A 57,671-nucleotide genomic window follows, 5' to 3' on the forward strand; every position below is an offset into this window, starting at 1 on the left:
TGTTCCGAACACCTTCACGGTGCACCCGAGTTCGTCGGCCACGGTGGCCGCGGCGAGGCCCGCCCCGAGTCCGGACGCGGCGATGATGTTGTGGCCACACGCGTGGCCCAGCCCCGGCAGGGCGTCGTACTCGCAGATCACGCCGACGGTGGGCCCGTCGGTGCCCGCTGTCGCGACGAATGCCGTGTCGAGTCCGAACGCGTGGGCCTCGACCGCGAGGCCGGCGCCGTCGAGCACCTCCACGAGGACGTCGTGCGCATGGTGCTCCTCGAAACACAACTCGGGATTGGCCCAGATGTCGTGGGACACCCCCAGAAGCTGCTCGGTGCGCTCGTCCACGACACCATGGAGTCGCTTCTTCAGATCGGAGGTCCCGCTGCCGCTCATCGGCCCAATCTATCCGCCGGGGCCGGGCGGGCAGGGGTCTGCCGGCTCAGACCACGAGCCGCAGCGCGCCCGGCTCGATGCGCACCGCGATGTCGCGGAACCGGCCGACAGCGGTGCCGTCGAGGTGGATGTCGAGTGGGGGGTCGAAGGCGAACGTCTGTGCCGTCGTGCGTCTCAGCGAGATGCCCGGGTGCGGCACATGATCACCCGGTCCGAGACGCCGACGGATCCTGAGACGGGTGACGAGATCGGGGTCTGCGTCGAGCACGTCCAGTCGACCGTCACCGGGGTGACCCGCGGGCGCGACCCTCCATGGCCCCCGGAGTGGGGCGTTCATGACGGCCACCACGCGGCCATGCCACCAGCTCCGCCGCGCGATCAGATGGGCGACGAACCAGTGCAGCCGGCCGTCGCAGAGGACCGAACCCAGGTCGCAGGTCACGTGGGTGGCCTCGGGCGAATCGAGTCGGGCACGATCGCCGCGGCCACCCAGGGTCCGGCACAGATCACCCCCGAGTAGCGCGAGCACGGGAATCTCGCGGTTCTCCCGGCGCGCCCCGGTCACGACCTCCCTGGCCTCGGCATCGCTGGACACGATCACCGCGCCCGGAGGCAGTGCGCCCGTCCCACCCCAGTCCTCGCCGCGCCGAACTCCCATCACGTGTCGGCGTCCGTGACGCCGGCCTCCTCGTCCTCGGCGTCCTCTTCGTCGCCCACCTCGAAACGCGCCGACACCACGCCGCGGTCGAGACGACGGACAGCGTCCCGTGCCGCGATCCCCACGCCGCCGGTCGGCACGCCCTCGAGCTGTCGGAGGAGATCGACCAGTATCCGGACGTTGCGGACGAAGTCACCACCGGTCATCTCGCCCGGTAGGCAGGCCTCGAAGCTCTCACCAGCGGCCCACCGTCGTGCCGCGAGGGCGAATGCACTGTCGGGAGCGCGGGTGACGGGCTCACCGAGCGCGGTGGTCTCGTCGTGCGCCAGCGCGCCGGCGAGCTGGGCGAGCTGCTCCCAGCGCTGCGCCAGATCGGCGGTCGGCCAGGTGGTGGGCGGTGCCGGCTCGGCGGACCGGTGTTCGTAGGTGATGCACGAGACGACGGCCGCCAGATCCGCACCGTCGAGCCGGACGAGGACACCTGCGCGCAGGGCCTCGGCAACCAGCAGGTCGCACTCGTGGTAGATCCTCGCCAGGCGTTCGCCCTCGGGGGTGAGCCGCTCGCCGTCACGAACGTAGCCACGTGCCCCGAGGATGGCCACGAGCGCGTCGAATCGTGCGGCGATGGTGCCCCTGCGGTGACCCAGACGGCTCTCCAGGCGGTCCAGGCGGGACCTGAGCTTGCGACAACGGCGATCGGCCGCGACGTGGTCGTCGAGATCAGGACATCCTGCGACGCCCGAAGGGGGTTCGGTCGGCGGCGCCGGCAGTCCTTCGGCCAGTCGGGCTGCGAGGAGGTCGCCCATCTCCGCGAGGAACTCCGGTGACGACGGGTTGTAGGGCTGAACCACCTCGACCCGGCCGAGGGCGCTCACGGGTCGGCCCACCTCCGCGTCGGTGAAGGTCACAGGGACCGTGTCGACCGTCGCCGACGTGACCCTGACCGCTCCCCCGCCCCGTTGCGCGACGCTCGCCACGACGACGGTCCGCCCGTCCGGCGCATCGACGATGTCGCCTGGGCGCAGAGCAGCGAGCGACTCCTGCACGGCCACGGCGTTGCGGCCACCCGCCGGGTTCTGTTTCAGCCACTCGTCGATGTCGCCCAACTCACAGAGGCGCACGCGTTCCGCATCGGCGAGTTCGCGACGAATGCGGTCGACCCTCTCCTCGTCGTGGACCACGCCGCTGTCGGTCTGGAACTGGGCGAGTGACCGCCCCAGGACGGCATGGACCTCGTCGGGGCGCAGCCGGCGGATCAGGTTCGCCGTCATGTTGTAGTTGGGCCGGAACGCGGACCGGAGTTCGAAGTCCCGGCTCATGGCGAGGCGGGCCACACGATCGAAGTCGACCCACGGCGACCACGCCACGACGGCGGTTCCCTCGTCGTCTATGCCGCGTCGGCCGGCCCGACCGGTCAGCTGGGTGAACTCGGCGGGGGTCAGCGTCTCGTGCGTCTCACCGGTGAACTTCGTGAGTCGGTCGATCACCACCGATCGTGCGGGCATGTTCACACCGAGAGCGAGCGTCTCGGTGGCGTAGACCACCCGGACGAGTCCCGCGGTGAAGCACTCCTCGACCGCCTCCTTGAAGGGCGGAACCATTCCCGCGTGATGGGCGGCGACCCCCACCCCCATCGCGGCCCTGAAACGTGCGAAGCCGAGGACCGCGAGGTCCTCGGGCTCGAGGCGGGCGGCGTGGGCCATGACGATGGCATCGATCGCGGCGGCCTCGTCGGCGGTGGTGAGATCAGCTCCGGCGTCGAGGGCGCGTCCCATGGCCTCGTCGCAGCCGGCGCGACTGAACACGAAGTGGATCACCGGCAGCAGACCGCGCCGCTCGAGCTCCGCGATCAGGGCCAGCCGGTCCGGGGGGTACCAGCGGCGTCGCCGCCCCCGCATCTGTTGGTCGTCGAGTTGGCGTCCCCGCGGGTCGGGCCGCCCCTTCTTCAGGACGTCCCGCAGCGTGACGGTGTGGCGCGAGCGGTCACCGACGGCGATGAGCGACTCGAGGCGGACAGGACGGCGACTCTCGGTGACGACGTCGGTGGGGCCCCGCACGGTGCGGATCCACTCGGCGATCTCGGCCACGTTGGAGATCGTCGCCGACAGGGCGACGAGACGAACCGACTGGGGACAGTGGACGATGATCTCCTCCCAGACCGGCCCCCTGTAGGCATCGGCGAGGTAGTGGACCTCGTCGAGGACGATCCAGCCGAGTCGATCGAGGGCGGGTGAGTCCGCGTAGATCATGTTCCGCAGGACCTCGGTCGTCATCACGACGACGGGCGCATCACCGTTGATGCTGTTGTCACCGGTCAACAGCCCGACGGCGTCCGTGCCGAGTCGCTCGGCGAGGTCACGGTACTTCTGGTTCGACAGGGCCTTGATCGGTGTCGTGTAGAACGCTCGCTCGCCGCATGCCAGCGCACGGGCGACGGCGTGCTCAGCGACGACGGTCTTGCCGGAGCCGGTCGGTGCGGACACGACGACCGAACGGTCGGCGTCGATCGCCGCGAGTGCCTCGACCTGGAAGCGGTCGAGCGTGAAGTCGTGCCCGTCAGCCACTCTGGACGGGTTCGCCTCGACGTCGCCGACGCCGGTCCCGGACCCGACCGTAGATGATCGCCATCTCATAGAAGATGTACATCGGCACCGACAGCACGAGGAGCGTGATGGGGTCGCCGCTGGGGGTGAGTACGGCAACGAGGACGACGATGCCGATGATGGCGTAGTGGCGCCCCGACCGCAGCGTCGTGTGGTGGACGAGTCCCGCGAGCTGGAGGAAGACGAGGACGATCGGGAACTCGAAGCCGATCCCGAACGCGATCATCATCTTCACGACGAAACCCAGGTAGGCCTGCGGCTGAAAGACATTGACGAGATCGTCCCCGCCGATGTCGGTGAGGAACTCGAGCGCCCGGGGGATGCTCCAGTAGGCGAGGCCGGCGCCCATGACGAACAGCGCGGTGCCGAGGATGACGAACGTGGCTGCGTAACGCCTCTCGTGGGGGTAGAGAGCCGGGACGATGAAACGCCAGACCTGGAACAAGATGACCGGTATCGCCAATGCGATACCTCCGTATCCGGCCACGGTCATGCGCACCGTGAAGCCACCGAGCGGCTCGGTGTTGAGCAGTCGGCACTGCTGGGCCACCCCGTTCTCGTCAGGGAACGAGAAGTCGCTCACGTCGCAGTAGGGGTCCAGCAGGATGTCGAAGATCTGCGGGTAGAGAATCCAACAGGCGATCGCGCCGGCGGCGATGGCGATCACCGAGATGATGAAGCGCTGGCGGAACTCGGCGAGATGTTCGAGGATCGACATCCGGCCGCCCTCGAGCGATTCGACGTCCTCGCTCATCGACACGGCGCGCCCGTCCGGTGCCGCCTACCCATCACGTTCAGGAGGAACGATCGGCGTCGTCGGAAGCCGCGTCGTCGGGCTCACCGGACGCCGCGTACATCCCGGCAGCCTCGGCGGTGCTCACCGCAGGGTCCCCGGTTCCACTGCCGCTGTCAGCCGGTGGCGGCGTGGCGGAGTCGGCTGCGGACGCGGCATCGTCGGCTTGGGCCGCAGTCGAGGCATCGGCGGCGGGCGTGGTGGCGCCTCCGGCCTCGCTCGAGACGGCCTTGGCCCCCCTGTCGCGTGCCTCGACCTCGAACGCGTCGTCCATGGCGGCCTTCATCTCACGCTGGAATCCGGTCGAGACCTTGCGGAGTTCGGTGAGGGTCTTCGCTGTCTGGCGGGCGGCGCCCGGGAGTTTGGTCGGCCCGAGCACCAGGAGGGCGACGAGCAGGATCACCATGAGCTCACCGGTCCCGACGTTGAACATGTGGCAAGCCTACCTGTGGTCGGGTCCGGAGGCGGACCGCCCTGGCCTACCCGGAACAGCTACGGGGAGAGCCCGGTATCGGTGGCGAGTTGGGCCATGGCACGCGTCAACTCGGCCTCGTCGGCGAGCAGATCGTGGAACGCGAGGAGGTCGTCGTGGGTGAGGGGCCGGCTCTCGGCGAACACGAGATGCTCCACCGGCTCGTCACAGGAGGACTCGTGGACGCCCGATGCCAGCAGAAGGTCGACCGTGTGGCGCTCCGCGAGCTTCTCGACCGGCGCCTCACACACGGGGCAGTCGAAGTGGTATTCACCCGACCCGTCGGGTCCTGTGATCCGGACCGACATCTCGGCGGTCGTCAGTTCGACGTCACCGCACGTCGGGCAGCTTGCGCGAATCCTGGCCACGTGAGCCTCCTTCCGGTACATCAATCGGCACGTGTATGCGTCGTCTTGAGGGCCGCGGGGGTTCGATGTGTCGACCCGGGTTGCCGTCGGCCCCGAGGTGCGGCGACGATGGCGGCTGTGGCCCGCCGCATAGACCCCCTGCGAGCACCGCCCATCGCGTTCGCACACCGCGGCGCGATGGCCCACGCCCCCGAGAACACCCTCGAAGCCTTCTCCCTGGCCCTCGAGATGGGTGCCACGGGGCTCGAGAGTGACGTGTGGGTGAGCCGCGACGGAGCGGCCGTACTCGACCACGACGGCGAGTTCGGCTGGTGGCCGAGGAAACGCTCCATCGCGGCGACCGACAGGATGGACCTCCCCGACCACATGCCCACGCTCGAGGAGCTCTTCGTCACCTGTGGCGTCGACTTCGAACTGTCCCTGGATGTGAAGACCGAGGAGGCTGTCGCAGCGACGGTCGACGTCGTGAAGGCCGTGGCCGCCCGCCACGACCCCACTCTCGCCTCGCGGGTGTGGCTGTGCCATCCGGACCTGGAGACGGTCGCGGAGTGGCGGGAACGCTTCGACGGCGTGCGAATCGTGCACTCGACCCGTCTTCGATCGATCGACGGTGGCCCCGAACGTCACGCCGCGACACTCGCCGAACGAGGCATCGACGCCTGCAACATGCACCGCAGCGACTGGACCGGCGGCCTGACCACGCTCTACCACCGCTTCGGCATCCTGGCGTTCGGTTGGGACGCGCAACACGAGAGGATGTTGCGCGAGCTCATCGAAGCCGGGATCGACGCTGTCTACTCCGATTTCGTCGACCGGATGACCACAGTCGTCGCTGAGTTCGACTCTCCGCTCTGACGATCGAGGCGCGGTCGCCGGCTCAGAGGCCGCCGATGTCGCCGAGAGGCCAGATCTTGATGAAGGCGCGTCCCACGACGAGCCCTTCGTCGATCGGTCCGAAGAAACGACTGTCCCGGGAATCGCGACGGTTGTCGCCCATCATGAACAGGTGCCCTTCGGGGATGACGCAGCTGTCGGCAGCCTCGTTCTCACAGCCCGGGATCGTGCGGAACGCCTCGGTCGAGGACGGCTCGGCGAGATAGGGCTCGATCAGCAACTGGCCGTCGATGAACACCTCGCCGTCACGGAAGACGATCGTCTCGCCTTCGAACGCGATGGCCCGCTTGATGAGATCAGGGATCGACCCTGTCTCGCTGGGCGGTCGTCTGAACACGATCACGTCGCCACGACTCACGTCACCGAGGTCGTAGCTCAACTTGTTGACCAGCACCCGGTCGCCCTCATTGAGGGTCGGCACCATCGACGCGCTCGGGATGAAGAAAGCCTGGACCAGGAAGGTCTTGACCAGGAGCGCCACGAGAAGCGCTCCCACGATGACCGCCCCCCACTCCGCCACCGAGCGCGCCGTCGACTTGGGTGGCTTCGGTGCGGCCGGCTCGTCGGCGGTCGTGACCAGCAGGGTGCCGGTGTCTCCCTCCTCGTTGACCCAGGATGCGATGACCTCGTCCGCGCTCGGGCCACGCCCGAGATTCTCGGGAAGGACCGTGTCGCCGTCCTCGTCCCAATCGTCGGCGTCGTCGTCGAACCACCCGCCATGAGCCTCGGTGGGCTCGTCGGTGGGCGCCTGGTCCCCGTCCTCAGGTGCTCCCGGGGACCACAGGAGGTCATCTGCGTCGATCGGACCCGCAGTGCCAGGTTGCGCAGTCTCACTCTGTGAGGGCTCGACCGGGGCACGACTCGCCGGGGGCGTCGACGGCTCGACCGGGGCTCGACTCGCCGGGGGCGTGGACGGCTCGACCGGCTGCTCAGGTGCGGCTGTGGAGGCTGGGTCGTCCCCGGCGGAATCCTCAGCGGATTCCAGGGCGCGCGCCAGGATCTTGTCGACCCAGTCAGGATCTTCGAAAGTGACGTCTTCGTCGGAGTTGCCGTCGACCACCGTTCAGGCACCGTAGTCCAGGTGGCGGCGTTTCCCGCGTACGCCTCCGCGTCTCACAGGTACCGCTCCAGCACGCGGCGGGCGGCCCCGGACGCGATGTCGGCATCGAGGGGTGGATCGAAGCGGACGACCTCGGCACGCGGCCCGAGCTGCAGGAGGAGCCGCTCGAGCCACGCCCGGCCCGAGACGGCCAGCGTGACGCGGGTGGCCCCGGCGGCCGTCGCGACGCTCTCGACGGGATACGCGTCGAGAAACCAGCCTGCGGAGGGGTCGATCACGAGATCGACGCGGGGATCGTCGTCTCCGGGCTCGAATGCGGCGGGCGGGGGGATCTCCTCCGGAGGGACGAACGTCTCCTCGAGCATCTCGACCGCGTCCATCCGGTCCAACCGGAAAACGCGCGTGCCCACGGCACGGCGACAGTGCGCGGACACATACCAGTGGCCCTCCGTGGCGAACACACGGTGCGGTTCGATCACCCGGTCCGTCTGTTCGTCACGACTGTGCACGTAGTAGGCGATGCGCAGAGCCCGATCATGGGCCACCGCGTCGCGGACGATGCCGAGGGTCTCGGAGGGTATGGGGCCGAGTTCGACGTCGATGGTCTCCGCCGGGTCGACTCCGAGAACAGCGGCCAACTTGGCCAGCCCCCTGCGCAGGGGGCCGGGATCGTCGGTGTCGACCTCGACGAGCCCCGCTCCGGCCGCAACCAGCGCCACGGCCTGTTCCGGTGTCAGACGTAGCGGACGTTCGAAGAACTCTCCGAGCCGGATCGAGACGTGGTCGCCCTCCACTGCGACCTCGATGAGTTCGTCGGGGCTGTACGGGTACACCCCGACCATGAAGACGACGTCCTGGAGGTCCGAGAGCAGGCTGTCCGCCGGGTAGTCGAACCGCGCCGCCGTCTCCGCCACGGTTGGCCCCGGCGGGTCGTGGGCGGCCACCCAGGGCACCAGCGACAACAGCCGCTGGAGCCGCTCCCCCGCGGTCATCTTCGTCATGACGCGATGCCCGTCAGCCATGCGACGTAGGAGGCCCTCAGCTCGGCCGGCTCGAGAATCTCCGCGTGTTCGAGGAACTCGACGACGAAGGAGCGGAAAGCGTCCTCGTTGGTCACCGGGATGGTGACGACGACGGCACCGTCGTCCCGCCTCTCTGTGACCCGGTCGGCGCCGAGTCGTCGCTCCGCCCAGGCGGCGAGCGGGCGATCGACCAGCAATCGGGCCTGGACCACCTCGGAGCCACCCATCTCCCACGGCTCGAGCCGGGCTCCCGCCGCCGGGGTGGACCGGACGGGGAAGAGCTCGTCGAGTACCTGCACCGCGCCGACGATGCGGTCGAGACGGAAGTTCCGTGTGTCGTCGCGTTCGCGGTCGTGCGCTGTGAGGTACCAGCGACCCCTCCCGAAATCGAGGCGTCGCGGCTCGACCGTGCGCTGTTCACCCCGGTAGTCGAAACAGACGACGTTGCGGTTGGCGATGGCTGCGAACAGGCCCGGCAGGTTCCGGTCGGCCGGAAGCGCCGCCAGGGCGGGTGTTCGGTCCGCCGCCGGGCTACCGACGCCGCCGAGCTTCCACAGGGCCTGGTCGGCTCCGAAGCCCTCCATGCGCACCACCCTCGAAGCGAGTCGCAGGGCGGCCAACTCGTCGGGTTCGAGCCCGGGGTCGGTCAGGTAGTAATCCTCGGGCGGGATGCGGTATCCCTGCGTCCCGCGGTCCTCCCCGGGGACCTCCACGATGACGATGGGGACGCCCATGTCGCGCAGATCGTCCTTGTCGCGCTCGAATGCACGGCGGAACGACTCGTAGTTCTGCGGGTACCCCTCGACGCGCTCGTGGATCTGATGGATGGTCAGCGGGCGCGAAGTCGACAGGAGCGCCGCCGTGAGGTTCATGAGCCGTTCGAGTTTCTTCACGGCGGCTCAGAGCGACTCGATGAGCTTCTCGACCCTCTTGTCATGGGCCTTGAAGGGGTCCTTGCACAGCACTGTGCGTTGCGCCTGGTCGTTCAGCTTCAGGTGGACCCAATCGACCGTGTAGTCGCGCTTGCGTTCCTTGGCACGGCGGATGAACTCGCCCCGCAGGCGCGCACGCGTGGTGGACGGTGGGTTCTCCACGGCGTGGGCGATGTCCTCGTCGCGACAGATCCTCTCGACGAGTCCACGTCGCTGCATCCGGTAGAAGAGCCCCCGGCGGCGGATCACGTCGTGGTACTGGAGGTCGATCAGCGACACCCGGGCATCGCTGAGTGCGAGATCGTGACGTGCCCGGTACTGCTCGATCAGGTGGTACTTGATGACCCAGTCACACTCGCGGTCCAGGCCGAGCGGGTCCTTCTCGATCTGGGTGAGCGCGTGCTCCCACATCGACAGGGCCTTGGCCTCGAGCGGGCTGAGTTGGCGTCGCTCTGCGAAACGCAGGGCACGGTCGAGGTACTCGGACTGGATGTCGAGAGCCGATGCCTCCCGGCCGTTCGCGAGCCGCACCCGGCGTCGGCACGAGATGTCGTGGGAGATCTCACGGATGGCCCGGATCGGGTTCTCGAGGGTCATGTCACGCATGACCACAGACGGTTCCTCGAGCATCCGCAGCAGGATCGAGCAGGTACCGACCTTGAGGAACGTGGCGTACTCGCTCATGTTGGAGTCGCCGACGATCACGTGGAGGCGTCGGAAGCGCTCAGCGTCGGCGTGGGGCTCGTCGCGGGTGTTGATGATCGGGCGCGAGCGCGTGGTCGCGGACGAGATCCCCTCCCAGATGTGCTCGGCGCGCTGGCTGATGCAGAACATCGCGCCACGCGCCGTCTGGAGCACCTTGCCGGCACCCGCGTAGATCTGGCGCGTAACCAGGAACGGGATGAGCGTGTCGACGAGCTGGGAGAAGTCGTCGCGTCGACTCGTCAGGTAGTTCTCGTGACAGCCGTAGGAGTTGCCGGCCGAATCGGTGTTGTTCTTGAACAGGTAGATGTCGCCGCGGATCCCCTCGTCGCGCAACCGCTCCTCCGCGCTCGCGAGGAGTTGCTCGAGTATCCGCTCGCCGGCCTTGTCGTGGGCGACCAGGTCGTAGATGGAATCGCACTCCGGCGTCGCGTACTCCGGGTGCGAGCCGACGTCGAGGTAGAGACGCGCGCCGTTGGCCAGGAAGACATTCGAGGAACGTCCCCACGACACGACCCTGCGGAACAGGTAGCGGGCGACCTCGTCGGGGCTGAGGCGTCGCTGGCCGCGGAACGTACAGGTCACCCCGTATTCGTTCTCGATGCCGAAGATGCGGCGCTCCACGCACTCACGCTACAGGGCCGCGACCCCCGGCCCGGGTCGCAGAGCCACCGACCTACCCGTCGGCGAGGAACCCGGCCAACTCGTCGTCGCCGAGACGGCGGAAGGCCCGCCGACCAGCGGAGCGGGCCAACACGGCGACCTCGAGGTCTCCGGGAGCGAGTTGACGCTCCTCCCCCGCCAGCGCACCGACCGACGCGCGCACGGCGTCGCGCAGCGAGCGGGTCCGGTCGAAGGACGTGCCGATGCGCTCGGCGATCGTGTCCGCCTCACCGCCGAGGACGGCGAAACTGTCGGTGTCGTCCACGGTGCCGTCGTAGAGGATGTGGAACATCTGCTCCGCACCCGCCTCGTCGCCGATCTCGGCGACGAGGATTTCGACCTCCATCGGTTTCATCTCGTGGGTGAACGTCTGACCGAGGATCTGCGCGTACTGGTTGGCGAGGCTACGTGCGTCCACGTCCGCGCGGCTGTAGGCGAAGCCCTTCAGGTCTGCGTGGCGGACACCGGCGATGCGCAACTGGTCGAACTCGTTGTACTTGCCCACGCCCGCGAACGCGATGTGGTCGTAGATCTCCGAGATCTTGCGCAGTGTGCTCGACGGGTTCTCCGCGCAGATGAGTACTCCGTCGTCGTACACGGTCGCCGCGAGGCTGCGACCGCGGGCGATGCCCTTGCGCGCGTAGTCCGCGCGGTCCTTCATCATCTGCTCGGGCGCGACGTAGAACGGCATGTTCATGACCGGTCCTCCCCGGACAGGCGATCGAGGACTTCGCGGAACCGGGACTCCACCTCGGCGTCGTCGAGACGTTCGTATCCCTCCGCCGTGATGGTCGCCACCACCGGGTAGATCCCCCGGACGAGGTCCGGGCCACCCGTGGCCGAGTCCTCGTCGGCCGCCTCGAACAGTGCCGAGATGGCCAGATCGACCGTTGCGTCGCGTCCGTCAGTGCGTCGGTGTCCGAGCTTGATCACGGTGCCGGCGTGCAGGCTTCCCGAGCCCGTGGCGGCGTGTTCGTGTTCCTCGTAGCGCCCACCGGTGACGTCGTACTGGAACAGGCGCCCCCGACCGGCACGCAGGTCGTACCCGGCGAAGAGCGGCACGACCGCCAGGCCCTGCATGGCGGCGGGGAGGTTGTTGCGGATCATCTGGCTCAACTGGTTGGCCTTGCCGTCGAGGCTCAGCACCTGCCCTTCGACCTTCTCGTAGTGCTCGAGTTGGAGCTGGAAGAGGCGCACGAGTTCGATCGCGGGGCCGGCAGCGCCTGCGATGGCCACGCCGGAATAACGATCGGCCGGAAAGACCTTCTCGATGGTGCGGTGGCTGATGAGGTGACCCGAGGTGGCGCGCCGGTCGCCGGCCATCACCACGCCCTCGTCATAGCGGATCGCGACGACGGTCGTCCCGTGGGCGATGGCCATCTCCGGTCCGAGTTGAGTCAGAGGGGCGACCGGCTCCAGGCCGACGCGCCTCAGTAGTCCCGCGAAGCTCGGCCCCGGGTCATCGGTGGGTGAGAACAGAGGAAACGTCACAGCCGCCGAGGCTAGCGCCCGGCCCGGGGCGTCCGGTCGGCCTCACCAGAGGAGGTCGGGGCGCTGGTCCGGGGGACGGTCGTCGTGACGGCCGGTCTCCCAGGTCACGCCTTCGGGCCTCGTCGCCTCCAGAGTGTCGACGAGGCGTCGGTCCACATCGGCCGGGTCCGCGTCCACGGCCAGTGCGAGCTCGACGATGTCGTCGACGCGCAGGCTACGGGGATCGACCCACCCGTCTTCGGGCAGGCCCCGCATCTGGCGGACGAAGTCGAGATAGGCAGCGAGCAGTGCATCGAGGGACGGCTTCTTGGCGACCTTGGCCTTCGTGGCCCCGACCCGCATGCGGCCACGCCGCAGGTCGACCTCGAGGCCGTTGCGGTCGGGCAGGATGTCGTCGAGGTCGATCTCGTAGGCACGGGCCAGTTCCGGTATCGCTTCCACGTCGACAAGGTGGCGACCTTCTTCGATCTGCCCGAGGAGGCTGGGCCCGAAGCGCCAGTCGGTGCGGCGGGCCACGTCGTGGCGGGAGACCCCACGCCGTTCGCGGGCCACCCCGAGGAGCATCCCGATTCGGCGGACCGGAACCCGCACTCCGCGGTCCGCGAACGTCTCGTCGTCCGGTGATGATCCCACACCGTTCCATCGGCATGAGGGGTCACCGCGCTTAGGGCATCGGGCGACCTCGCGGACCCTGTACCGGAGGTGCGAGCCGGAGGGCTACTCGCCGCCCTTCTGGATGTAGGACTTCACGAAGTCCTCGGCGTTGGTCTCGAGGACCTCATCGATCTCGTCGAGCAGGTCGTCGAGTTCGGCCTTCAACTTCTCGGCGTCCTCGGACGCCGCCGGGACGTCCGCGACGTCGTCGGACTCCGTCCTCGACGGCGCAGCCTTGCGCTTCTGTTCTCTCTCTGCCATGGCCGACCTCCCTCTCGTGTTCCGACGGACCGTTCAACCGTCGAGCCGGGCCAACAGCTCTGCTGCGGTCCTGCTCTCATCGATCAACCTACCGACGTGTTCGGCGGTACCGCGGGACGGTTCCATCATCGGGACCCGCCTCAACGGCTCGTCCCCCACGTCGAAGACGATGGAATCCCAGTTGGCTGCGACGATCTCATCGGCGAAGCGCTGCAGGCACCGGCCCCTGAAATAGGCCCGTGTGTCGAGCGGGGGCTCGGAGATGGCCTCGGTGGCCTCGGCCGCCGTCACCATGGTCTCGAGCCCGACCCGCGACGACACCGAACGTTCGGGACGCAGGTCGTGGTACTGCAGATCCAGGGCCCTCAGGCGGGCGTCACCGACGTCGCAGCCGGTGCGCTCACGGTAGGCCTCGAGCAGGCGCCGCTTGGCAACCCAGTCGACCTGCGCCGCGACCGACATCGGGTCCTCCTCGAGTCCCGCCAGCACCGATTCCCACCGGTCGAGCACCTCGGCGCCGACCTCCGCACCGACACAGTCGAGGCCGAAGGTCTCCGCGTACTTGCGGGCGCTGTCGAGCAGTTCCCACTGGATCTCGAGGGCGGTGGCGCGTGTGCCGTCGGCCAGAGCCAGCGTTGCGCTCAGGCCGACGTCGTAGCTGACGGATCGCAGCGACCGTACCGGCGACGCGATCGCGATCTCCCGGCCGAGGGCGTCGTCCTCGATCATCGCGAGGACGATGGCGGTCGTGCCCACCTTGAGGAACGTCGCGACCTCCGACATGTTGGCGTCCCCGACGATCACGTGGAGACGGCGGTAGCGCTGGGCATCCGCATGAGGCTCGTCGCGGGTGTTGATGATCGGCCGCTTCAGCGTCGTCTCCAGACCCACCTCTTCTTCGAAGAAGTCGGCACGCTGGGTGAGCTGGAAGGGGACCTCCTCAGACGATGAACCCGGTGCCTCGGTGCCGACCTTGCCGGCCCCGGTGAAGATCTGGCGTGTCACGAAGTGGGTCGTCGCGCCGACGACGATCCGTCCGAACGGGGTGGCGCGGTCCATGAGGTAGTTCTCGTGGCAGCCGTAGGAATTGCCCTTGCCGTCCGAGTTGTTCTTGTAGACCACGAGCTCCTCGCCCGGTGGCAGGATCCCCCGGGCGGCGGTCATCGAGGCGCGCAGGATCTCCTCGGCGGCGCGGTCGTAGACCACGATGCTGCGGGCGTCGCCGCATTCGGGGGTCGACAGCTCGGGATGGGCGTGGTCGACGTAGTAGCGGGCGCCGTTCGTCAACACGGCGTTGACCAGGTGCGTCTCGACCTCGGGCGCCATCGCGCCGACCGGCACGATCCCCCGGGCGTCGCTGGCGGGACTCTCGTCCTCGAAGTCCCATCCGACCTTCGGGGCCGGTCCGCGGGCCCCGGTGGCCGACACGTGGGCCAGATAGGCGTTGATCAGAAGCGAACTCGCCGAGATCGGGTTGGACTCCTCAACGCCGCGGTGGACGATTCCGAACTCCGTCTCGATTCCACAGATCTTGCGCGTCGCCATCGGCGGGGACCCTATCCGAGCCCGCTCACAGGTACTGGCCGGTTCCCACCCGCTCGATCGAGCGTCCACCGACGGGATCCTCGTCGCTGGAGATGAGAGTGCGGACGAACACGATCCGTTCGCCCTTCTTGCCGGAGATCTTCGCCCAGTCGTCGGGGTTGGTGGTGTTCGGGAGGTCCTCGTGCTCCTTGAACTCCTGGCTGACCGCCGCGGTGAGGTCCTCGGTGCGGATCCCGTCGGCCCCGCCGGCGATCGTGCGCTTGATGGCGAGCTTCTTGGCCCGCCGCACGATGTTCTCGATCATGGCGCCCGACGAGAAGTCCTTGAAGAACATGATCTCCTTGTCACCGTTCTGGTAGGTGACCTCGAGGAACCGGTTGCGCTCGTCGACGGAATACATCTCCGCGACGGCGTGCTCGATCATCGCCCGCACGGCCTTCTCGGGATCGCCCCCGCCGGGTCCCTCGATCTCGTCGGCGGCGATGGGCACGTCGACAGTGAGGTAACGGGCGAAGATGGACACCGCCGCGTCACGGTCGGGACGGTCGATCTTGATCTTCACGTCGAGACGACCCGGTCGCAGGATGGCCGGGTCGATCAGGTCCTCGCGGTTCGAAGCCCCGATGACGATCACGTTCTTGAGGGCCTCCACGCCGTCGATCTCGGCGAGCAGCTGGGGGACGACAGTCGACTCCATGTCCGAGCTGATCCCGGTGCCGCGTGTGCGGAACAGTGATTCCATCTCGTCGAAGAAGATGATGACCGGCCAGCCCTCTTCGGACTTCTCGCGCGCCCGCTGAAAGACGAGACGGACCTGCCGCTCGGTCTCGCCGACGTACTTGTTCAACAGCTCCGGGCCCTTGATGTTCAAGAAGTAGGAACGGGCCTCGGTGTCACCGGACACCTCGGCGACCTTGCGGGCCAGGGAGCTCGCTACCGCCTTGGCGATCAGCGTCTTTCCACACCCCGGCGGGCCGTAGAGCAGGATGCCCTTGGGGGCGGGGAGCGCGTAGGTGGCGAAGAGCTTCTGGTGCACGAACGGCAGCTCGACCGCGTCGATGATCTGCTCGATCTGCACGTCCAGTCCGCCGACGTCGTCGTAGGAGATGTCGGGCACCTCTTCGAGCACGAGCTCCTCGACCTCGGGCCGTGGGAGCTTCTCGAGCAACAGCCCCGAACGCGGATCCATGAGGACGGTGTCGCCTGCCCGCAGGGGCACACCGAGGAGGTCGGCGCTGAGCTCGACCACCCGTTCGTCGTCGGCGCGGCCGATCACCACCGCCCGCTGGCCGTCTGCCAGCAGGTCTCTGAACTGCACGATCTCGCCGGTGCGCTCGGCCCCGCGGGCGAGGATCACGCTGAGCGAGTCGTTGAGCACGACCTCCTGACCGCGGATGAGCCCGTCGAGGATCTCGGACTGGACCGCGACGCGCATCTTGCGGCCGCCCGAGAAGACGTCAGCGGTTTCGTCCTCGGGGTTGATGCCGACGACGATTCCATAGGCCGACGGCGGCTGGGTGAGCTTCTCGACCTCTTCGCGCAGGGCGGAGATGTGTTCGCGGGCCTCTCGCAGGGTGTACGTCAGCTTCTCGTTGTGACTCACCGCCTGGGAGAGCTGGCCCTTCGTCTCGAGCAGTCGCTCCTCGAGGGTCCGGACCCGCTTCGGGGCGTCACGCAGGCGCCGACGGAGCGCGATGAGCTCCTCTTCGAGTGCCCGGACCGTCGCCCGCAACGCGGGCAGATCGTCGCCGGGAGTCTCTTCGGGACCGGTGGTGTCGACGGCTGCGAACCTCCTCTTCGACCTCGATGCGGACCCTACACGGTCGTCACCCGGAGGCGATGTCGTGGCCCCGGTGCAATTATCACGCCGATGACCGGGTTTATTGATCCGGCTCCGTTACACTGCGATGTGTCGCCGAGCGGTGCGCATGGGATACGGTTCCCGCCGCACCCGTGACCAGCGGCGGCGTGACCGCTCTACCGAAAGAGGTTCCATCGAGATGAAGGTCTGGATCGATCAGGATCTGTGCACCGGTGACGGGCTGTGCGAGGAGATCGCGCCCGACGTCTTCACCCTCCTCGACGACGGCCTCGCCTACGTGAAGGAAGGCGACAAGGTCTTCGCGGATCCGGGCGGCCCGGAGGGCCTCGCCGTGGTTCCCAGCGGGCAGGAGGAGGCGACCATCGAGTCCGCCGAGGAATGCCCCGGAGAGTGCATCTTCATCGAGGTCGAGTGACCGACGGGTCGCCGCCATCGGGCACCCATCTCTGCTAGATCGAACCACAGGAGGCGTCCCCCGGGACGCCTCCGTGCGCGTCCGGGGCCGGCTCACTGCACGCAGGCCGTGACCAGTGCCTCACCGCGCGGTGCAGCGAGGATCGCCCGCACCGACTCGGTCCGCACGCCGTAGGCGACATCGGAAGCATCCGGGGCGATCGCGAATGCGACGCCCACCACGGACCCATCGGGGCCGACGAGCGGCCCGCCGGAGTCGCCTCCCTCCAGACGGGCCGCCAGGACGTGGATCCGGCGGACGACATCGGCGGACCCGTAGACGTCGCCACCGCGGGCGTCGATCGTGGACTCGATTCGGAACGGCGAGAGCTCCAGCACTCCCCCACCAGGATGACCGAACACGGCCCCCTCGGAGCCCTCGACCCCGTCCGCCAGCGGTAGCGGCCGTCCGACCAGGGCAGGAACCGACAGTACGGCGAGGTCGGTGACCGGATCGAAGACCACGACCTGCGCCCGGATCTCGCCGAACTCGTCGGACACGACATCGACCCGGTCGCCACCGGCGACCACGTGCGCGTTGGTCACGACGATCCCCGCCTCCGCGATGAAGCCGGTGCCCTGCTGCACGCGCGAGCAGCCTTCGGACACGACCTTCACGATGCTCGGCGCCACCAGCTCACGCACCGGCTGGAGCACGCCCGACGTCGTCGGTGGGTCGGCGGTCGACGGCGCCGCGGTGAGACCGGACAGGACGTCGGGGAAGCCGTCGTCGCCGACGACGGCCCGGATGCCGTCGATCGCATCGGGGGCGTCGGGCAACACGTCCTGGACCACCGATGCGACGACCGACCCGCGTGCCTGTTCCGCCGGCCACGTCGGCGTCCTCGCCATCGTCGGCAACAGGAGCCAAAGGACGAAGGCCACCACCGCGACGCCGGCCAGGGCTCCCACGGCGCGGTCCACGAGCCGAAACGGGGGCGGCAGGACCAGCCGCAGGGAGTTTCCGACGAGCACGCCGACGAGTTCGCCGGCGGTGGTCGTCGCGACGACCACGCCGAGCATCAGCATGAGCACGGTGAAGTTCGACGAGTCGTCATAGAGTTCGGCGATCTCCGGGAGCAGCAGGACAGCGACGAGCAGTCCGGCCGCAGCGCCGATCCAGGTGGAGATGCGTCGAAGGAAGCCCAGTTGGTAGCCGACGACGCCCGAGGCGACAGCGAGGGCCAGGACGACCAGGTCGAGCAGATTCACCGACGCCCGACTCCCGGGCAGGTCAGCTCGACGACCGCCGTGCGTGGGTGAGGAAGCCCGTGTGGGCGACCATCCGATGATCCGGTCTCACGGATTGCCCGTCGATGTGCCACGTCCGGTTGAGGACCTCCAACGTCTCGGCACGCGCGAATCCCCTGTCGGCCAACGCCTCTCTCAGGGTGACCGCCTGGGTGATACTCGGCGTGTACCCGACAAGGATGCCCCCTGGACGCAGCGCGACGGTGGCATGGTCCACGGCGAGCCACGGCTCCGGCAGGTCCAGGACCACCGCGTCCAGATCGACCTCGTCGATGCCGTCGTACACCGACCGGATCTCGACCCGGTAGCGGTCCTGCACGTCACCGAAGAAGTCCGTCACGTTCCGCACGGCCCGCTCCGCGAAGTCCTCGCGTAGTTCGTAGCCCACGATGTCGGCCCCCGCCCGCAGCATCGCGAGCGAGAGCGCACCGCTGCCGATGCCGGACTCGAGGACCCGCACGCCTGGCCCGATGTCGGCCAGCATCAGGATGGGGCCGATGTCCTTGGGGTAGATGATCTGCGCGCCGCGCTTCATCTTCAGCACGTAGTCCGACAGGGTCGGCCGCCACACCACGAAGGAAGACGCCCCGGTGCTCTTGGCCGTCTGGCCCTCCCGGAGGCCGATCAACTCGGTGTGGGCCAACACGCCGCTGTGGGTGTGGAACTCGCCGTCGGCGCGAAGGGCGAACATGTACCGCCGGTCCTTGCGGTCCACGAGGAGGACGATGTCGCCCGCGACGAGTGGGCGGCCGTCGCCCCGCGCCGTCCCGTCAACCACCGTGTGCACCGGACCCCGGCGCGGTGATCGACACCTGCGCGTCGCCGCCGGCGTTCGCGACCCGTGCCACCAGGCGGCAGAAGGCGCACACCTCGGCCGTCGTCGGCGCCCCGCACGAAGCGCACTCACCCAGACCGTCGGCGCCGGCGTCGGTCTCAGCAGCGAACCGTGTGGACGCCCGGCGAAGAAAGCCGTGGTAGAAGTCGTGCTTGGTGCCGGGTGACTCGACCTCGAGGGCGTTCAGCAACTCCTTGAACTGGAGGTGACTGTTTCCGGTGGCCATCGGACACTCCTCGACGATGTAGTCGATTCCCCGGATGATGCAGTAGGCGGCCATCTCCCGCTCGCCGAGGCGCACCAGCGGCTTCACCTTGCGGGGGAACCCCTCGCGTGCTTCGAGCACGGGACGCTGACGGCCGATGTAGTCGGTCTGCCACCGGATGACGTTGCCGAACAGCACGGCGGCCTCGTCGTCGAGGTTGTGGCCCGTCACGAGAACGTCGTAGCCGCCCTCGAGGGCGACGCGGTCGAAGATGTGGCGTTTGGATGTCCCGCAGGCCGAGCAGGGCACGCGCCGCGTCACCCGGGCGGCCTCGGGCACTGTCATCCCGTGGTCGTCCGCGCGGGGGACCTCGCGGAGGGTGAGTCCCCGGCTCTGCGCGAAGTCGCGGGCGTAGCGAGCCGAACTCGTGCTGTAGTCGCCGATGCCGAGATGGATGCACAGGCCGTCGGCCTCGTAGCCGAGGTCGACGAGGATGTCCCACACCGCCAGTGAGTCCTTACCTCCGGAGACGGCGACGAGCACCCTGTCGCCCTCGACCATCATGTGGTGTTCGTCGATCGCCTTCACGACCTGGTCCCGGCAGAACTTCACGAAGTGGTCGGGGCAGAAGTTGGCGTTGTGCTGGCGCAGGTCGACGACCGCGGGCCCCCGGCAGACCCGACACTTCACGAGCTCACCGCCCCGCCCGAGATGACCGGTCGGATCTCGACGACCGCGTCGTCCGCCAGCATGGCGTCGCCGGGCACGATCTCACCGTCGCGGATCACGAGGACGGACTCACGGTTGACGCCGAGGCGGCCGAGTAGTCCCACGACCGAGACCGGGCCCTTCATCGTCGTGACCTTCGTCGGGTTTCGCTGATGGACCTCCATGGGGGCACCATCATGGCGGCGATGGGACCGGGAGCCACCCGGGACGGTCAGGAGCGTCGCGAGGCGCGGCGCGCACGACGGGCGGCCTTGGCCTCCGCGCCGGGCGTAAGGGGCAGATGGGCCACGATGATCCGCTCGCCGACGCCGAGTTCCTCGGTGTAGACGGGAACCGGCTCGGAGGTCCCGAGAACCCGACCTGCCCAGTGGGCCACCCACGCGGCGCCTCCGGCGACGAGCCAGAAGCGGCTGCCACCGAGGACGCCCGACAGGACCGCCTTGCGGCGCAGGATCCGCATCGGGCGTAGGAACCGCATCAGTCCCACGGTTCAGAGTCGACGGATCTCGACGACCGTCTTCGACTGCGCGCCGCGGCGGCGGCCCAGCAGGAAGGCCAACACGATCAGGACCAGCAGTCCCACGACCGCCGCCTTCTTCGCCGTGTCACGGCTGTTGTCGGCCGCATCGTCGATCTCGCCCGCGAGCTCGTCGAACTTCGCCTCGATGTCGTCGGGGGTTATCCGTGGGGTGTCGTTCACCTGCGCTCCTCTGCATCCTCGTCGAGATCGGCGCTACGGGTCATGAGTGCGGCGAAGATCCCCATGATGATGATGAGACCGCCGACGGTGATCGCGTAGGGCATTTAGGTGAGACTTCCGGTCAGGTGCTCACCCGTCTGCGTCTGCAGTGCCCGCAGACCACCGATGGACATGATGATGAGACCGATCGAGACGAGCAGCGCCCCGCCGATCCCGTATCCCACCCAGAGCCCGAGCCGCTTGAGCGGCTCCACCGTCTCCTGACGGGCGTAACCGACGACGAGCTCCTTGAGCTCCTCGACCGTCTCCTTCGGGCCCTTCTTGGTGTTGTTCTTGTTGCCGGCTGCGGTGTCACTCACCGATGCCCCTCCTCAGAACGTGACCGCCAAGCCTACACAGGCTCCCCGGCTCTCCCGGTACCTCACTCCTCTTCGATCTCGGGACCGGGTTCGGTGTCGGCGGCAAAGCCCGCCCGGAGCAGTTCCTCCACCTCGTCGAGCATGGTCGCGACCAGATCGAGTCGGGCCGCGGATCCGTTCGCGGCGAGCAGCCGCTGCTGGTCGAAGGGCCCCAGGGGCGCCATGGCGGCCATCTGGTAGACCCGCACGTCGTCCCGGTCCACGAGCTCGACGGTCGCCGGGGCCGCCCCTCCGACCATCTCCGAGTGCATCGCCAGGACCCGACGGAACTTCGCGGTGACCGCGGCGAGCCGCGCCTCGTCGATCTCGTCGGAGCGGCCGGCTCGCGGCCGCACGACAGCGCGGGGGTACGGATCGTCGTCGAGCCATTCGACGACATCGACGATCTCCTCGCCGACCGCTACGGCGGCGTACTGGTCGGGGGCGATGGTCGAAACCGTAACGAGCCGGGCGACCGTGCCGATGTCGGTGCGGACGTCGTCCCCGCCGACCTCGCTGCCCCGTTCGATCAGGACCACTCCGAACCGGGAGTCGCCATCGATGCAGTCGCCGAGAAGCTTCACGTAGCGGGGCTCGAAAACCCGCAGCGGCAGCGGCATCGCCGGGAACAGAACCGAGCCGAGCGGGAACATCGGCATCGTCGTGTCCCCCTTGAGCCCTCCGTCCGGGTCCGCTCCGTCACCCTCGGTCACGACGCGAACGTGACCGGTGCGACCGCTTCGGGTGAGGGCCCTTCGGGATACTGGGCGATCTCGAGTCCCACCTCGGCCTGGAGGTCGAACAGATCCGGCGGAATGGTCCCGTTGACGAGGAAGGCGAACGTCACCGACCGCCCGGCGTCGGTCTCGACGAATCCGGCGAGGGTCCCGACACCGTTGAGGCTCCCGGTCTTCGCGATGAGCCGGCCCTCCAGGCCCGTTCCTGTGAACCGGTCGCGCAGCGTCCCCGTCTCGCCGGCGATGGCGAGACCGGAGGCCAGGTCGGAGTCCGCTCCGAAGGACTCGAGGAGGTCGACGATGAAGTCACAGGTCACGGAATTGCCCTCATCGAGACCCGAACCGTCACGCGGCGGTAGGTCCGGGGTCGGGAAGCCCGCCTCGGCGAGGATCTCCACCGCGGCCGCAGCGCCCTCCGACGTCGTCCCCACGCCGTTGCGTACGAGGCCGATCTCCTTGAGGAGCAGCTCGGCCGTCACGTTGTCGCTCGTGGACAGCATCTGCACGACGATCTGCGACAGCGGCGGCGATTCCAACACCGCGACCTCGACCAGCGAGGTGAGGTCCTCGTCGGGCCCCGCCTCGCGCGGTGACGCCGACACGATGACGCCCCGTTCCTCGAGCAGGTCGTCGAAGAGGCCTGCGTTGAAGAGAGCGGGATCCGACGGCGGCACCGGTACGGCGGTGCCCCGCTCTGCGGGGAATTCCTCGAAGTTGTCGTTGATCGTCAACGCGCTCAACGGACCCGACTGTCCCTGGGTGACGAAGCGCTCGGGCCACGTCTCGACGTAGCGGACTTCGTCGTAGCGGCGCTCCACGGCCACGACCGAGCCGGTCATCCTGGTCAGCCCGCCGGCCACCAGCTCGTCGGCGAGCGCCTCGATCGGCGAGTGGATCTGCGGCTGCTCCCGGAAGGTGGCGATGTACCCGGGTGTGGCGAGGAGCGGATCACCACCCCCCACGAGGAACAGGTCACCCGAGACCACACCGTCCACCGGAGCCGCCGTCGCGAGGATGCGGGTGGAGAACGTGTAGTCCGGACCGAGTTCGGTGAGCGCCGCGGCCGCCGTCACGAGCTTCTGCACCGACGCCGGCACGAGATTCAGCTCCCCGTTGTGAACGAACAGATCCTCACCACCCGCCGAGGCGACGAGACAACTCGACGCCGGCGCCCGGGTCACGAGCTCTGAGAGGTCCTCGGCGAGAGCGTCGCGCGACAGCGGCTCCACCAGGAGATCGGGCACACGACGTGCGGACAGGATCGGCGTCACGGTCACGTCGATCGACTCGACCACGGGTTCGGGGAGTTCGGGAGAACTGCGGTCGGCGACGACGAAGGAACCGATCGCCAGACCGGCGAACAGCACGGGCACGAGGAACCGGGTCATCACCCACGACACTAGAGCCTCGGGCGCGGCCGCCGGTGGCCCTCGGGCCGGACACGTAACCGATGCCCTCCCCGGGGGGTCCAACCCGCCGTGCTCATCACGATCATCGTCGCCATCGCAGTGGGCCTCGCTCTGACCCAGGTCGCCAACGTCATCACCTCCGTGTGGCTCCACCGCGCACTGAGCCACAAGGCGCTGCGGATCCGTGAACCGCTCACGACGGTGTTCCGCGTGATGCTGTGGATGCTCACGGGCATCCAACCCCGCCAGTGGGTCGCCGTTCACCGCCGCCATCACGCCGCCACCGACACCGAGGACGATCCCCATTCCCCGGCCCGCCTCGGATGGGTACGCGTCCAGTTCCTCAACGCACTGCTGTACCGCCGCGTGGCCCACGACGACGAGAACACGCGGCGCTACGCGCGTGACATCCCCCGCACGGGACTGGACCGCCACCTCCTCGAGAAGGGCTGGCTGGGCATGGGCCTGACGGTGGCGATCCTGATCCTCACCCTCGGCTGGTGGGCCGGACCCCTGGCCTTCGCTGTGCACGTGATCGCGTACGTCGGCCTCGGCGGGTGCGTCAACGCCCTCGCCCATACGTTCGGACGGCGCGACCACCCCAACAGCGCGACGAATCTGCAGTGGCTCGCCTTTCTCACCGCCGGCGAGGGCCTGCACAACAACCACCACGCAATGCCGACCACCGCTCGCTTCTCGTTCCGACGACCACAGATCGACCCCGGTTGGCACGTCATCGTGATCGCGCGGGCCCTGCGCCTCGCAGAGGTCCGTCACGACACCCTGGTCGGCACTGCTTCCCGTTAGCCTGCGCCCCGTGGACATCGTCGCGGCCCTCTTCCTGGACGACATCGCCACCCGGCAGGTGCCGGGGCCGACCACCCGTCTCGACCTGACCGGCGTCCAGTTCTCGGCGCCCGCACCGGGCCCGTTTCCCGTGACCGTCACCCCCCACCTGGTCGTGATCGTGCGCTGCGCGCCCGGAGAGGCCGGCACCGGTGCCCTCGAAGTCGTGTTCCGACGTGGTGGGGAACAGATCGCACGCAACGTCCAGCCACTGCAGGTGGAGCCGGGCAGGTTCAGCTACAGACTCGTGCGCGCCGAACTCGACTACCCCGCCGCCGACACGGTGGAGGCGCACTGTCGCGTCGACGCCGGAGCGGTGACGGTCGTGCCCTACACACTTCTCGAGCCCGTCGACGCCTGAGTCGACGACCTCGCGCTCGATGAGCTACGCCGCCGCGCTGTCCGAGCATCCTCTCGCGAGCCACGCCACCGGAGAGGTCGTCGGGGAGGTCCGTGAGGCCCTCGGGACCCGCCCCGACCTCGCCGTCGTTTTCGTGAGCGGAGCCCACGGGGACCACATCGACGAGATCGTCACCACGGTCAACGAGGTGCTCGCCCCACTGCGCCTCGTCGGCGGGACGGCGGTATCGGTCCTCGGCGGTGGGCGCGAGGTCGAAGAACGCCCGGCGGTGAGTCTGTGGGCAGCGCGGCTCGGCGCGGTTCCGCCTGCCGTGCACCTCGAGACCCTGTCGACCCCCGAGGGCGTCGCCGTGGCCGGGCTCCCCCTCGAGGCGACCAGCAAGGGTGGAACGCTCCTGTTGATCGCGGACCCCTTCAGTTTTCCGGGTGAGGCGTTCGTCTCGAGCCTCGGCCAGGACGACACGGCCGACCTGCGCATCGTCGGAGGCCTCGCGTCCGGCGCGGCCAGCCCGGGCGGGAACCGCCTGATCCTCGACGACGCCGTCCACAGCTCCGGGGCGGTCGGCGCCCTCCTGCCCCCCGGCCTCAGGATCGACACGGTCGTCTCCCAGGGCTGCCGACCCGTCGGCGCACCCTTCATCGTCACGGCCGCCGAGCGCAACGTGATCCACGAACTCGCGGGACGGCCGGCCCTCGAACGTCTGCGCACCCTGATCGACGAGGCCGACGACGACGAACGCGACCTCATGGGACGTGGCCTGCACGTCGGCCTGGTGATCGACGAGTCGAAGATCGACTTCCAGCGCGGCGACTTCCTGGTGCGAGGCGTGGTGGGAGCCGACGAGGCTTCGGGGTCGGTCACCGTCGGGGCCCTCGTCGAGGTCGGATCGACCGTCCAGTTCCACGTTCGCGATGCCGCGACGGCTGATGAGGACCTCCGCGAACTCATGAACGACCGGCCCCGGGCGGAGGCCGCCCTCGTCTTCACCTGCAACGGTCGTGGCTCACATCTGTTCGGGGTACAGGACCACGATGCCGCCGTCGTCTCGGAGGCTCTGCGCGGCGGCCCGGTGGCCGGGATGTTCTGTGCCGGGGAGTTCGGCCCGGTCGGCGGAGCCAACTTCGTACACGGCTTCACGGCGTCGGTCGTTCTGTTCGGACGTTGACCACTAGCGTGGCCGCCGTCAGCCACGCCGGAGAACCCATGACATCCACCGACACCAGCCAGATCGAGCTCGAGCGCAAGGCGATCGACGTCGTGCGGGGACTCGCCATGGACGGACCGAACGCGGCGCGGTCGGGTCACCAGGGAACCGCCATGGCTCTCGCGCCCGTGGCCCACGTGTTGTGGACCCGGATCATGCGCTACGACCCGGGCACCCCCGACTGGCCCGACAGGGACCGGTTCGTCCTGTCGTGTGGGCACGCGTCGATCCTTCTCTACTCGATGCTCCACCTGACGGGCTACGACGTCTCCCTCGACGACCTGCGGGATTTTCGTCAGTGGGCAAGTGCGACACCGGGCCATCCGGAGGCCGGTCACACCCCTGGCGTCGAGGTCACGACCGGCCCCCTCGGTCAGGGTTTCGCGAACGGCGTCGGCCTCGGACTCGCGGAACGCTCGATGCGGGCCCGCTTCGGTGCCGAACTCTGTGACCACCACACCTTCGTGCTGTGCAGCGACGGGGACCTCGCCGAGGGCGTGAGCCACGAAGCGGCCTCGCTCGCCGGACACCTCGGGCTCGGCCGCCTGATCGCCATCTACGACGACAACCACATCTCCATCGACGGACCCACGGGGATGTGGTTGTCCGACGATCCCGCGGCGCGTTTCGTGGCCTACGGCTGGCACGTGCAGTCCATCGGTGCAGCCGGCGAGGACCTCGACGCGATCGAGGGCGCCGTACGGGACGCCATGGCGGTCGAGGACAGGCCGTCGATCATCATCGTCAACACCGAGATCGGGACTCCCTCGCCCGATCACACCGGTGACGCCGCCGCGCACGGCTACGCCATCTTCGACGACGAGATCGCCCGCACCAAGCAGGCCATGGGCCTGCCGGCCGACGAGACGTTCTGGGTGCCCGACGACGTCGCCACGTTCTACCGCGCGGCGGCCGAACGTGGCCGCGCCGCGCGTGTCGCGTGGGAGAAACGCCTCGAGACGTTCGCCGGGGACCGCGACGCGTACCGGGTCAGCCTCGCCGGGACCGGTGTCGACGGCTGGGCCGACGCGCTGCCGAGCTACGAACCGGGTGAGTCCATCGCGACCCGCAAGGCCTCCGGCGCATGTCTGGCGGCGCTGGCGGACGTCGTGCCCGGCCTCGTGTCGGGCGGTGCCGACCTGACCGGGAACACCGGAACCGCCATCCCGGGAGCGACGGCACAGTCCGCGTCGGATCCCGGCGGGCGCCAGATCTACTTCGGCGTCCGGGAACATGCCATGGGCTCGGCGCTGGTCGGGATGGCGCTGCACGGTGGGGTCGTGCCCGTGGGCGGGACCTTCCTCGTCTTCTCGGACTACATGCGTCCCGCCGTGAGACTGGCAGCCCTCTCGGGCGCCAAGGCGATCTTCGTGTGGACCCACGACTCGGTCGGTGTCGGCGAGGACGGTCCGACCCACCAGCCCGTCGAACAGCTCGCAGCGCTGCGTGCCATCCCCGGCCTGACCGTGATCCGCCCGGCGGACGCGAACGAGACGGTCGCCGCCTGGCGCATCGCGATCGACAACGACGGCCCGACGGCGATCATCCTCACCCGCCAGAACGTGCCCGTGCTCGAAGGCACCGGGGGTGGCGCCGTGGACCGCGGCGGCTACATCGTGACTGACGTCACCGATCCGGCGATCGTGCTCGCCGGTACGGGCAGTGAGGTCTCGGTGTGCGTGGCAGCGTCCGAACTGCTCGCCGCCGACGGCATCGCCGCCCGGGTCGTCTCGTTGCCGTGCTGGTCGCGCTTCGATGCCGAGGACGCCGCGTACCGGTCCCAGGTCCTGGGCGACGGGATCCCCGTCCTCGGCGTGGAGGCCGCGGTCTCGCTCGGCTGGTACCGCTACGCCGACGATGTCGTGTCCATCGAACGTTTCGGGGCCTCGGCGCCGGGGGACGTCGTCATGGAAGAGTTGGGCATCGAGCCCGTCAACGTGAGCGACCATGCGCGGCGCCTTCTGGCCGCGCGGAAGAGGGAATCATGACGAACCTCCACGACCTCCACGCCGACCACGGCCAGAGCCCGTGGCTGGACAACCTGCGTCGCAACTGGATCACCGGCGGGGAGCTACAGGCATGGATCGACCGCGGGATCCGCGGCATCACCTCGAACCCGACGATCTTCCAGAAGGCGATGTCGTCGACCGACGTCTACGACGCAGACCTGGGCGCCGCAACCCGGTCGGGCAGGTCGATCGAGGACGCCTACTGGGATCTCGTCACCGACGACATCGGTGCCGCCACCGCATTGCTCCTGCCCGTCCACGAGGCCAGCGACGGCGTCGACGGATACGTCTCGGTCGAGGTGTCCCCCGAGCTCGCGCACGACACGGCCGGCACGGTGGCCGCCGCCCGCGAGCTGGACCAGAGGATCGACGCGCCCAATCTCTACGTGAAGATCCCCGCGACCGCAGAGGGTGTCGACGCGATCCGCACGATGATCTCAGAGGGCCGGTCGATCAACGTCACGCTGATCTTCTCGATCGAGCGCTACGACCAGGTGATCGAGGCCTACATCTCGGGTCTCGAGGCCTACTCCGGCGATCTCTCCACTGTGTCGAGCGTCGCGTCGTTCTTCATCTCACGGGTCGACACCGAGGTGGACCGTCGCCTCGATGAGATCGGCACCCCCGAGGCACGGGCGCTGGCGGGCCGCGCTGCGGTGGCACAGGCCAAGCTCGCCTATGAACTGTTCCAGCAGCGGTTCAGCGGCCCCCGGTGGGAGGCGCTCGCACAGCGCGGCGCACGCGTCCAGCGGCCGCTGTGGGCGTCGACGTCCACGAAGAATCCGGACTATCCCGACACCCTCTACGTGGACTCTCTCATCGGTCCCGACACCGTCAACACGATGCCCGAGGCGACCCTCGAGGCCTTCGATGATCACGGCACCCCGGCCCGCACCATCGACACGGGCCTCGACGACGCCCACTCGGTCATCGACACACTCCCCCGGGTCGGCGTCGACCTCGCCGACGTGTCCGAGCGGCTCGAGAACGAGGGTGTCGCCTCGTTCGCCAAGTCCTTCGGAGAGGTTCTGGGCACGCTCGGCGAACGAGCCGAGGGACTGGGCTGACGGTGTCCGACGCTGCAGGTGATCTCCTCGGCCGTGATCTGGCCGACCTGACGGCGGCGGCCCGCGCGGTCCGCGACGACACGTACGGTCGCCGGATCACCTTCTCACCGAAGGTGTTCATCCCACTGACGATGCTGTGCCGCGACAAGTGCGGCTACTGCACGTTCGCGCAGCCGCCGGCACGCCTGGACGCGCCCTACCTGACGCCCGAGGCGGTGCTCGACATCGCGCGCCGCGGCGCGGCGGTCGGCTGCCACGAGGCCCTGTTCACTCTCGGCGAGCGGCCTGAGCTGCGCTATCCGGTCGCACGGGACTGGCTCGAACGCAACGGCTACGGATCGACGGTTGACTACCTGGCGGCGATGGCCGCCCTCGTGCTCGACGAGACCGGCCTCCTGCCCCATGCCAACGCAGGAGCGCTGCACCGCGATGAACTCGCCCGACTGCGGGAGGTGGCACCGTCCCAGGGGATGATGCTCGAGAGCCTCGACCCCGACCTCGAGTGTCACCGGGGCTCACCTGACAAGACTCCACAACGGCGCCTCGCAACGCTCGAGGCCGCCGGCGAGCTCGCCATCCCGTTCACGACAGGGATCCTGGTCGGTATCGGCGAGTCCCGCGCATCACGTGTCGAGGCACTCGAAGCCATCGCAGACTCGCACCGCCGCCACGGCCACGTGCAGGAGGTGATCGTCCAGAACTTCCTGCCCAAGCCCGGCACCGGGATGCACGCGGCGGCGCCGTGCCCCGACGACGCATTCATCGAAGCGATCGCACTCGCCCGACTCATCCTCCCGGCCGACGTGACCGTGCAGGCTCCTCCCAATCTCTCCGACGATGCCGCCACGCTGATCCGAGCCGGCATCGACGACTTCGGAGGTGTCTCACCCGTCACCGCCGATCACGTGAACCCCGAGCGTCCCTGGCCGAGCCTCGACCGCCTGCGGGACCTGACCGGGAGCGTCGGCCACGTCCTCGCACCCCGGCTGACGGTGCACCCGTCGTACGTACTCGGTGCAGAAACGTGGATCGATCCCGGTCTGCGGTTCGCCGTGATGGACCGCAGCGATGCCGAGGGTCTCGGTCGCGACGACGACGGGGGCTGGTACTCGGGTGCGCCGGTGGACCCCCCGGTGCTGCTGCCGTCCCGAGCGACCGCGCACGGCCCGGTCGGCGATGTCCTCGCCGGGGTGCGCGCCGGAGAAGAAGTCGGCGTCGACGAGATCGTGACCCTGTTCACGGCCCGCGGCCCGGAGGTCGCAGCGGTGGCCGAGGTCGCCGACGAGCTCCGGGCGGAGATCGTCGGAGACGACGTGACCTGGGTAGCCAACCGGAACATCAACTACACGAACGTGTGCACGTTCAAGTGCCGGTTCTGTGGTTTCTCGAAGGGTCCGTTGTCGCTGAACCTGCGCGGCGACCCGTACCTGTTGACCCTCGACGACATCGCGGGCCGCACCGCGGAGGCCGCTGCGAAGGGAGCCACCGAGGTCTGTCTCCAGGGTGGGATCCACCCCGACTTCGACGGGGACTACTACATCGACGTGACCCGCGCCGTGACCGAGGCCGTCCCCGACATCCATGTCCACGGGTTCACGGCCCTCGAGGTCACAGAGGGAGCGCGACGTCTCGGAGAGCCGCTGGCGGACTACCTGCGGCGCCTCATGGACGTCGGCCTCAAGTCCCTTCCGGGGACGGCGGCCGAGATTCTCGACGACGAGATCCGCGCCGTGCTGTGCCCCGACAAGATCACGACCGACGAGTGGCTCGAGGCGCACCGCACGGCCCATTCGGTGGGCCTGCGTTCGAACGTCACCATCATGTTCGGGTCCGTCGAGAACCCGGTCCACCAGGCCCGCCACATCGTGCGCACCCGGGACCTACAGCGTGAGACCGGTGGCTTCACGGAGTTCGTGCCGCTTCCCTTCGTGCACATGGCCGCGCCGATCTACCTGCGGAAGGGTTCGCGACGTGGGCCGACGTTCCGAGAAGTGCTGTTGATGCACGCGATCGGACGCATCGCCTATCGCGACACCATCGCCAACATCCAGGCGTCGTGGGTCAAGCTCGGCCTGCCCGGTGTATCCCAGTGTCTGCAGGCCGGTGTCAACGATCTCGGCGGAACGCTGATGAACGAGAACATCTCGCGTGCAGCCGGTGCCGAACACGGCCAGGAGGTCGGTCCCGCCGACTTCGCCCGGATCGTCGAACCGCTCGGACGTCGCCTCGTTCAGCGGACCACGCTCTACGGCGTCCCACCCGTCGAGCAATCCGCCCCGGTGGGTGTCTGACGGGCGCCGTCTCTCAGAACGTGTCGTCGCGTTCGCTCAGGAGACCGATGGCCTTCTCCACTGCACGGCGGGCCCGGGTGATGCGCTTCTCGTCCACCGGAAGTTCCGTCCCCCCGGCGTCGATGGAGTCCCGGAGGCGCGCGATGGCCAGATCGGCCAGCTCCTCGGAGATCGTTTCGAGGCGTCCCCTGATGTCGTCGAATTCTCCGGCCACCTCGTCTCCTCCCCTGCGGGCCATCGGGCCGACGGGGACGGTAGCATCGGTTCTTCGGTGGCCCCTGACGAAGACATGACACACGCGTGCGGTCCCTCGCATGGCATCGGGGACGAGTCGTGAACCTACGATCCGGGCTATCCGGCTTCCGACCCTCGGGACGTCTGACCCGGACTCTGCTGGCATCGGTGGCCGTAGGCATTCTGGTCGGTGTCCTCGTCGCGGGCTTCGAGCGCCTCACGGAGGAGGCGGTCCTGTCGACGCTGCTCGATCAGCCGCTGTGGGTCCTGGCGATCGCGCCGGGCGTCGGTCTCGTGTTGTCGGCGCTGATCCTGCGCTACGGCGGTGGACCCGAGGCGACACCGCGTACCAGCGACGACTTCATCCGTGCCTTCCACTCCCGGTCGCCGGACCTGCCTCTTCGACAGCTCCCCGCCAAACTCGCCGCGGGCGTGGCGACCATCGGGCTCGGCGGGGCGATGGGCCTCGAGGGACCGTCGATCTACGCGGGCTCGTCCATCGGCCACAACCTGCAGACGCGATTCGGACGCCTGTTCACCCGGGAGGAATCGAAGATGCTCCTCACCGCGGGGGCCGCCGCCGGCGTCGCGGCCATCTTCAAGACACCGGCCACCGGTGTCCTGTTCGCTCTCGAGGCGCCCTACCGCGACGACGTGACCCGTCGTGCCCTTCTCCCGGCGCTGCTCGCGTCTGCGACCGCCTACCTCGTGTTCATCGCCATCGTGGGCAACGCGGCTCCGGTGTTTCCGTTTCTCGGGCGCGAGTTCCTCGGCCGCGATCAGCCCGAGTTGCGCATCATCGACATGCTGGGTGGAGCGCTACTCGGGTTCGCTGCGGGTCTCGGCGGACGAGCGTTCGGGTGGTTCGTGCGTCACACCAAGGCTCTGGTCCGCGACGTCGACATCACCCGTCGGCTCGTGGCTGCCGCGGTGATCCTCGCTGGTCTCGCCATCGCCACCGACGCCGTCTACGACGAGGCACTGAGCCTCGGCCCCGGCATCGAGGCCATCGACTGGTTGACCGAGACGGACCGTGCCCTGGGTCTCATCGCCGGGCTGTTCGCGTTCCGGATGGTGGCCACCCTCACGACCGTGGTCGGCGGCGGTACGGGCGGGCTGTTCATCCCGCTCGCCGTTCAGGGCCTGTTGATGGGTGCCTTCATCGGCGAGGCGGTGGGCCAGGACGACACCACCCTCTACCCCACCCTCGGTCTCGCGGCCTTCCTCGGTGCCGGATACCGCACTCCGATCGCCGCGGTCATGTTCGTCGCCGAGTCCACCCGTGGCTCCCCGTTCGTGGTACCCGCGCTCATCGCGGCGGCCGTCTCCCAGCTGGTGGCCGGGTCCGCATCGGTGGCCAGCTACCAGCACGACGAACGGCGCGGCCACCTCGAGCACCGCCTCACGCTCCCGGTCACGTCCGCACTCGACACCGACGTGATGACGGTGCCACCGGACGCGACCGTGTCCGAGTTCGTCTACTTCCACGTGTTGGGACGGCGACAGAAGCTCGTGCCGGTCGTCGACGGCGGGCGCTATCTCGGCGTGTGCCGGCTCGACGGCGTCGAGGCGATCCCGCGCGAGGACTGGGAGACCACCACGGTCGCGGATGTCGTCGACGCCGTTCCGGCCGGCCGGCCCTCGTGGACACTGCGCGACGCCGTGGCGACGATGGAACGGATCGACACCGACCTGCTGGTGATCACCGACGACGACGACGGCTTCATCGGTGTCGTCTCCGCCGATGACATCGTCCGCCTGGGAGAGATCCTCGACCAGACCGAAGGGTGAGCGGGCAGCTCAGCCCGGGAACAGACCCTCGACGTCGTGAGCGGGCAGCTCAGTCCGGGAACAGACCATCGACGTCGTCGACGGTGTCTGCCACCGGCTCGTTCTTTCCGAGTTCGCACCAGGACTTGTGGTCATGGCCGGGCAGCGCTTCGCACTCCGGGCAGGGTTCCTCCCTGTCCTCGAAGAGAGCGTCGAGGTCGTCGCTCGTCTGCTTGAGCGCCCTCGCCTCTTCGTAGCGCCGGTGTCGTCCCTTCTTCAACGGTCAGACTCCGAATCCGCATCGACGTGTGGGGCCAGCCGCCATCCTATCGTCACCCGATCCCCGCATCCGACCTCCCTGCGTCACCAAGGCGACGCCGTGAGCGTTCCTCGAGCACGAGGCGACGCTGACCGTCGAACGCAAGCGCCGCATCTCCGGCGACGAGTCGGCGGATCGGGGCGCCGACGAGATCAGCACGCCATCCCATCGACAACCGGGCGTCCTCGTCCCCCCGTAGCAGACCTTCCACGTCGCCGCGGCTGCCGACCAGCGCGGGATCGAGGTCGTTGTCCGCGGCGATCTGGGTGATCCACGACGCCACCAGCGAGACAGCGGGGCGTAGATCACGGGGCAGCGACCGTTGCGGAGGGTCCTCTTCGGCGGCCGCGGGTTCGTCGTCCACCTCGGCGATGGTCGCCAGGAGGGCCTCGGCTGTTCCACCTTTGAGGTGGCGGTCGTCGAGGCCGCGCACGCCGGACAGAGCGGCGACGTCACGCGGTGGCCGCTGAGCGATGGACACGAGGGCGAGATCGGGCAGGACGTAGCGGACCGGGATGTCGAGTTCAGCCGCCCGACGCTCCCGCCATGCGGCCAGCGCCCTCACGATCGCCCGGTTACGTCCCCGCAGCTGCCGGGCCTCCTTCACCCTGCGCCAGGCCTCGTCGGGATCACGCCCCGACCGGTCCTTGGCGAGGACGATCTCGCATTCCGTCCGGGCCCACTCCAGACGTCCCCGGTCGGTCAGCTGTGTCACGAGCTCCGCGTGGATCTCGAGGAGATGGCGGACATCCGCGGCGGCGTACTCCAGTTGGTCGTCGCTGAGTGGGCGTCGCAGCCAGTCCGTGAGGCGGTCACCCTTGGGCAGGCGTCGTCCGAGGAGCTGGTCATGGAGGGCTGCGAGCGACGGTGAACGGAGGCCGACGAAACCGGCGGCCACCTGGGTGTCGAAGAGGTCCGCCGGCGTCTCACCAGTCACCCTTTCGAGTACCTCGAGGTCCTGGGAGCAGGCGTGCAGGACCGCCACACCGCCGTCGGCGAGGAGCCGTCCGAGCGCAGCGACGTCGACCGCGAGCGGGTCGATGACGACCAGCCCTCCGGGCCATGCCAGCTGAACGAGCGCGAGCTTGGGGTAGTAGGTGCGCTCGCGGTGGAACTCGGTGTCGATCGCGTAGGCCGGGTGGGCGACCGCGGTGTCGATGACCTCCTCGAGGCGACCTGCGTCGGCGACGATCTCGGGTCCGGTCGCCTTTTCAGTCACCCCTCATCGGACTCCACCGGGAGGCCGGCCTCGAGCCACGCCACGATCCCACCGTCGACGTTGACAGCGTCGATCCCCTTGCCCCGCAGATACTGGACCGCACGGGCGCTGCGGGAGCCCCGGGCACACAGGACATACACGGTCCCGTCGGGGACCTCAGACCATCGTCGGGGGATGTCCCCCAGAGCGATGTGGACGGCACCGTCGAGGCGCGCCGTGGCGAGTTCGTCGTCCTCACGCACATCGACGGTGGACGCGCCGGCGCGCAGGGCTGCCGCGAACTGGGCGATGTCGACACTGGGAATGCTCATCGGTGCACCTCGTTGAACGTGATGCTATCGGCGGTCGCCGCGCTCACGGAGGATCGACGACAGGTCCGCCGGGGTGTCGGCGTCGCGGAGACGGTCGGGCTCGGGAACGTCCACGACCTCGACCACCAGTGCCCCCGTCGCCCGCCCGATGGAGCGCTCGCCTGCAGCGAAGCTCCTGTCGAGCGCACCGAGAGCGCCCGACGACCACGCCGCATGGAGCCACTGTGGCCGCCCTCCGAGGGACGCCACGACGACGTCGACGCCCGGCCCGATCCGTGCAGCCAGCGCCGCGATGTTGGCGGGCGAGGGGTCCACGAGATCGCACGAGAGGACAACCGCGACGTCCTCGCCTACCCCGGTCCCCAGAGCCGTGACGATCGCGCCCAGCGGCCCCTCCCCGGGGTGTTCGTCGCGGACCGTCACGAGACCGAGAGCACCGAGTGCCGCAGCGTCGCCGCCGACGACGCTCACGGTGGAGGCACCGGCCGTCTCCAGCGCCGCGCATGCGTGGAGCACGAGGGGCGTTCCGTTCACCTCGAGCAGTGCCTTGTCGCGACCCATCCGGCGTGAGCTTCCGCCGGCCAGCACGAAGCCGGTGAAGGCCGCTACCGGCGGAGCCGACATCTCAGCCGCCGTAGGACATCCTCGTGTCCTCCATCCTCAGCAGTTCGGTGTCCTCGTCCGCCTGGAAACCGCAGTCGACGACCTCGCCGACGAAGAAGGTGTGGTGCCCGAACTCGAGAGCGTCGCGGACCTCACAGTCCATGTACGCCGGTGCCTGGTCGAGCACGGGTGCGCCCGTGGCGCCGTCGTGGAAGGCGAAGCCGTTGAGCGTCATGGCTTCGACGTCCACCTCGACGGGCTTCGTGAACTTGCGGATGATGGCGCGGTCCTCACGGGCCACCGTGTTCAGCGAGAACACCCCGCCGGCGGATATCAACTCGTGGGTGAACGCGGAGTTCTCGACCCCGATGCCGATCAACTTCGGATCGAACGAGAGTTGTGTCGCCCAGTTGAGAGTCATCAGATTGCGCCGCAGGGGGTTTCCGGGCTCCGCGGACCCGACGACGTAGAGGCCGTAGGGCATCGTCCACAGGACGCGTCGGCGCAGCTTGTCGTACTCCTCGCGTTCGGAGTCGGTATCGACTCCTTCGGGAAAGGGGCCGACGACGGGTGTTCCACCTGGTTGTGCCATGGCCCCATGGTGCCAAACGACCGGCCGCCGAACCCCGTCGGGCAACGCCCTCAGTCCGCTGCCAGGAACGCGGGGTCCCAACGGGGATCGAGCTGCTGGAGGAACTGGGCGCAGCGGATCTGCTCGTCGACCTCGCCGATGGCCGCCGCGCACCTCTCCAGACCGGCGACAGCCCGCAGGAACCCCCGGTTCGTCGGGTGCTCCCAGCGCACGAAACCGCTCCCCCGCCAACCGTTCGCGCGGAGCCGGTCGAGTCCACGGTGGTAGCCGACCCGGTAGTAGGCGTAGCTCTCGATGACGTCGCGACCGTCGTCGCCGAGCCTCGCCCACGCCTCCAGGCACGTCGGATGGTCCGCGATGAGCCCCCGCAGCGCCTCGCGGCGCGCGCCCACATCGGCCGCCGCCGTCGCTGCTGCGAGTCCTTCGATCACATCGGTGGGCTCGGGCGGAAGAATCGTCTCGGGTGGGCCGCTGCGGCTCAGTCCTACCGGACTGTCACTCATCGCTGTCTCCTGGTGTGGGGGTGCCTAGGGAACGTGCACGAGGCGCAGAATGTCGGTCTTGCGCCCTGAGCTGTCGACGCCGGCGAGGACGCCGACCAGATCGCCCGACTGGACGAAACGCTCTCGGCGGGCCCGCTCGATCGCGCTCGTCATCCGCTCCTCGTAGCTCGACACGCGCTCCGCGAGGATGGGCTTGACGCCCCAGCTCATCGTGAGCTGCGCAACCGTACGCGGGTTGGCGCTGAAGCCCAGGATCGGGGCTTTCGGACGGAACCGGGCCATGGAACGAACCGTGAAGCCGCTGCCGGACACGCAGATGAGCGCCGCGAGGTCCAGCTCGCGGGCGACGCGCCAGGCGGCCATCGTCATCGCGTCGGTGATCGCCGCCGCCTCGTCGTCGCCGAGCTCGTGCTCCTCGGTGATCCGCTTTCCCCAGCCCTCGTAGTCGAACTCCATGTCGGCCCGTCGGGCGATGTTCGCCATGGTCTCGATGACCTTCGCAGGGTGTTTGCCGATGGCCGTCTCCGCGGACAGCATCACAGCCGAGGATCCGTCGAACACGGCGTTCGCGACGTCCGTCGCCTCGGCGCGGGTCGGCATCGGCGAGGTCACCATCGAGTCGAGCATCTGCGTGGCGGTGATGACCGGAAGACCGCTGGCGATGCACTCACGGATGATCCGCTTCTGGAGGTGGGGGACCTCCTCGATCGGACACTCCACGCCGAGGTCACCCCGGGCGACCATGATCCCGCCGGACTCGGCGATGATCCCCGAGAGGTTGTGGACCGCGGCTCTCGTCTCGATCTTCGCGACGATGAGCGGCCCGCGGGGGTGGGGCTCCACGGCGATGTGGCGCAGGTCGTGACCCGAGCGCACGAAGGACACGGCGACGATGTCGACGCCCTCGTCGACGAACGCGTCGAGTTGGAGCAGGTCCGAGGGTGTCGGGGTCGACACGCTGAGACGATCGGCGGGGATGCGCAGCCCCGGACGCCCTTCCAGCGAGCCGCCGTGGGTCACCCGGGCTTCGAAATGGTCCTGTTTCATCGCGAGGACTTCGATCTCGACGTTGCCGTCACCGAAGGTGAGCAGGTCACCCGCGATGACGTCGCCGAGAAGGTGTTCGTAGTCGACCTCGATGTCGGTGGCCGTGCTGGCGTCGTTGCCGACGCGCACGTTGATGGGATCACCCATCGCGACTGTGATGCCACCGTCGGGGAACGAGGCGGTCCGCACCTTCGGACCCGGCAGGTCGATGAGTATCCCGACGTCGCGGCGCATCTCGGCGGCAACGGCCCGGATGCGCTTGTAGCGGGCGATTGCACCGTCGAGATCCGAATGGGCGAGACCGATGCGGGCGACGTCCATGCCCGCCTCGATCATGTCGGCGAGCACCGCCGGATCGTCCGATGCCGGGCCGATCGTCGCGATGATCTTCGTTCTTCTCTGCACGTGGGCCTCGATCCCTCCGAGATGCCGTGTCAGCGGCACCGTAAGCGCTTGCAGGTACGTTGTCGAGCGTTGCGCGGCGATCAGTTCAGACGAGCCAACAGGCCGTTCACCCGGCTGCGATAGGCCGTGGCCACGTCTTCGGCGAGGGCATCGCCGTGCACCTCGATCGCCGTCTCTATCAACTCGGCGGCCTCGTCCCACCGGCCGCTCGCCGCGAGCGACGTCACAGCGGCGTCCACGACCTCGATACCGACGCCCGGAATACACAGGCGGGCCCTCGTCACGAGCTTGAGAGCGGCCGTGTCGCCACGGTGCAGATGGATCACCGTCAGGTTCGTGAGCATCCGCTCGAGGATGTCGCGATCTCCGACAGGGTCGAGGAACGCCGGTTCGAACGCACGCACGTCACCGCTGATGCGCCGGTACAGCGCCTCACAGCCGGCGACGTCGAGGAGTCGACCGCCGTCGAAGGCATCGACGAACACCGCCTCGGCCGTGGTGTCGCGCACGAGGAAGTGCCCGGGCATGCCCACACCGGCGAGGGGCACACCGCAGCGCCGCCCGACAGCCATGGTCACGACCGCCAAGGTGATGGGGATTCCGGATCTGGTGGCGAGCACCCGGTCGAGATGCGAGTTGGCCGGGTCGTAGTAGTTCTCGACGTTCCCGCGGAAGCCGAGGTCGTCGAAGAGCGTGTGTCGCAGACCACTCAGTGTCGGCGCGGCGACCGAAGCCGCGAGTTCGTCGAGACGTGCGAGTTCCCTCGTCACGTCGACCTCGGGGCGGCCGAGTGCCGCGACGAGCATCGCACCCTCCTCCACCTCGAAGGAACCGTCGCCACCGACGAGTTCGGCGAAGGCGTCGAGGGGGTCCACCGGGTCCACCGTAGCGTGGCGGCACGCGGCCACCGGACCCTTCGACGCGACGTCCTAGGATCGGCGCCGTGGGCCCGCACCCTTTCCTCGACCATCCGCTCCCGATCGCGATCGCACACCGTGGCGGCGCCGAGGAGCACCCCGAGAACACGATCGCCGCCTTCGCCGCGGCCATCGACCTGGGCTTCACCCACATCGAGACCGACGCACGCATCACCGCCGACGGCGTGGTGGTCGCGTTCCACGACGACACCCTCGGGCGCGTCAGCGACACCACGGGTTCGCTGGCGGACCTGGACTGGGCGACCGTCCGCTCGGCACGCATCGCAGGGGAACACCGGGTCCCCACCATCACGGAGCTCTTGGAACGGTTCCCGGACACGTTCATCAACATCGACCCGAAATCCGACGCCGTCGTCGAGCCGCTCTCGCAGGAGATCGAGCGGGCCGGAGCCGTTCACCGCGTGTGCATCGGGAGTTTCTCGGACCGGCGGATCGCGACGCTGCGCTCGAAGCTCGGCCCGGCGCTGTGCACCAGTCTCGGACCCAGGGCGGTCACCGCACTGCGCGCGGCGAGCTACGGAATGCCGGTGGGCCGCATCGTCGGTGAGTGCGTACAGGTGCCGCCGTCGATGCGCGGCATCACCCTCGTGGATCGCAGGTTCGTGGGCGAGGCCCACGAAAGGGGCATGCAGGTGCACGTCTGGACGATCGACGCCGAACTCGAGATGCACCGCCTCCTGGACCTCGGCGTCGACGGCATCATGACCGACCGGCCACATGCACTCCGGGAGGTGCTGCGGGCGCGCGGGAGCTGGCCCGGCGACGCGACGACCGGTCACAGCGGCTGACCTGTGGGTAAACCTGGGTACTTCCCCACGCGAACTGGGGATTACCTCCGACCACGGTGGATAACGCTGGGGATTTCGAAAATCACCCTTGACCAGGGAGTTCGCGACCGGCAGTGTGATCTCCAGCCACACGGCGACGGGAAGCGAGTGGAAGAGGGACCGCTCCCTCGGGGAAACCCGGGGAAAGGGTCCGCTCATCACAAGCCTCTCCGGGGGAAGACGATCCGGGAAACCGGAACGATGGAACCCGGACCGTCCTGACGAGGGCCGAACGGGAGACCGGGAGGCCGACAGGAGGGGCGGCGCACGGCCGGACCGGGTGACCGGGACGACCGCACGGAGACCCGGGGTCGGGTGGTCAGGACCTGAACCGGTCGGTGTTTCTGCGGAACGCCGACGACGGGGCGGGCCGACGGCTCGAGGGTCGGAGGTCCGCACCGTCATCCGGCCGGGTAGCCGACATCGAGGCGAGAGCCGAGGTGACGGTGACGCCGGCGGGAACGACCGAGGGGCACCCCCCAGGGGGTGGCCCGACGCCGAGGGAACGGACCGCACGGGACGGCCCCGAGAAGCTGACCGCTCTGCGGAAGGCTACTCGGGGTCCTCGTGCGTTTTCGGGCGCCCGACGAGGGCTCCCGCTGCGATCGCCGCCCGCACTAGGTTGAGGCGATGGCCGGCCCGAAGTCCTTCTTCCTCGACAGCGACGTCCACTCGTATCTCGTCGCTCACGGAACACCGCCCGATCCCGGGCTCGAAGCTCTCAGGATCGAGACCGAGACACTCGGCGAGATGTCACGCATGCAGATCGCACCGGAGCAGGGCGCGTTCTTCACAATGCTGACCCGTCTGCTCGCTCCGCGTTTCGCGGTCGAGGTCGGAACCTTCACGGGTTATTCGGCCCTGTGCATCGCCCGCGGGTTGCCCACCGGGGGCCAGCTGATGTGCTGCGACGTCAGCGAGGAGTGGACGACGATCGCCCGCCGCCACTGGGAGATGGCCGGAGTGGCCGACCGCATCGACCTGCGCATCGCGCCCGCGGCCGAGACCCTCCGGGCACTTCCCTCCGAGCCGCGGATAGACCTCGCCTTCATCGACGCGGACAAAGGGGGGTACGCCGACTACTTCGAGGAGATCCTGCGTCGCCTGTCCCCCGGTGGTGTGATGATCTTCGACAACGTCCTGTGGGGCGGCGACGTCGTCGGTGACGACGACGGCGCCGACACGGTCGCACTGCGGCGATTCAACGACGCGCTCGCGGCCGACGACCGGGTCGAGGCCGTCATGTTGCCGGTCGGCGACGGTCTGACATTCGTCACCCACCGACGCTGATGGCACCGCCCGTCGTGCTCCTCCACGGTTTCGCGACCACAGCGGCACGGACCTGGGGCGAAACCGGCTGGATCGACCTGCTCGCCGACGCCGGCCGCGAAGTCGTCGCCGTCGACCTGCTCGGCCATGGCGAGGCACCCAGGCCCCATGATCCGCAGGCCTACGCCGGTCTCGAGGACCACGTCGCCGCCACGATCGGCGACGGCCCCTATGACGCCGTCGGATTCTCGTTGGGTGCGCGGACGCTGCTCACCCTCGCTACGCGCTCCCCCGGGCTCTTCGAACGCATCGTCGTCGGCGGGGTCGGCGCCGGCCTCCTCACCGACGACACGGCGATGCGCGAACGTGTCGCCGCGGCGCTGATGGGACAGGCGGGCGACGACGTCGTGGCCCGCCACTTCGAGGCCCTCGCCTCAGAACCGGGAAGTGACCGCGACGCCCTCCTCGCCTGCATCAGCCACGCCCGCCCGCCTCTCGATCCGGCCGACCTGGCCCTCGTCGACGCCCGCTGTCTCGTGGTGATCGGCGACCGCGACGACCAGGGCCCGCCGGAACCTCTAGCCGAGGCACTGCCCGACGCGAGGTGTGTCGTCCTGGGCGGCGTCGACCACTTCGCCCTACCCCGCTCCTTCGGGTTCATCGACGCTGCACTCGAGTTCCTCGACGCCGCGCCGTGAGGCTCGGGGGCCGGAGCTCATATGGGTGACCTCACCGTTGCGATCGTCGTCACGGTGCTCGTGTCGGTCCCGCTGGCGCTCAGCATGTGGGCGCTGCTCGACGCGGCCCGCCGCCCGCCATGGGTGTGGGCGCTCACCGACCGACGTCAGGTGGTGTGGATCGGCGGCGTCCTGTTCGGTGTTCTCGTCCTCCCCGTAGGGCTCGTCGTGTCGACCTACTACCTCGTCAAGGTGCGGCCCCGACTCGCCGCCGTCGAGGGCGGCGACGTCGCCTGACGCCGGGGCGGTGGAGGACCGAACCGTCCCCGGAGCGCGTCGGCGAGGCCACGGAAGCGTGCCGCCGGGACGAACCACGGGGCACGCAGGCGCGGTCGCAGCAGATGATGGAGGGTCTGGCCGACCCCCATCACGAGACGGACCGTCATGGGCCAGCGACCGCCGTGATCGCGGACGAGCAGGACGGTGTTGCGCGTACGGAGGTAGTCCACGATCCACGTCGGCGTCGCGGTCGACGGGTTCGCGACCATCGCGGATCGGACGAGACCCACCTCCCATCCCCGCGCCCGGGCGCGGGCCCCGAGGTCGGCCTCGTCGTTGTATGCGAAGTACCGTTCGTCGAAGATGCCGATCTGAGCGAGGCACTCCCGCCGCGCGACGAAGAGCGTGCCGTGGGGATAGTCACAGTCGTCCCATCCCCCGCTGACCGTCGCCGGGCCCCAGATTGCTCCGAAATAGCGGTCGATACGTGGGACGGCCTGATCACCCACGTCCGCGCTCACGAGCCCGGCCCGCGACCGCCCCGCCCCGGCATCGACCAGACGGGCGATCACCCCGCCGTCGGGAAGAGCGTCGTGGGGAGCGACCGCGACCCACTCCCCCACCCCACGTCGCAACCATCTGCGCAATCCGACGTTCAACGCCGGGCCGAAACCGAGGTTGGTGGCCGACCTGACGATCTCCGCGTCGGGCGCCGCGGTGCGCACGGCTGCGAGAGCAGCCGGATCCGATGCGTTGTCGACGACGATCAGCGACAGATCGACGTCCTGGTGTCGGAGCCTGTCGACGGTGCGGGCGAAGGCGTCCGGCGCGTCGCGGTGGACGACGACGACGGTGACCGCGGGGCGGTTCAGTGCCCTGTGGATCAGCGCAGGGGTCGTGCGCTCGGCACCAGGTTGGCGGGCATGAGGGTGTCGCCCATCAACCATGCGTCGACCGAGGCCGCACACGAACGCCCCTCCGAGATGGCCCACACGATGAGGCTCTGACCGCGCCCCATGTCGCCGGCCACGAACACGCCCTCCACGCTCGACATCCAGGCGTCATCACGACGCACGTTGCCGCGCTCGTCCAGATCGACGCCGAGACCCTCGACAAGCGGACTGCGCTCCGGACCGGTGAAGCCCATGGCCAACAGGACCTTGTCGGCGGGAACCAGTTCCTCGGTGCCATCGACGGGCTCGAAGCTCATCCGCCCGTCGGAGAAGGTCTGTTCGACCTGGACGGTGCGCAACTGGCGGACGTGACCGGCCTCGTCACCGACGAACTCGAGCGTGTTGATCGAGTACACCCGTTCACCGCCCTCCTCGTGGGCCGAGGAGACGCGGTACTGCAGCGGCCAGGTCGGCCACGGCGTCGAGTCGTCACGGGTGTCGGGGGGACGCGGCATGATCTCGAACTGGCGGATCGAGGCGGCCCCGTGACGGTGTGAGGTGCCGAGGCAGTCCGCACCGGTGTCACCACCGCCGATGATCACGACGTTCTCGCCGGCCGCGGAGTACGGGTGATCGGCGAGATCACCCTCCTGGACCTTGTTCGCCAGAGGCAGGAACTCCATCGCCTGCCAGATGCCCTCGAGCTCACGACCAGGGATCGGCAGGTCACGCCACTGCGTCGCGCCACAGGCGAGAACGACCGCGTCGTGGCTCGCCACGAGCTCCTCGTGGCCGATGTCGACACCGACCTCACAGTTGACGCGGAACTCGGTTCCCTCGGCCTCCATCTGGGCGAGGCGACGGTCGACGAAGCGTTTCTCCATCTTGAACTCGGGGATCCCGTAGCGCAGCAGGCCGCCGATGCGGTCGGCCCGCTCGATGACCGTGACGGTGTGGCCGGCCCGCGTGAGTTGCTGGGCGGCAGCCAACCCGGCCGGACCGGAGCCCACGACGGCGATCTTCTTCCCCGTGCGGTGCTCGGGGATGACCGGGGTGACCCAGCCCTCGGCCCAGGCGCGCTCGATGATCTCGACCTCCACCTGCTTGATGGTGACCGGATCGTCGTTGATGCCCAGCACGCACGCGCCCTCACACGGCGCGGGACAGAGGCGCCCCGTGAACTCCGGGAAGTTGTTCGTGGCGTGCAGACGTTCGATCGCCTCGCGCCACTGGTCCCTGTAGACGAGATCGTTCCAGTCCGGGATGAGGTTGCCGAGGGGACACCCGTTGTTGCAGAAGGGGATGCCGCAGTCCATGCAGCGGGACGCCTGCAGCTTCAGTTGGTCGCGGTCGAAGGGCTCGTAGACCTCTTTCCAGTCCTTGAGTCGCACGGGAACGGGCCGCCGGTGCGGCAGCTCCCGGCCGTGGTTCATGAATCCTCTGGGGTCACCCATGGTGGCGTCTCCTGGCCGCGGGGAACGGGCTCATCCGTGTGCAGAGGCCATGACGGCCTCATCGGGGTCCGTGCCGGTCTCCTCGGCACGCTTCATGGCCTCGAGGACCCTCCGGAAGTCGGTCGGCATCACCTTGACGAAGTGACCCACCGCGCTGTCCCAGTCCGCGAGCAGGTTCTTGGCGACGGCCGAGTCCGTCTCGTCGTGGTGCATGGCGACACGTTCGGCGAGCCAGCGCTCGTCGTCGTCGTCGAGCGCCTCGAGGTCCACCATGTCGGGATTGACACGGCGTTCGAAGGAGCCGTCGGGGTCCCACACGAAGGCGATCCCACCGGACATCCCAGCGCCGAAGTTGCGGCCGGTCGGGCCGAGAATCACGGCACGGCCACCCGTCATGTACTCACAGCCGTGGTCACCGATTCCCTCGACCACGGCGACGGCACCGGAGTTGCGCACACAGAACCGCTCACCGACGACGCCACGCAGGAAGACCTCGCCGGCAGTGGCCCCGTAGAGGATGACGTTGCCGGCGATGACGTTCTCCTCGGCGACGAAGGCCGAGTCGGCCGGAGGCCGCACGATGATGCGCCCACCCGACAGGCCCTTGCCGACGTAGTCGTTGGCGTCACCGGTGAGGCGCAGCGTGATACCCCGGGGCACGAAGGCGCCGAGACTGTTGCCGGCCGAGCCGGTGAACGACACGTCGATGGTGTCGTCAGGAAGGCCCGCCCCGCCCCACTGCGACGTCAGCCGGGAGCCGAGCATCGTGCCGACCGTGCGGTTCACGTTGCGGATCGGCAGGGCGATGCGCACCGGGCGACCATCCTGCAGCGCCGGCTCGGCCAGGGTGATGAGCTGGCAGTCGAGGGCCTTGTCGAGCCCGTGGTCCTGAGTCTGCGAGCAGTAGCGCGTCGACCCCTCCGGGACAGGCGCCTGATAGAGGATCGGGCTCAGGTCCAGCCCCGCCGCCTTCCAGTGGTCGATGGCCGTCGTGGTGTCCAACAGGTCGACCCGTCCGACCGCCTCCTCCATGGTCCGTAGCCCGAGCGACGCGAGCAGCTCGCGGACCTCCTGGGCGATGAACTCCATGAAGTTGACGACGTGTTCGGCCCGTCCCGAGAACTTCTCGCGGAGCTTCGGATTCTGGGTGGCCACACCCACCGGACAGGTGTCGAGGTGGCACACCCGCATCATGATGCAACCCATCACGACGAGGGGGGCACTGGCGAAGCCGAACTCCTCGGCGCCGAGCAGCGCCGCGACGACCACGTCGCGACCGGTCTTGAGCTGCCCGTCGGTCTGTACGACGATGCGGTCACGCAGGTTGTTCAACAGGAGCGTCTGCTGGGTCTCCGCGAGCCCCAGCTCCCACGGGGTTCCGGCGTGCTTGATGGACGTCAGCGGCGATGCGCCCGTACCACCGTCGTGACCCGAGATCAGCACCACGTCGGCGTGGGCCTTGGACACCCCCGCTGCCACGGTTCCCACACCCAGCTCCGAGACCAGCTTCACGTGGATCCGTGCGTCGGGGTTCGCGTTCTTCAGGTCGTGGATGAGCTGGGCGAGATCCTCGATCGAGTAGATGTCGTGGTGTGGCGGGGGGGAGATCAACCCCACACCGGGGGTGGAGTGCCGCGTCTTCGCGATCCAGGGCCAGACCTTGTGGCCGGGGAGCTGGCCGCCCTCACCGGGCTTGGCCCCCTGGGCCATCTTGATCTGGATGTCGTCGGCGTTGACGAGATACTCGCTGGTCACACCGAACCGGCCGGACGCTGCCTGCTTGATGGCGCTGCGTCGCAGGTCACCGTTGGCGTCGGGGATGAACCGTTCCGGGTCTTCGCCGCCCTCGCCGGTGTTGGACTTCGCGCCCAACCTGTTCATCGCGATCGCGAGAGTCTCGTGGGCCTCGGCGGAGATCGATCCGTACGACATCGCACCGGTGGAGAAGCGCTTGACGATCTCCGAGACCGGCTCTACCTCGTCGATCGAGATGGGCCTGGCCTCATCACGACGCAGACGGAACAGGCCCCGCAGCGTCGCCACGCGTCGCGAGTGGTCGTCGACACGCGACGTGTACTCCTTGAAGATCTCGTAGCGACCCTCACGCGTGGCGTGCTGGAGCTTGAAGACCGTCTCGGGATTGAACAGGTGGTACTCACCCTCCGAGCGCCACTGGTACTCGCCGCCGATGGCGAGCTCCCTGTGGGCGCGCTCGGTGGGCTGATCGGGGTACGCGACCCGGTGACGGGCGGCGACCTCGGCTGACACCTGCGGGTACCCGATACCCCCGAGCCTGCTGACCGTTCCGGTGAAACAGTCCTCTACGAGCAGCTGTCCCAGCCCGATGGCCTCGAATATCTGTGCGCCGACATAGGACTTGACGGTCGAGATGCCCATCTTCGACATGACCTTGAGGACGCCGAGATCGCACGCCTTGACGAAGTTGCGGTACGCGACCGCCCGGTCCATTTCCGGATCGAGGCCGTGCATTCCCTCGGCGACCATGTCGTCGATCGTCTCGAAGGCGAGGTAGGGACAGATCGCGTTCGCCCCGTAGCCGAGGAGCAGCGCCACGTGATGGACTTCACGGACCTCGCCGGTCTCCACGACGAGACCGACCTTCGTACGGCTCTTCTCCCCGACGAGGTGATGGTGCACCGCGCCGACGGCCATCAGAGCGGGAACGGGTGCCCGGTCCGGACCCGTGCCGCGGTCCGACAGCACGACGATGTCGACGCCCTCGTCGATGGCCCGGGAGACGTTGCGGCGGATCTCCGCCACGGCCGCCTGGAGTCCCGAACCGTCAGTACGGGGATCGAAGTGGCACGACACGACCGCGCTCGACATGCCCGAGACCTCGTCGATCGAGATGATCGTCTCGAGTTCGCCGGGCGTCACGACGGGGTGCTCATGGAAGAGCTGACGACACGACTCGGGTCCCGGATCGAGGAGGTTCCCCTCGGGGCCGAGCCAGCCACAGGTCGCCGTGATGATCTCCTCGCGCATGGCGTCGAGCGGCGGGTTGGTCACCTGGGCGAACAGCTGCTGGAAGTAGTCGTACAGCAGACGGGGGCGCTGCGACAGCACGCCGATGGGCGTGTCGGTGCCCATCGAGCCGATCGCCTCCTTGCCGTCGCGCGCCATCGGGGCGAGGAGCAACCTGAGCTCTTCGTGGGTGTAGCCGAAGGTCCGCTGGCGCACGTGCAGCGGCGTCTGTTCGCCCCGGGTGGGCGTGCGCTCGGGCAGTTCGGCCAGGGAGAGCTGGTTGGCGTCGAGCCACTCGCCGTAGGGCCGGGCGGTCTTGAGGCCCGTCTTGATCTCGTCGTCACGGACGATGCGACCGGCCTCACAGTCGATGAAGAACATGCGGCCCGGCTGCAGGCGGCCCTTCTCCACGATCTTGTGGGCGGGCACGTCGACGACGCCCACCTCCGAGGCCATGATGACCCTGTCGTCGTCTGTGACCCAGTACCGCGACGGACGCAGACCGTTGCGGTCGAGCACGGCCCCGACGACGGTGCCGTCGGTGAAGATGATCGAGGCGGGACCGTCCCAGGGCTCCATCAGCGACGCGTGATAGCGGTAGAAGGCGCGCAGGTCGTCGTCCATCGACTCGTGATGCTCCCAGGGCTCCGGGATCATCATGAGAACGGCTTCGGGCAGCGGGTAGCCGCCGAGAACGAGCAGCTCCAGGCACTCGTCGAAACGGGCGGTGTCGGAAGCACCTGGAGTGCAGATCGGGAACAGCTTCTCGATCTCTTCGCTCGTGTAGTGCGGCGACGCGAGCAGCGCCTCGCGGGCCCGCATCCAGTTCTGGTTGCCCTGCACCGTGTTGATCTCACCGTTGTGGGCGACGAACCGGTAGGGGTGCGCGAGCGGCCACGACGGGAAGGTGTTCGTGGAGAACCGGCTGTGGACCAGGGCCAGGGCGCTGATGACGCGGTCGTCCCGCAGGTCCAGGTAGAACTCCGCCAGCTGAGGTGTGACGAGCATCCCCTTGTAGACGAGGGTCCTCGCCGACAGGGACGGGAAGTAGACGCCGTCGTGGGCGAGGCTGCGCCCCCCCATGGCCTCGGCGGACTCGTCCTCGCCGGCGGGGACCGAGATCTCGTGCTCGAACCGCTTGCGGCACAGGTAGGCGCGTCGGTCGAGGTCGACCCCGGCCAACCGCTCTCCGTTCTCGTCGGGTGGCGAGGCGATGAACAGCTGCGAGAAGTGCGGCATCGTCGAACGCGCACCTTCGCCGAGCATCGACGCGTCGATCGGGACGTCACGCCAACCGAGCAACTCGAGGCCCTCGGATGCGACGATCTCCTCGATCGCGGCGCTGCAGGCCCCACCTGAGCCCGCCGTGCGCGGGAGGAATGCGATCCCCGTCGCGTACTGACCTTCCGGCGGCAGAGGGAACTCGACGACCTCGCGCAGGAACGCGTCGGGCACCTGGAGGAGGATCCCGGCACCGTCTCCGGTGTTCTCCTCGGCGCCGAGCGCGCCGCGATGCTGAAGGTTGCACAACGCCCCGATGGCATCGGTGACGATGTCGCGGCTGCGTCTCCCCTTCAGATCTGCGATGAAGTTGACGCCGCAGGCGTCGTGCTCGAAGCGGGGATCATAGAGTCCCTGAGGCTCGGGCAGGTCGCCGTTGGCGGTGAGGATGGACATCCGTCTCCCTGGCGTCGGTCGGTCAATCTGTCTGGTTCGGCGCGCGACGGGGGATCGCGTCGAGGGACGGCACTGGCCCTGCCGGGACGGACGATCGTACCCGGGGCACTCCGGGGGCGGCCAAACCGAGGGAGTACATGGAAGGAGCGTCCGGCTCGTCCATGATAGGTGCCATGGGCTCCCCGGCGCACTCCGAACATCTCGAAGACCTGATCGAGTATCTCGACAGCTCGCCATCGCCGTTCCACGCCGTGGCCAACGCCGCCGAACGTCTCGCGGCGGCCGGCTTCGTCGACGTGGCCGCCGACGAGCGCTGGGGGCCCGCGACAACGGGTGCGATGCTGCGGATCGGCGGGACCCTGGTGGCCTGGCACACCGGCGCCACGGCCGGAGGCGACGCCGGAAGAGGGTTCCGAATCGTGGGTGCCCACACGGACAGCCCGAACCTTCGGGTGAAGCCCCGCCCCGACACGGCCGGGCCGCTCACCAGGATCGGCGTCGAGGTCTACGGCGGGGTGTTGCGCAACTCCTGGCTCGACCGGGACCTCGGCCTGTCGGGTCGGGTGTCGGTGCGTGGTCCCGCGGGCGTCACCACGCACCTGGTCCATGTCGACGATCCCGTCGCCAGGATCCCCCAGCTGGCTATCCACCTGAACCGCGAGATCAACGACACCGGCCTCAAGGTGGACCCCCAGGCGCACCTCCCACCGATCTGGTCGCTGGGCCCGCCACGCCCGGGTGGACTCGCCCGCTACCTCGGCGATCATCTCGGCGTTCCGGCAGCGGACGTGGTGACGTGGGAGTTGATGTTCCACGACCTGACCCCGGCCCGGGTCGTGGGAGCCGACCAGGCCATGTTCGCGTCGGGCCGCATCGACAACCTGGTCTCGTGTCACGCCGCCGTGACCGCCCTCGTCGACCGGACGGCCGTCGGGGTGGACGCCGCCGACCCGATACCACTCGTCGTCCTGTTCGATCACGAGGAGGTCGGCTCCACCTCCGCCACCGGCGCAGCTGGTCCTGCACTGACCTCCACGCTCGAGCGCGTCGTCGCCTCGCTCGGCGGTGACCGCACGGACCTCCACATCGCCACCGCCCGGTCCGCGACGCTGTCCGCGGACGGCGCCCACGCGACCCACCCGAATCACCCCGGGCGCCACGACCCCGACCACCAGATAGCCCTGGACGGCGGTCCGGTTCTGAAGGTGAACGCGAGCGTGCGCTACGCGACCGACGCCCCCGGTGCGGCTGCGTTCATCGAATGCTGCGGCCGCTCCGGCGTCCCCCACCAGGTGTTCGTCAGCCGCAGCGATCTCGCATGCGGATCGACGATCGGACCGATCAGTGCCGCGGCCACCGGGATCACGACCGTCGACGCCGGTGTCGCCCAGTTGGCGATGCACTCGGCCCGTGAGACGTGCGGGGCCGTGGACCCGGGGCGATTCCGCACCGTCCTCGCGGAGTGGCTCAGCGGTTGAACGACCCGGCGGTCGCCTGCGCGCGCCGCACCATCCCGACAGCGACCGCGAGCAGGGGGACTATCTCGATCCGCCCGATGATCATGTGCGCGGCGATGACGAGTCGGGCCGGGCGCGTGAACACCGCGAAGTTCGCGGTCGGACCCGCTTCGCCGAGTCCGGGCCCGACGCCGGACATCGCCGTGAGGATCGCCGATGCCGCGCTGACGATGTCGGCACCCGTCGCCGTGACGATCAGGGTCCCCACCGTCGCGACCATGAAGAAGAGGGTCACGAAGGCGAGCGCCCGCGCGACGACCGACTCGGCGACGACCGCCCTGCCGAGCCGCAGCGGGCGCACGGCCTGGGGATGCAGTGTCCCGTAGAGCCGACGTCGGGTGTGGACGACGGCGATCTGGGCCCGCAGAACCTTGAGACCACCCGCGGTGGACCCGACGCTCCCGCCGACCGCCAACAGCACGAACAGGACGAACTGCGCGCCCGCCGTCCAGATCACGAAGTCGCCCAGACTGCCCGGGCCCGTCGCGTTGCCGAACCCGGCGGTGCTGGCGATCGTCACCACGTTGAACACCGAGGACCGCAGTACCGCAGGGAAGTCACCGAGACCGGCACTGACGTTGAGGAACGTCGTCGCGGCGATCGCCGCCGCGACGACCAGCAGGTAGAAGTGCAGGTCGGCGGAGCGCCGGTAGCCGCTGAGATCGCCGTTGACGGCCTTCCAGTGCAACGTGAAGTTGATCGCGGCCAGCAGCATCCCGACCACGAGAACCGTTTCGACGGCCACGGAGTCGAAGTGCCCGACCGACGCGTTGTACGGGGAGAATCCTCCCGTCGCAGCGGCGGTCAGCGCATGGCTGACGGCGTCGTAGACGCCGAGGCCGCCGATCGCGAACAACGCCATTGCGATCAGACCCGTCAGCACGCAGTAGAGCCCCCAGAGGCGTCGGGCTGTCTGCGATACGCGCGGCGCGAGCCGATCGGCGCCGGGACCGGGCGCCTCGGCGCTGATCAGTTCTAGCCCACCGACGCCGAGGAACGGCAGGACCGACACGGCGAGCACGACGAAACCCATCCCCCCGTACCACTGGGTCAGCTGACGCCACATCAAGAGGCCCCGGCCGTGCTCCTCGATGTCCGCGAGCACCGTCGACCCCGTCGCTGTGAAGCCCGAGACCGACTCGAAGAGCGCGCTGTCCCACTCCCCGGTCGTGAACATCGTCCCGCTCAAGATGTACGGAAGCGCCCCGGCCGCGGGAATCACGAGCCATGTCGTGACGACGGCGGCGAACACCGCACGGGTGGAGATGTCGTCGGGGGGTCGACTGCCCATCCAGGCCGTGACGCCGGCTGCGGCGAATACGAGGGTCGTGACGGCGAGCGCCTCTTCGTCATGGGAGGTCGACGACGCCCACTCGATGACGAGCGACACGACCAGGCCGGGAACGAGGAACATGAGTCCGAGGCCGACGAGGTGCAGCGACGCCGACTCGACACGCGGGCGGTGCCGAACCAGCGGGACGACCCTTCTGATGGCTCCGACCGGTGACCTGGGCGCAGCGACCCGGTTCATGGCGACACCCGGGACCTCGGGGCGTGGCGGGCGAGCCATTGAAAGCCCGAGGCGAACATGAGAACCACGGCGAAGATCTCGAGGCGGCCGACGAGCATCAGCGCGGCGAGCACCAGGCGTGCGGGTCGGGTGAAGGCCAGGAACGTCGAGTCAGGCCCTGCTTCGCCGAGGGCGGGGCCCATGTTCGACATCGCACTGAGCACTCCCCCGGTGGCTGTGACGAGATCCGCACCCAGCGCCGTGACCACCATGATCCCGACGCCCGCGATGAGGACGAACGCCGTCGTGAAGCCCAGCGCCCGCCGTACGACGGGCTCGGGGATGGCTGTGGAACCGAGCTTCACCGGCAGCACCGCGCGGGGGTGGCTCAGTGAACGCAGACTGCGGGCGATCTGTCGGGACGCGACCTGCACCCTGTAGACCTTCAGACCGCCCGCGGTCGAACCGATCGAGCCACCCACCAACATGAGCCCCAACAGGACGATCTGTGCGGCCGCGGGCCACAGGACGAAGTCGCCGAATCCTCCATCGGCACGGATGTTGCCGAATCCGCCGCTCGACGCGAGCGAGACGACGTTGAAGAGCCCGTCGCGAAGCGCCGTGGCGAAGGCCACCTCCGCCTCGACCCACAGCAGCACCGTCACCACCGCCGTCGCCCCGGCGACGATCTTGAGGTAGAGGATCTGGTCCGACATCCGCAGGTAGACCCGTGGGTCACCGGTGAGTGCCCTGTAGTGCGCGGTGAAGTTCATCGCGCACACGAGCAGTCCCGCGGCGATCACGAGTTCGGCGGCGAGCGAGTCCAGGTGTCCGACGGACGCCCCGTAGGGCGAGAACCCGCCCGTGGCCGACGTGGTCAGAGCGTGTGCGAACGCGTCGTACACGCCCACGCCGGGTACGGCGAACAGAGCGAGGGCGATGGCGACCGTCAGGCCGGCGTAGAGGACCCACAGCCGCTTCGCCGTCTCGCTCACCCGCGGCGCGAGCCGGTCCGAGGACGGTCCCGGGGCCTCTGCCCCCATGAGTTCGAGGCCGCCCACCCCGAGGAACGGCAGTACGGTCACCGCCAGGACCACCATCCCCATCCCGCCGTACCACTGGGTCAGCTGGCGCCACATCAGGATCCCGCGACCGTGGGCGTCGATGTCGGCGAGAACCGTCGATCCCGTGCACGAGAAGCCCGAGATCGACTCGAAGAGCGCCCCGTCCCACTGGTGCCAGGTGAACATGGTGTCCGACAGGACGTAGGGCAGGGCACCGACCACGCTGCACGCCAGCCAGGTCCAGGCGACTATCGAGAAGATCGATCGTCGGCCCATGTCGCGGGGGATGCGCGTGGTGCGCCACAGCGCGAGGCCGACGGTGCCCGAGACGATCATCGTGACGACCAGGGCGTCCGCGTCGCGTGACGCCGACGACCCCCATTCGATCAGCGCGCTGACCGCCAGACCGGGGACGAGGAACAACAGAGCGAGACCCACCACGTGGGCTGTGGGGGCCACGATTCTGCGGTTCTCGGCGACGAGTCCGACCACCACGTCGCCGCTGCGACGACTCACGACCTCACCGCCTCAGCCGCCGTGAAACCATGCGTCCCACCGCCCCGAATGCCACGACGACCGGGGCGATCGACAGGCGCCCCACCGCCATCAGCACCATCAGGACGGCGCGGGCGGGCGCCGGTACGCCGAGGGCGTCGCTGCCGGGTCCCAGGTCACCCAGGGCGGGCCCCATCGTCGCGAGTGCGGAGACCGAACCGCTGAGCGCCGTCACGAGGTCGGCCCCGAGCGCCGCGAGGCCGAAGGCGCCGGCGAGGACCGTCAACAGGTACAGGAGCTGCTGGGCCTGCATACCCGCGAGCGCCGCCTCCGAGACGGCGACGCCACCGATCTTCACGACGGACACGGCGCGGGGGTGGAGTTGGACGACGAGCTCGCGGTAGGTGTATCTCACGGCTTCGATCGCGCGGAGTATCGAGAATCCGCCACCGGCCGAGCTGCTCATCGGTCCGGTGCCGATGAGGATCAGGAGCAGGAACTGTGCTCCCCAGATCCAGGTCGTCCAGTCGGTGACCGAGTAGCCGGTGGTCGACACCGCCGAAGCGACCGTGAACAGCGAGTCGCGGACCGTGGTGACGCCTCCACCGCTGTCCGTCCAGGTCCACGCGCTGACGAGGACGGTCGATGCGACGACGATGAGCCCGTAGGCGCGCAGCTCGGTGGAACGCCAGATCGGGACCACCGCTCCCCGTACCGCCCACCACAGCGCGACGATGCTCGTCCCCCCGAGCAGCATCCCGATGATCGCGACGACCTCGACGCCCGCCGAGTCGAAGAAGGCGATCGAACCGTCGTGGTTGGCGAAACCTCCCGTCGAGATGGTCGTCATGGCGTAGGTCACACAGTCGAACGGACCCATTCCCGCGGCGAGGTATGCCACCGCGAGACCCGCTCCGACACCGGCGTAGATCGCGGTCACGCGTCGCACGCCGGTCTGCACCTTCGGGGCGAGGGGCCGCACCCCGGGCACCGACTCGTGGAGGATCTGCTCCCGACCGCGTCCGAAGGTCGGAATCACGACGGCGACCAGTTGCAGCGCCGCGAGGCCGCCGATCCACTGTGTCGTGGCGCGCCAGAACAGCACGTCGCGCTCGACCTCGCCGACCGGGGACAGCACCGTCGCCGACGTCGTCGAGAAGCCGGCGATCGACTCGAACAGCGCGTCGTCTATCCGCTCGATCGCGCCTGAGACGAGGTACGCGATCGTCGACACCGCCACCATGACCAGCGAGGCGAACACTCCCGCGGTGAACACGTCGGGGCCGGTCGCCTTGGCAGGGAGGCGGACGAAACGGGTCGTCACGGCACCGACGAGAAGTGCGAGCGTCCCGACCAGAGCGAGGGCGGCCGCACCGTCGTCGGTCGCCCCTACCGCCGCGGAGAGGATGAGGCCGGATCCGACCGCCACGAGCGACCACGCTGCGGCGCTTGCGATGACCGAGGCCTTGACGGTCGTCCTGCGCCGACCCAGCAGCGGGACGACGTCGGCCGTCGAGCCGGCGCCATCGTCGCCGCTCACGCGAAGAGGCGCTGAACCGCGGCGACCGTCTGGGGCCGTGCGAACACGACGAGGTGATCCCGGCTCCGCAACTCCGAGTGCCCACGCGCGATCTGCGCTTTGCCGTCGCGCACTATGGCCCCGATGAGCACCTCCTTGGGGAGGCCGAGTTCGGAGACCACGGCGCCGTCGCCGGGACTCCCGTCCATCACGCTCAGCTCCAGAACCTCGACATCCATGTCGAGGAACGTCGCCACCTGCGCGACGCCTCCCCTCACGAACCGCAGCACACCGTTGGCGCTCGCTGTGCGCGGCGAGAGGGCGACGTCGATGCCGACCTCGTTGAGAAGACCGCGCAGCGAGAGACGGTGCAGAACGGCGATCGTCTCCGTCGTCCCCATCGACTTGGCGAAAAGGCACGCGAGGATGTTCGCGTCGTCCTCACCGGTGACGGCGACGACCGCGTCCTGCCCACCGACGTCCTCGGACGCGAGCAGCTCGGCGTCGCCGATGTCGCCTTCGATCACGAGCACGCCCTCGAGCGCCTCGGCGATCTCACGGGCGCGGACCGGGTCTCGCTCGACCACCGACACCCGGGCGTGGCGGTCCGCCAGACGGCCGGCGAGGATCTGTCCGGTGCGACCGCCGCCGAGGATCATGACCCTGTGGGGCCGAGCGGCATCGAGCCCCAGCAGACCCAGGACATCGCGGCGCGCCCGGCGCTTCACGACCATCCGGACGAGATCGTTGGCCTCGAGGCGGTGGTTGCGACGCGGGATGATGGTGTCCTCGCCGCGGGTTATGGCACCGACCATGAACTCCCACTCGGGCTCGTACTCGGCTGCGATCCCGCCGAGCGTGCGGCCCACGAGCGGGGCGTCGGGACCGAGACGGGCGCCGATGACGATCACCTCCCCCCCACCGAGAACGGCGATCTCGCTCGCACCCGGATAGTCCAGGAGATCCATGACCTCGGACGCGACCTCCTCGTCGGGGTCGATGATCAGGTCCGCCCCCATCGCCGCGTGGAGCTCGGCGGCTTCCTTTCCCCGCAACGCGGGAGCTTCGATCCGTGCGATGGCGCGCCGCACCCCGGCCTGCTTCGCCAGGAGGCATGCGATCAGATTTGCCTCGTCGTCGGAGCTGACCGCCACGAGGAGTTCGGCCCGGTCGAGTCCTGCGGACCGCAGCGTGGCCGGGTGGGTGCCGCTCCCGCACACCGCGAGGACATCGAGACGCTGTTCGACTTCCCGGACACGCGCGGCGTCCTGCTCGACGACCGCGACGTCGTTGCCCTCGGCACTGAGGAGCTCTGCGACGTGGGACCCGACCTCACCCGCACCGATCACGATGATGTGCACGGCTCAATCCTGCCGCGCGCCGGGGCCGTGGACCACTCTCACGCGTACTGACCCGCGCCGGGCGGCTCCGATGCGGCCCATCGGAGCGCCGTCGGTGTCACCACGACGTCGAGGTCGACGTCGTGGTCGGCCGCAGCGAGGTGGCCGACCAGTTGGCAGTCGAAGCCGACGCCCACGAGCAGCGGGGGTGGGCCCACGCGTCGGCGCGCGGCGAACGCCCGGTCGTAGTAACCGGCGCCCCGGCCGAGGCGGTGACCGAGGCGGTCGAAGGCGACGCACGGGACCACCACGACGTCGAGAGCGAAGGGCGGGACGACCTCCCCCGCCACGGGAACGGGGATCCCGTAGCGCCCTTCGGTGAGGCCCGACCCCGGAGTCCATGTGCGGAACGTCATGGCCGTGCCGGCCTGTACGACGGGGAGCGCGACGGACGCGCCGGCGATCGTCACGACGTCGAGCAGGGGGGTCGTGTCGAGCTCGCCGTCGTCCGCGAGGTAGAGCCCGACGACGTCGCCGGCGGCGATGAGTTCGGAGTCACGGACGTGGTCCGCTACCCTGCCCGCCGCACGGTCCCGCTCCCCACCCGGAACGGCGCGTCGGGCTTCACGGAGCTCGCCACGTCGCGACATCGCAGTCGGCTCGGGTAGGGACCGATCCGTGCACGGTGTCACGCGGCGAGGCTAGCGTGCCTGCCCGCCACCATCGCCGACGCGAGCCCCGGTACCGGGGAGGGAGAGACAATGGAGTCCGTACCGTATCTCGCGGCACTGAGCGCGCTCGTCGCGCTCGGCCTGGCCGCCTACTTCTTCAGCGTGGTCAAGGCGGCCGATCCCGGCACGCCCAAGATGATCGAACTCATGGAGGCGATCCAGGAGGGGGCGAGGACCTTCCTGCGGCGTGAATACACCTGGGTGCTCGGCTTCGTCGTCGGGATGACGGTGCTCATCCTGGTCTTCCTCGACTGGGGTCGACCGTGGGGCGCCATCGCCTACGTGCTCGGCGCGGTCCTGTCGGGAACCGCCGGGTGGGTCGGGATGACAGTCGCCACCATGGCCAACGCCCGCACCACCCACGCCGCCCGCACGGGACCCCAGCTCGCGCTACCGCTGGCCTTCCGGGGCGGTGCCGTCATGGGCTTCTCCGTAGCCGGACTGAGCCTTCTCGGCCTCGCCTTCTCCTACCTGTTGTTCGTCGTGTGGCTCGATGTCGACGACGCTTTCGACGTCATCACGGCGTTCGGGCTCGGGGCGAGCTCCATCGCCCTCTTCTCCCGCATCGGGGGCGGTATCTACACGAAGGCGGCCGACGTCGGCGCTGACCTCGTGGGCAAGGTCGAGGCCGGCATCCCCGAGGACGATCCCCGCAACCCCGCCACCATCGC

Annotated in this window: 57 protein-coding genes (2 of these 57 cut by a window edge); 15 read left to right on the top strand and 42 right to left on the bottom strand. The window is 69.0% G+C overall.

Annotated features, from left to right (window positions below):
• The 6 genes in view from RIE08_11340 to RIE08_11365 are tightly spaced (at most 59 nt apart) and all read right to left on the bottom strand, a layout consistent with a single transcriptional unit that may run on beyond the window.
• A protein-coding gene (locus RIE08_11340; GenBank protein MEQ8718190.1) for a M20 family metallopeptidase crosses the window boundary here: on the bottom strand, positions 1 to 387 show its 5' end (the start). Its footprint begins 807 nt before the window's first position; the window shows 387 of its 1,194 coding nt (coding positions 1–387); the start codon lies at positions 385 to 387; the stop codon falls past the left edge of the window.
• A 46-nt stretch (positions 388 to 433) separates the two neighbouring features.
• A complete protein-coding gene (locus tag RIE08_11345; GenBank protein ID MEQ8718191.1) occupies positions 434 to 1,045 on the bottom strand; it encodes a hypothetical protein in 612 nt (203 codons plus the stop codon).
• Complete coding sequence (locus tag RIE08_11350; protein ID MEQ8718192.1) at positions 1,045 to 3,609, bottom strand: DEAD/DEAH box helicase; 2,565 nt, start codon at positions 3,607 to 3,609, stop codon at positions 1,045 to 1,047. Before RIE08_11350 ends, RIE08_11345 begins: the two co-directional genes overlap by 1 nt.
• The gene (gene tatC / locus RIE08_11355) at positions 3,602 to 4,402 is read right to left on the bottom strand and encodes a twin-arginine translocase subunit TatC (GenBank protein ID MEQ8718193.1); all 801 of its coding nucleotides are present in this window, start codon (positions 4,400 to 4,402) and stop codon (positions 3,602 to 3,604) included. Before tatC ends, RIE08_11350 begins: the two co-directional genes overlap by 8 nt.
• A 40-nt stretch (positions 4,403 to 4,442) precedes the next feature.
• Positions 4,443 to 4,874 carry a twin-arginine translocase TatA/TatE family subunit gene (locus tag RIE08_11360; protein MEQ8718194.1) on the bottom strand — a complete coding sequence of 144 codons (432 nt, stop codon included), beginning with the start codon at positions 4,872 to 4,874 and terminating at the stop codon, positions 4,443 to 4,445.
• Positions 4,875 to 4,933: 59 nt separating this feature from the next.
• Complete coding sequence (locus tag RIE08_11365; protein MEQ8718195.1) at positions 4,934 to 5,281, bottom strand: hypothetical protein; 348 nt, start codon at positions 5,279 to 5,281, stop codon at positions 4,934 to 4,936.
• A gap of 117 nt (positions 5,282 to 5,398) precedes the next feature.
• On the opposite strand from RIE08_11365, the gene RIE08_11370 reads away from it, so the two are divergent.
• Positions 5,399 to 6,136: a glycerophosphodiester phosphodiesterase gene (locus tag RIE08_11370; GenBank protein MEQ8718196.1), complete on the top strand. Its 738-nt coding sequence runs from the start codon at positions 5,399 to 5,401 to the stop codon at positions 6,134 to 6,136.
• 22 nt (positions 6,137 to 6,158) lie between these two features.
• Here RIE08_11370 and lepB read toward each other — a convergent pair whose 3' ends face one another.
• The 10 genes from lepB to arc all read right to left on the bottom strand — a co-directional run bounded on the left by lepB (position 6,159) and on the right by arc (position 16,237).
• On the bottom strand, positions 6,159 to 7,235 hold the full coding sequence (lepB, locus tag RIE08_11375; protein ID MEQ8718197.1) for a signal peptidase I: 1,077 nt from the start codon (positions 7,233 to 7,235) through the stop codon (positions 6,159 to 6,161).
• Positions 7,236 to 7,288: 53 nt separating this feature from the next.
• Positions 7,289 to 8,236: a WYL domain-containing protein gene (locus tag RIE08_11380; protein ID MEQ8718198.1), complete on the bottom strand. Its 948-nt coding sequence runs from the start codon at positions 8,234 to 8,236 to the stop codon at positions 7,289 to 7,291.
• On the bottom strand, positions 8,233 to 9,150 hold the full coding sequence (locus tag RIE08_11385) for a WYL domain-containing protein (protein MEQ8718199.1): 918 nt from the start codon (positions 9,148 to 9,150) through the stop codon (positions 8,233 to 8,235). The genes RIE08_11380 and RIE08_11385 overlap by 4 nt, the downstream gene beginning before the upstream one ends.
• A gap of 6 nt (positions 9,151 to 9,156) precedes the next feature.
• Positions 9,157 to 10,515: a Pup--protein ligase gene (pafA, locus tag RIE08_11390; GenBank protein MEQ8718200.1), complete on the bottom strand. Its 1,359-nt coding sequence runs from the start codon at positions 10,513 to 10,515 to the stop codon at positions 9,157 to 9,159.
• Between the two features lie 52 nt (positions 10,516 to 10,567).
• Entirely contained in the window at positions 10,568 to 11,251 is a 684-nt protein-coding gene (gene prcA / locus RIE08_11395; GenBank protein MEQ8718201.1) for a proteasome subunit alpha, read from the bottom strand.
• Complete coding sequence (gene prcB, locus RIE08_11400; protein ID MEQ8718202.1) at positions 11,248 to 12,045, bottom strand: proteasome subunit beta; 798 nt, start codon at positions 12,043 to 12,045, stop codon at positions 11,248 to 11,250. Before prcB ends, prcA begins: the two co-directional genes overlap by 4 nt.
• A gap of 42 nt (positions 12,046 to 12,087) precedes the next feature.
• Positions 12,088 to 12,678, bottom strand: a complete 591-nt coding sequence (locus RIE08_11405) for a helix-turn-helix transcriptional regulator (GenBank protein ID MEQ8718203.1) — start codon at positions 12,676 to 12,678, stop codon at positions 12,088 to 12,090.
• Positions 12,679 to 12,762: 84 nt separating this feature from the next.
• The gene (locus RIE08_11410) at positions 12,763 to 12,960 is read right to left on the bottom strand and encodes a ubiquitin-like protein Pup (GenBank protein ID MEQ8718204.1); all 198 of its coding nucleotides are present in this window, start codon (positions 12,958 to 12,960) and stop codon (positions 12,763 to 12,765) included.
• Positions 12,961 to 12,993: 33 nt separating this feature from the next.
• Positions 12,994 to 14,505: a depupylase/deamidase Dop gene (dop, locus tag RIE08_11415; GenBank protein ID MEQ8718205.1), complete on the bottom strand. Its 1,512-nt coding sequence runs from the start codon at positions 14,503 to 14,505 to the stop codon at positions 12,994 to 12,996.
• Positions 14,506 to 14,530: 25 nt separating this feature from the next.
• Positions 14,531 to 16,237: a proteasome ATPase gene (gene arc, locus RIE08_11420; GenBank protein ID MEQ8718206.1), complete on the bottom strand. Its 1,707-nt coding sequence runs from the start codon at positions 16,235 to 16,237 to the stop codon at positions 14,531 to 14,533.
• Positions 16,238 to 16,505: 268 nt separating this feature from the next.
• On the opposite strand from arc, the gene RIE08_11425 reads away from it, so the two are divergent.
• The gene (locus RIE08_11425; protein ID MEQ8718207.1) at positions 16,506 to 16,742 is read left to right on the top strand and encodes a ferredoxin; all 237 of its coding nucleotides are present in this window, start codon (positions 16,506 to 16,508) and stop codon (positions 16,740 to 16,742) included.
• 92 nt (positions 16,743 to 16,834) lie between these two features.
• Here the strand turns inward: RIE08_11425 and RIE08_11430 are convergent, their stop codons facing one another.
• The 9 genes from RIE08_11430 to dacB form a co-directional block, all read right to left on the bottom strand.
• On the bottom strand, positions 16,835 to 17,992 hold the full coding sequence (locus RIE08_11430; GenBank protein MEQ8718208.1) for a MarP family serine protease: 1,158 nt from the start codon (positions 17,990 to 17,992) through the stop codon (positions 16,835 to 16,837).
• Between the two features lie 22 nt (positions 17,993 to 18,014).
• Positions 18,015 to 18,809, bottom strand: coding sequence for a tRNA (adenine-N1)-methyltransferase (locus RIE08_11435; protein MEQ8718209.1), 795 nt, complete (start codon positions 18,807 to 18,809; stop codon positions 18,015 to 18,017).
• Positions 18,802 to 19,761, bottom strand: a complete 960-nt coding sequence (locus tag RIE08_11440) for an ATP-binding protein (GenBank protein ID MEQ8718210.1) — start codon at positions 19,759 to 19,761, stop codon at positions 18,802 to 18,804. Before RIE08_11440 ends, RIE08_11435 begins: the two co-directional genes overlap by 8 nt.
• Positions 19,758 to 19,964 carry a MoaD/ThiS family protein gene (locus tag RIE08_11445; GenBank protein MEQ8718211.1) on the bottom strand — a complete coding sequence of 69 codons (207 nt, stop codon included), beginning with the start codon at positions 19,962 to 19,964 and terminating at the stop codon, positions 19,758 to 19,760. The genes RIE08_11440 and RIE08_11445 overlap by 4 nt, the downstream gene beginning before the upstream one ends.
• A 47-nt stretch (positions 19,965 to 20,011) precedes the next feature.
• Positions 20,012 to 20,287 (bottom strand): hypothetical protein, encoded by a 276-nt coding sequence (locus tag RIE08_11450; GenBank protein MEQ8718212.1) that lies wholly within the window; start codon positions 20,285 to 20,287, stop codon positions 20,012 to 20,014.
• A 3-nt stretch (positions 20,288 to 20,290) separates the two neighbouring features.
• Complete coding sequence (locus RIE08_11455) at positions 20,291 to 20,500, bottom strand: hypothetical protein (GenBank protein ID MEQ8718213.1); 210 nt, start codon at positions 20,498 to 20,500, stop codon at positions 20,291 to 20,293.
• A gap of 104 nt (positions 20,501 to 20,604) precedes the next feature.
• Positions 20,605 to 20,859 (bottom strand): hypothetical protein, encoded by a 255-nt coding sequence (locus RIE08_11460; protein MEQ8718214.1) that lies wholly within the window; start codon positions 20,857 to 20,859, stop codon positions 20,605 to 20,607.
• A 62-nt stretch (positions 20,860 to 20,921) separates the two neighbouring features.
• Positions 20,922 to 21,611, bottom strand: coding sequence for an LON peptidase substrate-binding domain-containing protein (locus RIE08_11465; GenBank protein ID MEQ8718215.1), 690 nt, complete (start codon positions 21,609 to 21,611; stop codon positions 20,922 to 20,924).
• Positions 21,608 to 23,023: a D-alanyl-D-alanine carboxypeptidase/D-alanyl-D-alanine-endopeptidase gene (gene dacB, locus RIE08_11470; protein ID MEQ8718216.1), complete on the bottom strand. Its 1,416-nt coding sequence runs from the start codon at positions 23,021 to 23,023 to the stop codon at positions 21,608 to 21,610. The genes RIE08_11465 and dacB overlap by 4 nt, the downstream gene beginning before the upstream one ends.
• A 90-nt stretch (positions 23,024 to 23,113) precedes the next feature.
• Here dacB and RIE08_11475 point away from each other — a divergent pair, with 90 nt between their 5' ends.
• Genes RIE08_11475 through cofH form a run of 6 tightly spaced genes read left to right on the top strand, consistent with a single transcriptional unit; the run spans position 23,114 to position 30,822 of the window.
• Complete coding sequence (locus RIE08_11475) at positions 23,114 to 23,851, top strand: fatty acid desaturase (protein MEQ8718217.1); 738 nt, start codon at positions 23,114 to 23,116, stop codon at positions 23,849 to 23,851.
• 10 nt (positions 23,852 to 23,861) lie between these two features.
• Positions 23,862 to 24,251 carry a hypothetical protein gene (locus RIE08_11480; protein MEQ8718218.1) on the top strand — a complete coding sequence of 130 codons (390 nt, stop codon included), beginning with the start codon at positions 23,862 to 23,864 and terminating at the stop codon, positions 24,249 to 24,251.
• A 19-nt stretch (positions 24,252 to 24,270) separates the two neighbouring features.
• On the top strand, positions 24,271 to 25,416 hold the full coding sequence (locus RIE08_11485; protein MEQ8718219.1) for an FIST N-terminal domain-containing protein: 1,146 nt from the start codon (positions 24,271 to 24,273) through the stop codon (positions 25,414 to 25,416).
• A 38-nt stretch (positions 25,417 to 25,454) separates the two neighbouring features.
• Complete coding sequence (gene tkt / locus RIE08_11490) at positions 25,455 to 27,443, top strand: transketolase (GenBank protein ID MEQ8718220.1); 1,989 nt, start codon at positions 25,455 to 25,457, stop codon at positions 27,441 to 27,443.
• Complete coding sequence (tal, locus tag RIE08_11495) at positions 27,440 to 28,531, top strand: transaldolase (GenBank protein ID MEQ8718221.1); 1,092 nt, start codon at positions 27,440 to 27,442, stop codon at positions 28,529 to 28,531. The genes tkt and tal overlap by 4 nt, the downstream gene beginning before the upstream one ends.
• Before the next feature lie 2 nt (positions 28,532 to 28,533).
• Positions 28,534 to 30,822: a 5-amino-6-(D-ribitylamino)uracil--L-tyrosine 4-hydroxyphenyl transferase CofH gene (cofH, locus tag RIE08_11500; GenBank protein ID MEQ8718222.1), complete on the top strand. Its 2,289-nt coding sequence runs from the start codon at positions 28,534 to 28,536 to the stop codon at positions 30,820 to 30,822.
• A gap of 13 nt (positions 30,823 to 30,835) precedes the next feature.
• Here cofH and RIE08_11505 read toward each other — a convergent pair whose 3' ends face one another.
• Positions 30,836 to 31,036, bottom strand: a complete 201-nt coding sequence (locus RIE08_11505) for a hypothetical protein (GenBank protein MEQ8718223.1) — start codon at positions 31,034 to 31,036, stop codon at positions 30,836 to 30,838.
• Positions 31,037 to 31,224: 188 nt separating this feature from the next.
• Between RIE08_11505 and RIE08_11510 the strand changes: the two genes are divergently transcribed.
• The gene (locus RIE08_11510) at positions 31,225 to 32,847 is read left to right on the top strand and encodes a chloride channel protein (protein ID MEQ8718224.1); all 1,623 of its coding nucleotides are present in this window, start codon (positions 31,225 to 31,227) and stop codon (positions 32,845 to 32,847) included.
• 49 nt (positions 32,848 to 32,896) lie between these two features.
• Here RIE08_11510 and RIE08_11515 read toward each other — a convergent pair whose 3' ends face one another.
• The 8 genes from RIE08_11515 to RIE08_11550 all read right to left on the bottom strand — a co-directional run bounded on the left by RIE08_11515 (position 32,897) and on the right by RIE08_11550 (position 38,700).
• Entirely contained in the window at positions 32,897 to 33,106 is a 210-nt protein-coding gene (locus RIE08_11515) for a hypothetical protein (GenBank protein MEQ8718225.1), read from the bottom strand.
• A 52-nt stretch (positions 33,107 to 33,158) separates the two neighbouring features.
• Entirely contained in the window at positions 33,159 to 34,364 is a 1,206-nt protein-coding gene (locus RIE08_11520; GenBank protein ID MEQ8718226.1) for an HRDC domain-containing protein, read from the bottom strand.
• Complete coding sequence (locus tag RIE08_11525) at positions 34,361 to 34,675, bottom strand: rhodanese-like domain-containing protein (protein ID MEQ8718227.1); 315 nt, start codon at positions 34,673 to 34,675, stop codon at positions 34,361 to 34,363. The genes RIE08_11520 and RIE08_11525 overlap by 4 nt, the downstream gene beginning before the upstream one ends.
• A gap of 24 nt (positions 34,676 to 34,699) precedes the next feature.
• A complete protein-coding gene (locus RIE08_11530) occupies positions 34,700 to 35,299 on the bottom strand; it encodes a molybdenum cofactor guanylyltransferase (GenBank protein ID MEQ8718228.1) in 600 nt (199 codons plus the stop codon).
• A 1-nt stretch (position 35,300) separates the two neighbouring features.
• Positions 35,301 to 35,870: a flavin reductase family protein gene (locus RIE08_11535; GenBank protein ID MEQ8718229.1), complete on the bottom strand. Its 570-nt coding sequence runs from the start codon at positions 35,868 to 35,870 to the stop codon at positions 35,301 to 35,303.
• 50 nt (positions 35,871 to 35,920) lie between these two features.
• Positions 35,921 to 36,373: a DUF3151 domain-containing protein gene (locus RIE08_11540; GenBank protein MEQ8718230.1), complete on the bottom strand. Its 453-nt coding sequence runs from the start codon at positions 36,371 to 36,373 to the stop codon at positions 35,921 to 35,923.
• Positions 36,374 to 36,397: 24 nt separating this feature from the next.
• On the bottom strand, positions 36,398 to 37,825 hold the full coding sequence (gene pyk, locus RIE08_11545; GenBank protein MEQ8718231.1) for a pyruvate kinase: 1,428 nt from the start codon (positions 37,823 to 37,825) through the stop codon (positions 36,398 to 36,400).
• Positions 37,826 to 37,905: 80 nt separating this feature from the next.
• Positions 37,906 to 38,700, bottom strand: coding sequence for a transglutaminase-like domain-containing protein (locus RIE08_11550; GenBank protein ID MEQ8718232.1), 795 nt, complete (start codon positions 38,698 to 38,700; stop codon positions 37,906 to 37,908).
• Between the two features lie 68 nt (positions 38,701 to 38,768).
• Here RIE08_11550 and RIE08_11555 point away from each other — a divergent pair, with 68 nt between their 5' ends.
• The 4 genes from RIE08_11555 (at position 38,769) to RIE08_11570 (ending at position 41,833) form a co-directional block, all read left to right on the top strand.
• Positions 38,769 to 39,551 (top strand): glycerophosphodiester phosphodiesterase, encoded by a 783-nt coding sequence (locus RIE08_11555; GenBank protein MEQ8718233.1) that lies wholly within the window; start codon positions 38,769 to 38,771, stop codon positions 39,549 to 39,551.
• Positions 39,552 to 40,220: 669 nt separating this feature from the next.
• Positions 40,221 to 40,880, top strand: a complete 660-nt coding sequence (locus tag RIE08_11560; GenBank protein MEQ8718234.1) for an O-methyltransferase — start codon at positions 40,221 to 40,223, stop codon at positions 40,878 to 40,880.
• Entirely contained in the window at positions 40,880 to 41,557 is a 678-nt protein-coding gene (locus tag RIE08_11565) for an alpha/beta fold hydrolase (GenBank protein MEQ8718235.1), read from the top strand. The genes RIE08_11560 and RIE08_11565 overlap by 1 nt, the downstream gene beginning before the upstream one ends.
• Positions 41,558 to 41,578: 21 nt before the next feature.
• Positions 41,579 to 41,833 (top strand): hypothetical protein, encoded by a 255-nt coding sequence (locus tag RIE08_11570; GenBank protein ID MEQ8718236.1) that lies wholly within the window; start codon positions 41,579 to 41,581, stop codon positions 41,831 to 41,833.
• Here RIE08_11570 and RIE08_11575 read toward each other — a convergent pair.
• From RIE08_11575 to gltB, 3 genes are read right to left on the bottom strand one after another with little or no spacing between them, the layout of a single operon-like run.
• Entirely contained in the window at positions 41,776 to 42,762 is a 987-nt protein-coding gene (locus RIE08_11575; protein ID MEQ8718237.1) for a glycosyltransferase, read from the bottom strand. The two genes, RIE08_11570 and RIE08_11575, sit on opposite strands and share 58 nt — an antisense overlap.
• Positions 42,699 to 44,162 carry a glutamate synthase subunit beta gene (locus tag RIE08_11580; protein MEQ8718238.1) on the bottom strand — a complete coding sequence of 488 codons (1,464 nt, stop codon included), beginning with the start codon at positions 44,160 to 44,162 and terminating at the stop codon, positions 42,699 to 42,701. The genes RIE08_11575 and RIE08_11580 overlap by 64 nt, the downstream gene beginning before the upstream one ends.
• A 30-nt stretch (positions 44,163 to 44,192) precedes the next feature.
• The gene (gene gltB, locus RIE08_11585) at positions 44,193 to 48,824 is read right to left on the bottom strand and encodes a glutamate synthase large subunit (GenBank protein MEQ8718239.1); all 4,632 of its coding nucleotides are present in this window, start codon (positions 48,822 to 48,824) and stop codon (positions 44,193 to 44,195) included.
• Between the two features lie 173 nt (positions 48,825 to 48,997).
• Here gltB and RIE08_11590 point away from each other — a divergent pair, with 173 nt between their 5' ends.
• Entirely contained in the window at positions 48,998 to 50,302 is a 1,305-nt protein-coding gene (locus tag RIE08_11590) for a M18 family aminopeptidase (GenBank protein MEQ8718240.1), read from the top strand.
• Here RIE08_11590 and RIE08_11595 read toward each other — a convergent pair.
• Genes RIE08_11595 through RIE08_11615 form a run of 5 tightly spaced genes read right to left on the bottom strand, consistent with a single transcriptional unit; the run spans position 50,292 to position 56,961 of the window.
• Positions 50,292 to 51,872 (bottom strand): TrkH family potassium uptake protein, encoded by a 1,581-nt coding sequence (locus RIE08_11595; protein MEQ8718241.1) that lies wholly within the window; start codon positions 51,870 to 51,872, stop codon positions 50,292 to 50,294. The two genes, RIE08_11590 and RIE08_11595, sit on opposite strands and share 11 nt — an antisense overlap.
• Positions 51,869 to 53,431: a TrkH family potassium uptake protein gene (locus RIE08_11600; GenBank protein ID MEQ8718242.1), complete on the bottom strand. Its 1,563-nt coding sequence runs from the start codon at positions 53,429 to 53,431 to the stop codon at positions 51,869 to 51,871. The genes RIE08_11595 and RIE08_11600 overlap by 4 nt, the downstream gene beginning before the upstream one ends.
• A 4-nt stretch (positions 53,432 to 53,435) precedes the next feature.
• Positions 53,436 to 54,950, bottom strand: a complete 1,515-nt coding sequence (locus RIE08_11605; GenBank protein MEQ8718243.1) for a potassium transporter TrkG — start codon at positions 54,948 to 54,950, stop codon at positions 53,436 to 53,438.
• Entirely contained in the window at positions 54,947 to 56,290 is a 1,344-nt protein-coding gene (trkA, locus tag RIE08_11610) for a Trk system potassium transporter TrkA (protein ID MEQ8718244.1), read from the bottom strand. The genes RIE08_11605 and trkA overlap by 4 nt, the downstream gene beginning before the upstream one ends.
• A 38-nt stretch (positions 56,291 to 56,328) precedes the next feature.
• Entirely contained in the window at positions 56,329 to 56,961 is a 633-nt protein-coding gene (locus RIE08_11615; protein MEQ8718245.1) for a 5-formyltetrahydrofolate cyclo-ligase, read from the bottom strand.
• Positions 56,962 to 57,030: 69 nt separating this feature from the next.
• Between RIE08_11615 and RIE08_11620 the strand changes: the two genes are divergently transcribed.
• On the top strand, positions 57,031 to 57,671 hold the start of the coding sequence (locus tag RIE08_11620; GenBank protein MEQ8718246.1) for a sodium-translocating pyrophosphatase. It continues 1,453 nt past the right edge of the window; the window shows 641 of its 2,094 coding nt (coding positions 1–641); it begins with the start codon at positions 57,031 to 57,033; its stop codon lies beyond the right edge, outside the window.

This window comes from Acidimicrobiales bacterium, assembly GCA_040219085.1.
GTDB lineage: Bacteria > Actinomycetota > Acidimicrobiia > Acidimicrobiales > JAVJTC01 > JAVJTC01.

Excerpts from the sequence above, each read along its gene's own strand:
- RIE08_11345 (MEQ8718191.1), bottom strand. The coding sequence starts at position 1,045 with ATGGGAGTTCGGCGCGGCGAGGACTGGGGTGGGACGGGCGCACTGCCT.
- tatC (MEQ8718193.1), bottom strand. The coding sequence starts at position 4,402 with ATGAGCGAGGACGTCGAATCGCTCGAGGGCGGCCGGATGTCGATCCTC.
- RIE08_11360 (MEQ8718194.1), bottom strand. The coding sequence starts at position 4,874 with ATGTTCAACGTCGGGACCGGTGAGCTCATGGTGATCCTGCTCGTCGCC.
- RIE08_11380 (MEQ8718198.1), bottom strand. The coding sequence starts at position 8,236 with ATGACGAAGATGACCGCGGGGGAGCGGCTCCAGCGGCTGTTGTCGCTG.
- prcA (MEQ8718201.1), bottom strand. The coding sequence starts at position 11,251 with ATGAACATGCCGTTCTACGTCGCGCCCGAGCAGATGATGAAGGACCGC.
- RIE08_11410 (MEQ8718204.1), bottom strand. The coding sequence starts at position 12,960 with ATGGCAGAGAGAGAACAGAAGCGCAAGGCTGCGCCGTCGAGGACGGAG.
- dop (MEQ8718205.1), bottom strand. The coding sequence starts at position 14,505 with ATGGCGACGCGCAAGATCTGTGGAATCGAGACGGAGTTCGGAATCGTC.
- RIE08_11425 (MEQ8718207.1), top strand. The coding sequence starts at position 16,506 with ATGAAGGTCTGGATCGATCAGGATCTGTGCACCGGTGACGGGCTGTGC.
- RIE08_11445 (MEQ8718211.1), bottom strand. The coding sequence starts at position 19,964 with ATGGAGGTCCATCAGCGAAACCCGACGAAGGTCACGACGATGAAGGGC.
- dacB (MEQ8718216.1), bottom strand. The coding sequence starts at position 23,023 with ATGACCCGGTTCCTCGTGCCCGTGCTGTTCGCCGGTCTGGCGATCGGT.
- RIE08_11485 (MEQ8718219.1), top strand. The coding sequence starts at position 24,271 with ATGAGCTACGCCGCCGCGCTGTCCGAGCATCCTCTCGCGAGCCACGCC.
- tkt (MEQ8718220.1), top strand. The coding sequence starts at position 25,455 with ATGACATCCACCGACACCAGCCAGATCGAGCTCGAGCGCAAGGCGATC.
- tal (MEQ8718221.1), top strand. The coding sequence starts at position 27,440 with ATGACGAACCTCCACGACCTCCACGCCGACCACGGCCAGAGCCCGTGG.
- RIE08_11525 (MEQ8718227.1), bottom strand. The coding sequence starts at position 34,675 with ATGAGCATTCCCAGTGTCGACATCGCCCAGTTCGCGGCAGCCCTGCGC.
- RIE08_11530 (MEQ8718228.1), bottom strand. The coding sequence starts at position 35,299 with ATGTCGGCTCCGCCGGTAGCGGCCTTCACCGGCTTCGTGCTGGCCGGC.
- RIE08_11535 (MEQ8718229.1), bottom strand. The coding sequence starts at position 35,870 with ATGGCACAACCAGGTGGAACACCCGTCGTCGGCCCCTTTCCCGAAGGA.
- RIE08_11540 (MEQ8718230.1), bottom strand. The coding sequence starts at position 36,373 with ATGAGTGACAGTCCGGTAGGACTGAGCCGCAGCGGCCCACCCGAGACG.
- RIE08_11560 (MEQ8718234.1), top strand. The coding sequence starts at position 40,221 with ATGGCCGGCCCGAAGTCCTTCTTCCTCGACAGCGACGTCCACTCGTAT.
- RIE08_11565 (MEQ8718235.1), top strand. The coding sequence starts at position 40,880 with ATGGCACCGCCCGTCGTGCTCCTCCACGGTTTCGCGACCACAGCGGCA.
- RIE08_11570 (MEQ8718236.1), top strand. The coding sequence starts at position 41,579 with ATGGGTGACCTCACCGTTGCGATCGTCGTCACGGTGCTCGTGTCGGTC.
- RIE08_11575 (MEQ8718237.1), bottom strand. The coding sequence starts at position 42,762 with ATGGTTGATGGGCGACACCCTCATGCCCGCCAACCTGGTGCCGAGCGC.
- RIE08_11580 (MEQ8718238.1), bottom strand. The coding sequence starts at position 44,162 with ATGGGTGACCCCAGAGGATTCATGAACCACGGCCGGGAGCTGCCGCAC.
- gltB (MEQ8718239.1), bottom strand. The coding sequence starts at position 48,824 with ATGTCCATCCTCACCGCCAACGGCGACCTGCCCGAGCCTCAGGGACTC.
- RIE08_11590 (MEQ8718240.1), top strand. The coding sequence starts at position 48,998 with ATGGGCTCCCCGGCGCACTCCGAACATCTCGAAGACCTGATCGAGTAT.
- RIE08_11595 (MEQ8718241.1), bottom strand. The coding sequence starts at position 51,872 with ATGAACCGGGTCGCTGCGCCCAGGTCACCGGTCGGAGCCATCAGAAGG.